This is a genomic window from Chromobacterium piscinae, assembly GCF_021129175.1.
Classification (GTDB): domain Bacteria; phylum Pseudomonadota; class Gammaproteobacteria; order Burkholderiales; family Chromobacteriaceae; genus Chromobacterium; species Chromobacterium piscinae.
The window spans coordinates 1-54,376 of the sequence record NZ_JAJOHV010000028.1 but is presented as its reverse complement, the minus strand read 5'-3'; the positions used below and the strand labels follow the sequence as shown (position 1 = coordinate 54,376).

At 65.4% G+C, this 54,376-nt stretch carries 50 protein-coding genes and 5 tRNA genes; 30 read left to right on the top strand and 25 right to left on the bottom strand.

Going from position 1 to position 54,376, the window contains the following annotated elements:
- Positions 1–183: 183 nt before the first annotated feature.
- The 14 genes from LQR33_RS10230 to LQR33_RS10165 all read right to left on the bottom strand — a co-directional run bounded on the left by LQR33_RS10230 (position 184) and on the right by LQR33_RS10165 (position 18,339).
- Positions 184–1,530 carry a glutamine synthetase family protein gene (locus LQR33_RS10230; protein ID WP_231468794.1) on the bottom strand — a complete coding sequence of 449 codons (1,347 nt, stop codon included), beginning with the start codon at positions 1,528–1,530 and terminating at the stop codon, positions 184–186.
- Between the two features lie 478 nt (positions 1,531–2,008).
- Positions 2,009–3,619 (bottom strand): methyl-accepting chemotaxis protein, encoded by a 1,611-nt coding sequence (locus LQR33_RS10225; protein WP_221665888.1) that lies wholly within the window; start codon positions 3,617–3,619, stop codon positions 2,009–2,011.
- Between the two features lie 156 nt (positions 3,620–3,775).
- On the bottom strand, positions 3,776–5,170 hold the full coding sequence (locus tag LQR33_RS10220; RefSeq protein WP_221665889.1) for a DUF2252 domain-containing protein: 1,395 nt from the start codon (positions 5,168–5,170) through the stop codon (positions 3,776–3,778).
- Positions 5,171–5,445: 275 nt separating this feature from the next.
- Positions 5,446–5,802: a hypothetical protein gene (locus tag LQR33_RS10215; protein ID WP_144410291.1), complete on the bottom strand. Its 357-nt coding sequence runs from the start codon at positions 5,800–5,802 to the stop codon at positions 5,446–5,448.
- Between the two features lie 94 nt (positions 5,803–5,896).
- On the bottom strand, positions 5,897–6,373 hold the full coding sequence (locus LQR33_RS10210) for a WbuC family cupin fold metalloprotein (protein WP_166439852.1): 477 nt from the start codon (positions 6,371–6,373) through the stop codon (positions 5,897–5,899).
- A 488-nt stretch (positions 6,374–6,861) separates the two neighbouring features.
- On the bottom strand, positions 6,862–8,121 hold the full coding sequence (locus tag LQR33_RS10205; protein ID WP_231468791.1) for a glutamate-5-semialdehyde dehydrogenase: 1,260 nt from the start codon (positions 8,119–8,121) through the stop codon (positions 6,862–6,864).
- A 91-nt stretch (positions 8,122–8,212) separates the two neighbouring features.
- Positions 8,213–9,814: a mechanosensitive ion channel family protein gene (locus LQR33_RS10200; protein WP_231468789.1), complete on the bottom strand. Its 1,602-nt coding sequence runs from the start codon at positions 9,812–9,814 to the stop codon at positions 8,213–8,215.
- A gap of 75 nt (positions 9,815–9,889) precedes the next feature.
- Entirely contained in the window at positions 9,890–10,300 is a 411-nt protein-coding gene (locus LQR33_RS10195; protein WP_205692532.1) for a lysozyme inhibitor LprI family protein, read from the bottom strand.
- Positions 10,301–10,376: 76 nt separating this feature from the next.
- Positions 10,377–12,029, bottom strand: coding sequence for an acid phosphatase (locus LQR33_RS10190; protein WP_166439849.1), 1,653 nt, complete (start codon positions 12,027–12,029; stop codon positions 10,377–10,379).
- Between the two features lie 76 nt (positions 12,030–12,105).
- Positions 12,106–12,282, bottom strand: a complete 177-nt coding sequence (locus tag LQR33_RS10185; protein WP_166439848.1) for a hypothetical protein — start codon at positions 12,280–12,282, stop codon at positions 12,106–12,108.
- Between the two features lie 76 nt (positions 12,283–12,358).
- Positions 12,359–12,787, bottom strand: coding sequence for a DUF721 domain-containing protein (locus LQR33_RS10180; RefSeq protein WP_021475559.1), 429 nt, complete (start codon positions 12,785–12,787; stop codon positions 12,359–12,361).
- 108 nt (positions 12,788–12,895) lie between these two features.
- Entirely contained in the window at positions 12,896–14,209 is a 1,314-nt protein-coding gene (locus tag LQR33_RS10175; protein WP_166439846.1) for an ABC transporter ATP-binding protein, read from the bottom strand.
- A 13-nt stretch (positions 14,210–14,222) separates the two neighbouring features.
- Entirely contained in the window at positions 14,223–15,962 is a 1,740-nt protein-coding gene (locus LQR33_RS10170; protein WP_231468787.1) for an ABC transporter permease, read from the bottom strand.
- Positions 15,963–16,296: 334 nt separating this feature from the next.
- Positions 16,297–18,339: an alkaline phosphatase D family protein gene (locus tag LQR33_RS10165; RefSeq protein ID WP_231468785.1), complete on the bottom strand. Its 2,043-nt coding sequence runs from the start codon at positions 18,337–18,339 to the stop codon at positions 16,297–16,299.
- 265 nt (positions 18,340–18,604) lie between these two features.
- Here LQR33_RS10165 and secA point away from each other — a divergent pair, with 265 nt between their 5' ends.
- Together secA and LQR33_RS10155 are read left to right on the top strand one after the other, a co-directional pair.
- Positions 18,605–21,316, top strand: a complete 2,712-nt coding sequence (gene secA, locus LQR33_RS10160) for a preprotein translocase subunit SecA (RefSeq protein WP_221665898.1) — start codon at positions 18,605–18,607, stop codon at positions 21,314–21,316.
- A 266-nt stretch (positions 21,317–21,582) separates the two neighbouring features.
- Positions 21,583–22,110: a DUF2087 domain-containing protein gene (locus tag LQR33_RS10155; RefSeq protein WP_166439842.1), complete on the top strand. Its 528-nt coding sequence runs from the start codon at positions 21,583–21,585 to the stop codon at positions 22,108–22,110.
- A 77-nt stretch (positions 22,111–22,187) separates the two neighbouring features.
- Here LQR33_RS10155 and LQR33_RS10150 read toward each other — a convergent pair whose 3' ends face one another.
- Entirely contained in the window at positions 22,188–22,667 is a 480-nt protein-coding gene (locus tag LQR33_RS10150; RefSeq protein ID WP_231468783.1) for a TlpA family protein disulfide reductase, read from the bottom strand.
- Positions 22,668–22,787: 120 nt separating this feature from the next.
- Between LQR33_RS10150 and LQR33_RS10145 the strand changes: the two genes are divergently transcribed.
- The 7 genes from LQR33_RS10145 (at position 22,788) to LQR33_RS10115 (ending at position 29,580) form a co-directional block, all read left to right on the top strand.
- Entirely contained in the window at positions 22,788–23,732 is a 945-nt protein-coding gene (locus LQR33_RS10145; RefSeq protein WP_021475566.1) for a carbohydrate kinase family protein, read from the top strand.
- Positions 23,733–23,985: 253 nt separating this feature from the next.
- Positions 23,986–25,272 carry a glutamate--cysteine ligase gene (gshA, locus tag LQR33_RS10140; RefSeq protein ID WP_231178527.1) on the top strand — a complete coding sequence of 429 codons (1,287 nt, stop codon included), beginning with the start codon at positions 23,986–23,988 and terminating at the stop codon, positions 25,270–25,272.
- 19 nt (positions 25,273–25,291) lie between these two features.
- Positions 25,292–26,236, top strand: a complete 945-nt coding sequence (gene gshB / locus LQR33_RS10135; RefSeq protein WP_046157925.1) for a glutathione synthase — start codon at positions 25,292–25,294, stop codon at positions 26,234–26,236.
- 76 nt (positions 26,237–26,312) lie between these two features.
- Positions 26,313–26,693: a diacylglycerol kinase gene (locus tag LQR33_RS10130; protein WP_046157936.1), complete on the top strand. Its 381-nt coding sequence runs from the start codon at positions 26,313–26,315 to the stop codon at positions 26,691–26,693.
- Between the two features lie 84 nt (positions 26,694–26,777).
- Entirely contained in the window at positions 26,778–27,146 is a 369-nt protein-coding gene (locus LQR33_RS10125) for a DUF1622 domain-containing protein (protein ID WP_166439840.1), read from the top strand.
- A 141-nt stretch (positions 27,147–27,287) separates the two neighbouring features.
- Positions 27,288–27,620, top strand: a complete 333-nt coding sequence (locus LQR33_RS10120; protein ID WP_231468781.1) for a hypothetical protein — start codon at positions 27,288–27,290, stop codon at positions 27,618–27,620.
- A gap of 550 nt (positions 27,621–28,170) precedes the next feature.
- Entirely contained in the window at positions 28,171–29,580 is a 1,410-nt protein-coding gene (locus tag LQR33_RS10115) for a hypothetical protein (protein ID WP_231468779.1), read from the top strand.
- A 115-nt stretch (positions 29,581–29,695) separates the two neighbouring features.
- On the opposite strand, the gene topA is transcribed toward LQR33_RS10115, so the two are convergent.
- From topA to LQR33_RS10095, 4 genes are all read right to left on the bottom strand, one after another.
- Positions 29,696–31,999, bottom strand: coding sequence for a type I DNA topoisomerase (gene topA, locus LQR33_RS10110; protein ID WP_231468777.1), 2,304 nt, complete (start codon positions 31,997–31,999; stop codon positions 29,696–29,698).
- Between the two features lie 156 nt (positions 32,000–32,155).
- Positions 32,156–32,614 carry a Smg family protein gene (locus LQR33_RS10105; protein ID WP_021475573.1) on the bottom strand — a complete coding sequence of 153 codons (459 nt, stop codon included), beginning with the start codon at positions 32,612–32,614 and terminating at the stop codon, positions 32,156–32,158.
- A gap of 29 nt (positions 32,615–32,643) precedes the next feature.
- Complete coding sequence (gene dprA / locus LQR33_RS10100) at positions 32,644–33,723, bottom strand: DNA-processing protein DprA (protein ID WP_231468775.1); 1,080 nt, start codon at positions 33,721–33,723, stop codon at positions 32,644–32,646.
- Positions 33,723–34,757 carry a LysM peptidoglycan-binding domain-containing protein gene (locus tag LQR33_RS10095; RefSeq protein ID WP_221667913.1) on the bottom strand — a complete coding sequence of 345 codons (1,035 nt, stop codon included), beginning with the start codon at positions 34,755–34,757 and terminating at the stop codon, positions 33,723–33,725. Before LQR33_RS10095 ends, dprA begins: the two co-directional genes overlap by 1 nt.
- Before the next feature lie 126 nt (positions 34,758–34,883).
- Between LQR33_RS10095 and def the strand changes: the two genes are divergently transcribed.
- From def to LQR33_RS10050, 9 genes are all read left to right on the top strand, one after another.
- Positions 34,884–35,387 carry a peptide deformylase gene (gene def, locus LQR33_RS10090; RefSeq protein WP_166439835.1) on the top strand — a complete coding sequence of 168 codons (504 nt, stop codon included), beginning with the start codon at positions 34,884–34,886 and terminating at the stop codon, positions 35,385–35,387.
- 73 nt (positions 35,388–35,460) lie between these two features.
- Positions 35,461–36,384 (top strand): methionyl-tRNA formyltransferase, encoded by a 924-nt coding sequence (gene fmt, locus LQR33_RS10085; RefSeq protein WP_221667912.1) that lies wholly within the window; start codon positions 35,461–35,463, stop codon positions 36,382–36,384.
- Between the two features lie 124 nt (positions 36,385–36,508).
- Positions 36,509–37,363 carry a zinc metalloprotease HtpX gene (gene htpX / locus LQR33_RS10080; protein WP_021475278.1) on the top strand — a complete coding sequence of 285 codons (855 nt, stop codon included), beginning with the start codon at positions 36,509–36,511 and terminating at the stop codon, positions 37,361–37,363.
- A 66-nt stretch (positions 37,364–37,429) separates the two neighbouring features.
- Positions 37,430–38,680 (top strand): 16S rRNA (cytosine(967)-C(5))-methyltransferase RsmB, encoded by a 1,251-nt coding sequence (gene rsmB / locus LQR33_RS10075; RefSeq protein WP_221665905.1) that lies wholly within the window; start codon positions 37,430–37,432, stop codon positions 38,678–38,680.
- Positions 38,667–39,239, top strand: coding sequence for a DUF4390 domain-containing protein (locus LQR33_RS10070; protein ID WP_231178532.1), 573 nt, complete (start codon positions 38,667–38,669; stop codon positions 39,237–39,239). The genes rsmB and LQR33_RS10070 overlap by 14 nt, the downstream gene beginning before the upstream one ends.
- Entirely contained in the window at positions 39,239–41,350 is a 2,112-nt protein-coding gene (locus LQR33_RS10065) for a sensor histidine kinase (RefSeq protein WP_221665906.1), read from the top strand. The genes LQR33_RS10070 and LQR33_RS10065 overlap by 1 nt, the downstream gene beginning before the upstream one ends.
- Positions 41,350–42,618 (top strand): sigma-54-dependent transcriptional regulator, encoded by a 1,269-nt coding sequence (locus tag LQR33_RS10060; RefSeq protein ID WP_166439829.1) that lies wholly within the window; start codon positions 41,350–41,352, stop codon positions 42,616–42,618. The genes LQR33_RS10065 and LQR33_RS10060 overlap by 1 nt, the downstream gene beginning before the upstream one ends.
- Before the next feature lie 154 nt (positions 42,619–42,772).
- Complete coding sequence (locus LQR33_RS10055; protein ID WP_205692530.1) at positions 42,773–43,537, top strand: HesA/MoeB/ThiF family protein; 765 nt, start codon at positions 42,773–42,775, stop codon at positions 43,535–43,537.
- Between the two features lie 79 nt (positions 43,538–43,616).
- Positions 43,617–43,943, top strand: a complete 327-nt coding sequence (locus LQR33_RS10050; RefSeq protein ID WP_231468773.1) for a hypothetical protein — start codon at positions 43,617–43,619, stop codon at positions 43,941–43,943.
- A 45-nt stretch (positions 43,944–43,988) separates the two neighbouring features.
- On the opposite strand, the gene LQR33_RS10045 is transcribed toward LQR33_RS10050, so the two are convergent.
- The 5 genes from LQR33_RS10045 to LQR33_RS10025 all read right to left on the bottom strand — a co-directional run bounded on the left by LQR33_RS10045 (position 43,989) and on the right by LQR33_RS10025 (position 46,726).
- Positions 43,989–44,474 (bottom strand): TlpA family protein disulfide reductase, encoded by a 486-nt coding sequence (locus tag LQR33_RS10045; RefSeq protein ID WP_221667909.1) that lies wholly within the window; start codon positions 44,472–44,474, stop codon positions 43,989–43,991.
- 29 nt (positions 44,475–44,503) lie between these two features.
- Positions 44,504–44,917 (bottom strand): acyl-CoA thioesterase, encoded by a 414-nt coding sequence (locus tag LQR33_RS10040; protein WP_166439827.1) that lies wholly within the window; start codon positions 44,915–44,917, stop codon positions 44,504–44,506.
- A 27-nt stretch (positions 44,918–44,944) separates the two neighbouring features.
- A complete protein-coding gene (locus LQR33_RS10035; RefSeq protein ID WP_104946019.1) occupies positions 44,945–45,322 on the bottom strand; it encodes a VacJ in 378 nt (125 codons plus the stop codon).
- Between the two features lie 14 nt (positions 45,323–45,336).
- Positions 45,337–46,167: an energy transducer TonB gene (locus LQR33_RS10030; protein WP_221665907.1), complete on the bottom strand. Its 831-nt coding sequence runs from the start codon at positions 46,165–46,167 to the stop codon at positions 45,337–45,339.
- Between the two features lie 91 nt (positions 46,168–46,258).
- The gene (locus tag LQR33_RS10025) at positions 46,259–46,726 is read right to left on the bottom strand and encodes a Dps family protein (RefSeq protein ID WP_021475269.1); all 468 of its coding nucleotides are present in this window, start codon (positions 46,724–46,726) and stop codon (positions 46,259–46,261) included.
- A gap of 76 nt (positions 46,727–46,802) precedes the next feature.
- Between LQR33_RS10025 and LQR33_RS10020 the strand changes: the two genes are divergently transcribed.
- Positions 46,803–47,099: a DUF167 domain-containing protein gene (locus tag LQR33_RS10020; protein WP_166439825.1), complete on the top strand. Its 297-nt coding sequence runs from the start codon at positions 46,803–46,805 to the stop codon at positions 47,097–47,099.
- Here LQR33_RS10020 and LQR33_RS10015 read toward each other — a convergent pair.
- Positions 47,093–47,533 (bottom strand): FxsA family protein, encoded by a 441-nt coding sequence (locus LQR33_RS10015; RefSeq protein WP_231468771.1) that lies wholly within the window; start codon positions 47,531–47,533, stop codon positions 47,093–47,095. The genes LQR33_RS10020 and LQR33_RS10015 overlap by 7 nt on opposite strands.
- Before the next feature lie 31 nt (positions 47,534–47,564).
- On the opposite strand from LQR33_RS10015, the gene cutA reads away from it, so the two are divergent.
- From cutA to LQR33_RS09960, 11 genes are all read left to right on the top strand, one after another.
- A complete protein-coding gene (cutA, locus tag LQR33_RS10010; RefSeq protein ID WP_231468769.1) occupies positions 47,565–47,879 on the top strand; it encodes a divalent-cation tolerance protein CutA in 315 nt (104 codons plus the stop codon).
- Between the two features lie 130 nt (positions 47,880–48,009).
- Positions 48,010–48,085, top strand: a tRNA-Lys gene (locus LQR33_RS10005).
- 37 nt (positions 48,086–48,122) lie between these two features.
- Positions 48,123–48,198 (top strand) — tRNA-Lys (locus tag LQR33_RS10000).
- 28 nt (positions 48,199–48,226) lie between these two features.
- Positions 48,227–48,302, top strand: a tRNA-Lys gene (locus tag LQR33_RS09995).
- Positions 48,303–48,337: 35 nt separating this feature from the next.
- Positions 48,338–48,413 (top strand) — tRNA-Lys (locus tag LQR33_RS09990).
- Between the two features lie 36 nt (positions 48,414–48,449).
- Positions 48,450–48,525, top strand: a tRNA-Lys gene (locus LQR33_RS09985).
- Positions 48,526–48,654: 129 nt separating this feature from the next.
- Complete coding sequence (locus LQR33_RS09980) at positions 48,655–49,152, top strand: sigma-70 family RNA polymerase sigma factor (protein WP_166439823.1); 498 nt, start codon at positions 48,655–48,657, stop codon at positions 49,150–49,152.
- Positions 49,149–50,135, top strand: a complete 987-nt coding sequence (locus LQR33_RS09975) for a FecR family protein (protein ID WP_231468767.1) — start codon at positions 49,149–49,151, stop codon at positions 50,133–50,135. The genes LQR33_RS09980 and LQR33_RS09975 overlap by 4 nt, the downstream gene beginning before the upstream one ends.
- Before the next feature lie 101 nt (positions 50,136–50,236).
- Positions 50,237–53,158: a TonB-dependent receptor gene (locus tag LQR33_RS09970; protein ID WP_231468765.1), complete on the top strand. Its 2,922-nt coding sequence runs from the start codon at positions 50,237–50,239 to the stop codon at positions 53,156–53,158.
- 93 nt (positions 53,159–53,251) lie between these two features.
- Positions 53,252–53,830, top strand: coding sequence for a biliverdin-producing heme oxygenase (locus LQR33_RS09965; RefSeq protein WP_231468763.1), 579 nt, complete (start codon positions 53,252–53,254; stop codon positions 53,828–53,830).
- Positions 53,827–54,376, top strand: a 550-nt coding sequence (locus tag LQR33_RS09960) for a YbaN family protein (protein ID WP_231468761.1), incomplete at its 3' end; no start/stop codon positions are given. The genes LQR33_RS09965 and LQR33_RS09960, both read left to right, overlap by 4 nt.

Below are 54,376 nucleotides of genomic sequence, written 5' to 3'. Positions count from 1 at the left end.
CGCCAGCTCCCCGACACCCCTAGGCGACCCCTGCGGCCCGAGAAACCCCGGCAAAACAGCCTTGCTCCAGGCGCCGCCGATCGAAAAAACGGCGGCTTAAAGGCCCCTGGAGCAAGGCTGTTTTGCCGGCACGGGCCGAAGGGGATGTGGTGCCTGTCGACAAACAATCAACGTTAGGACGCTTTAGACCAGAAACCCCAGATATTGCCGTTCCCAGGCGGTGACCTGGCGGTGATAGTCGTTCAGCTCCACCTCCTTCACCGCCAGATAGGCTCGGCTGAAGTCCGCGCCGAACAAGGACTCGGCGCAGCCGGCGGCCATCGCCGCGCAGGCGGCGTCCAGCGTGGTGGGCAGGCTGGCGGCTTGCTGCTTGAACACATTGCCGTGCACCGCCTCGTCCGGGACCAGCTTCTGCTCGATGCCGGCCAGGCCGGCGCCCAGGCTGGCGGCCAGCGCCAGATAGGGGTTGGCGTCGCAGCCGGGCAGGCGGTTTTCCACCCGCCGCGCCTCGGGGCCCGACACCGGCACCCTGAGCCCGACCGAGCGGTTGTCCAGTCCCCAGCTGAGGTTGACCGGCGCCGCCATGCCCTTGACGAAGCGGCGGTAGGAGTTGGGATTGGGGCAGAACAGCGGCATCAGCTCGGGCAGGAAGCGCTGCAGGCCGGCGATGAAGCCGAAGAATTCCGGGCTTCCCGAGCCGTCGGCGCGACTGAAGGCGTTGCGGCCCTGGCGGTCCACCACGCTCTGGTGGATGTGCATCGAGCTGCCGGGCTGGCCGGGCAACGGTTTGGCCATGCACACGGCGCTGAGGCCGTGGCGGTGGGCGATCTCCTTCAGCGCGGTCTTGAACAGGAAGGTGTCGTCGGCCAGCTTCAGCGCGTCGCCGTGCTTGAGGTTGATCTCGAACTGGCTGGGGCCCATCTCGTGCACGCAGGTGTCGGTGGCGATGCCCAGCGTCTCGCAGGCCTGGTACAGCTCGTCGAAGAAGGCTTCCAGCTCGCCCAGCGCGGAGAAGCCGAAGGCGTCGAAGCCGGCTTCGCGGCGGCCGCTGGCAAGCTGGGGCGCTTGGAACGGTTGCGCCGGATCGCCGTGGGCGGCGAACAGGTAGAACTCCAGTTCCGGCGCGACCACTGGCGTCCAGCCATGGGCGTCGTAGCGTGCTAGCACCTGCTTCAGCACCGAGCGCGGCGCCAGCGGCGACAGGCCGCCGTCGTGGTCGACGCAGTCGCAGATCACCATCGCGCGCGGGGTCTTGGCCCAGGGCACCGGACGCAGCGTGTTGTAGTCCGGCGCCAGCGTGACGTCCGGATCGTGTTCGCCGTAGAAGCTGTAGTCGGGAAATTCGCCGATACAGCTTTGCAGCGGCACCGCGCGCGCGATGCGCAGCGGTTGCCCCTTGATGAAGGCGGCGGCGGGCAGGGTCTTGCCGCGGGGAAAACCATGGACGTCGGCAAAGGCGAGCTCGACGTCCCGCGCCTTGCTGTGTTGCAGCCATTCGATGAGGCCTGCCGGCATGCGGGCATCAGACATACGATTCTCCACTGAAGCGTGCTGGGGTTCCTGTCTGTCCTTCGAGCCTGTTCAAAGCCTTTTTGTGGCAGCGGCTATTTTCTACCGGATGCATGGCGCGAAAAACGGCCCGCCGCAGTGTTATTCACTGCAAGGGGCGTTTGACAAAGTCATGCGCCGGCAGAAAGCAGCCCCGAAAGGCAACCCAGCCAGTAGGCCATCTGCGGCGTTGTCAGGCTGGGCCTTGGAATCACCAAGGCCCACGCCCTCCGCCTTGCATCTGGCCTACTGGCTGGGCTGCGCTGTTCGCAAAAAGACTTTAAACAGGCTCGTATTTTTCTTGCTTTCATGGAGCGTGTGCCCGTAGCCATTATGCCAGCCGCAACGGCGGCGGCAAGTGCGGCGATGAGTGGCGCCTGTTTACAACCTTGTTTGCGGGCGTTCCGCGGCCGTTTTCCGCAAACGACCGCTATCGGGAAAGAGACGCCGCGCAGGTCGCTCAGAGCCGGAAGCGGCTGACGGTCTGGTGCAGATTGGTGGCCTGCTGGTCGATGGCGCGCACCGCCTCCACCGCGTGGCTGACCGAGTTCTGGGTTTCCTCGACCACGCCGGCTACCTGTTCGACGTTGCCGGCGATATTGGTGCCGGCCTGGCTCTGCTCGCCCATCGCCACCACCACGTTGTGCACGTGCTCCAGCGCGGTGCTGGCCTGCTGGCTGATCGACTCCAGCGTTTCGGCCGCCTGCTGCACCTGCTCGACGCCGGCCTGCACCGCGGGGCGGATCTCGTCCATGCGGCCGGAGACGTTGCCGGTTTCGTTGATCACCGCCTGCACGATGCTGCTGATCTCGTCGGTGGCGCTGGCGGTGCGCTCGGCCAGCTTGCGCACTTCGTCGGCCACCACCGCGAAGCCGCGGCCCATCTCGCCGGCGCGCGCGGCTTCGATGGCGGCGTTCAGCGCCAGCAGATTGGTCTGGTTGGCGATGTCGCGGATGGTCTCGGCGATGCTGCTGATGCTGCGGCTGCGTTCGGCCAGCTGGCCCACCATGTCGCTGGCGCCGTGGATCTGGTCGGCGATCTGGCGGATGCCGTCGGCGGCGTTGCCGGCCAGAATCTTGCCCTCGCCGGCCAGCTGGGCGGTGTCGCGCGCGCCGGTCTCGGTGTCGCGGGTGCTGGCGCTGACATGGTCTATGCTGACCGACAGCTGCTCGATGGCGGCGGCGGCCGAGGTGGTGGACGAACTGGCGATGCCGGATACCTCATGCACCTTGTCCATGTCGCTGGACAGCTGGTGGCAGGAGTGGTTGATGCTGGAGGTGGCGCGGCCGATCTCCTCTATCATCAGGCGCAGCTTGCCGCGCATGTCGTTCATCGCGCCCAGCAGGCTGTTGGGCCCGCCCTTGACCTGGATATCGACGCTGAGGTCGCCGTCGGCGATCGCCTTGACCACGTCGGCGGCATAGCGCGGCTCGCCGCCCAGCGACTGCAGTATCGAGCGCGACATCCAGCCTACCAGCGCGCCCAGCACCACCACGCAGATCACCGCGACGGCCATCAACGTCCGGGCCTCACTCCAGAACAGCTGGTCGATGTCGTCGATGAAGATGCCGGTGCCTATCGTCCAGTCCCACGGCTCGAAGCGGAACACGCCGTTCAGCTTGGGGAATTCCTGGTCGCCGCTGCCCTTGCGCTTGGTCTGGATCACCAGCACGCCGTAGTGGGCGTCCTTCATCGCATCGTCGTAGGCTTCCACCGTGGTGCGGCCGTCCGGCAGCTTGCTGCCCATGTCCAGCTTGCCGACGCGGTCCTTGCTGGGGTGGAACAGCACGCGATGCTCGCGGTTGCGGCCGAAGAAGTAGATGTCGTCCACCTTCAGCGCGGAGAGCGCGGCGATGGCCTGCTTCTGCGCCTCGGCGCGCGGCATGCCCTTGGCCTCCAGCTGCTGGAAATGGGTGAGGCTGTTCTCCGCCATTTTCAGCAGGTGGACGATCTGCTCGCTTTTTTCTTGATGCAGGGTGGCGCGGGTGGAAAGCAAGGCGACGGTGGACAGTCCGAGCAGCGCCACCAAGCTGGCGACGATGATGATGATCAGGCGAGTATTCAGCTGCATTTTCGACACTCAGGTATAAGGGAACAAGCCGCCGCAGATGCGGCGGCGGCGCGGGCCCGTCGGAGACGGTCCGGCGCCGGCTGATTATGCGTTTCTGTTGTTACAGTCTAGTTCAGGACGCAACCGTCAACATCGCAATTTTCCCTAACCCGGCATTTATGCCGCGGAGACCGGCAAACGCCCGCCGCGGACCGCCGCGTCGAACAGCCGGTAGTCGGTCTCCACCTGGTCGGCGTAGGCCTGCGCGTAGTCGGCCAGCGCCTGGTCGAACTTGTCCGACTCTCCCAGATAGCCGGCGATTTCGGCCGCGCAGCCGCCGGATTTGGCGTGGGCGCGCGCCAGCGTCCAGCCGCAAGCCTGGCCGTAGCTGGCCAGCTCTTCGGCATTGGTGAACGCTTCCAGCGCCGGAGCGGCCTTCATGTCGCGCAGCTGGCGCATGTAGAAGTGATGGCCGTCGGCGCCCTGGGTCCAGCCCAGGAACAGGTCGCTGGTGGCCTGCATCAATCGTTGTCCGAACACCACCCGCTTGCCCTGGTTGCCGTGCACGCATGGCTGGGTGAAGGCCTCCAGCACCGACGGCCGCGCCTCCTTCAACTGCAGGAACAGCGGCTGGTCGTAGTCGTCCTGCAGCAGCAGCGCCAGGCAGCGGGTGCCGACGCTGCCGACGCCCACCACCTTGAAGGCGGCGTCCACCAGCCGGAAGCGTTGCAGCAGCTCGCGGCGGTCTTCCTTCAGGGTGTCGATGTAGCTGGTCAGCATGCGCTGGATCTTGGCCAGGCTGTCGCCGCCCAGCCAGTCGTCGCAGGCGGCCAGCGGACCGTTCCGGTCGTCGAGGTGGAAGATGACCGGCGGGTTGTCGCGCAGCCGCAAGCCGCCGTCCTCCAGGTCGGTCATCTTGGGCAGCAGCCGCTCCTGGGTCTGGTTGCGCGCCTTGCCGGCCACCTTGTTCAATTGCTGGCGCATGCCCTCGTCGGTGGCCTGGGACAGCAATTGTTCGAAATCGACGCGGCAATACCACAGGTCCAGCTGGCTCATCTGCGAGAAAACGCCGAGGCGGCGGCGATAGGTGGCGGCCAGGCGCTGAACGATCTCGCGGGTGGCCTGGGCGTCGAAGCCGCGGCTGCGGCCGGCCAGAACCAGGCTGACCGCCAGCCGCTTGACGTCCCATTCCCAGGGGCCGGGATGGGTCTCGTCGAAATCGTTGATGTCGAACACCAGTTGCCGTTCCGGCGAGGCGAAGAAGCCGAAGTTCATCAGGTGGGCGTCGCCGCAGATCTGCAGGCGCAGGCCGCTGTCGGGGCCGGCGGCCAGGTCGGCGGCCTGGATCATCGCCATGCCGCGGAAGAAGGCGAACGGCGACGCATGCATGCGCGCGTAGCGCAGCGACACCAGCGCGGGCACCCGGCCCTGCGAGGTGGACTCCACCAGCGCCACCACGTCGCGTTCCGGCGCCAGGTGGAGTTCGGCCTGGCTGGAGCGCGGGCATTGGCCGCGACGGGCCTTGCCGTCGGCGTAGTGCTGATCGTACTTGGGATGGGAGGCGGTGGTCATCGGCGGGTCCGTTCGTGGCGTATGCCGTCAGTGTAACCGCGCGGGGCGGGCGGCGCGCCCCCGACACGGTTCGGTAAGCCAGCCAGGTTCCGCCGCCGACGCTTATTCACAGCTTGTTCTGAAATTGTCCACATTATGCACAGGCTGTTGTGGATGAAATCACTTACCCACATTGTCGCAAAGGGATAGGCACTTTTCTGCGAGTTGCCCACAGTCTTATCCCGGGATATCCAGTTTATCCACAGCCAGTCACTGAATGTCGGACTTATCCACAGTCATTTGCGGGCGCAGCCGTGAATCTGCTTCTTCCAGGCCGGGCTGAGCGGCATGCCGTTCAATCTGACCTCAAGCAGGCTGCCTTCGCCTTGCGGCAGGATGTCCACCCGGGTGCCGGAGGCGTCGCTGACCGGGTTGCGCAGCGCCAGGCTGCGGCTGCCGTCGCGCTCGTCGCGGCGCTCGACGAAATCATCGGGGATGTGCAGCTTTTGCAAGCCTTGCTGCAGGCAGTCGGCCACCTGCTGCGGCGGGCGCTGGCTGTTCAGGCTGAGCGAGGGGGCGGCGCGCAGCGGGGTGGCGCAGGCCAGCAGGGACAAGGAGACGACGAGGGGGAGTACGGCGCGGAATAGGAACATCGGCTTCGGCATCGGTTGGTGAAACAATGCCTTTTTGGTGCGCCAATAGCCGCCGCGGGTTCCGTCTTCCGCGGCGGCAAGATGTTAAGCGATGTTACGCGAAGCGGTCGCCGGGCTGGCAGCGGCGCAGAAAGGCCAGCATGTCGGCGACGCGGGCGTCGCCTTCGGCCGGGGCCCAGGCGGCCACATCGGCGTTCGGCAGCGGCTGATATGGGCCGCGCTTCACTTCGAACACCACGCTGCCCGGCTCCAGCGATACCACCGAATGCCAGGTGTTCGCAGGCATCTCGAACACGCGCGCGCCGCCATCGCCCAGCCGATAGCGGGCGACCACGGTTTCGCCGGCGGCATCGAATTCGATCCAGTCCAGCGCGCCGGACAGCATGATCAGCAATTCCGGGCTGCCGGGGTGGCGATGCGGGCGGACATAGGTATCCGGCTCCATGGCGATGGCTAGGCGCTGGACGACGTCATCCAGCTCGGCGTGGATGTTGTGGTGGGCGCGCAGGCGCGGCGCACAGGCGGCCTTGGCGGACAGGTCGGCGAGGTCTTGATTGGTCAGGGTTTTCATTTTTTGACGAGCGCGTGAAAAGCAAAGCGCGATTATGGCGCGAAACGGGGGAATTGTGTCCGGGCGAGTGGCGTTGCTGCAGGGACATGATTGGAAGAGGCCGCTACGAGGTGGTTTTGTGTCCGCTGCGCGGACGGATGATTTTCATGGCGGGGCTGCCCGCCGCGCAGGCAAGGGGGCTGAGCGGCCAGCCCCCTTGCAACCCCAGGCCGCCCCTGCGACCGCGAATTCCCGTTCCGTTGACGGATGGCAAGGCGCCGTCGAACTCGCCCCGCGCTAGCGTCGCGGGGCTCAAACATGCGACGGCTTAAAGCCATCCGCCAACGGAACGGCGCGGGTCGGAAGGGGGAGGGACGGGCGATGCGTGGATGCGTAGCATGGCAAGGAGTGTTGATCGGCTGGAAGTCGACCGGGAGGAGAGAGGGGGCACACAGCCGCAGGGCGACGCATAAGGTTATGCGCCGCCCTGAGCCAGAGAGGTGTTTCGCTTACTGCCGAATCTGCCCGTCGCCCAGTACGATCCATTTCTGGCTGGTCAGGCCGTTAAGGCCGACCGGGCCGCGGGCGTGGATTTTGTCGGTGGAGATGCCGATTTCAGCGCCCAGGCCGTATTCGAAGCCGTCGGCGAAGCGGGTGGAGGCGTTGACCATCACGCTGGCGGAGTCCACCTCGCGCAGGAAGCGGCGCGAACGGCCGTAGTCCTCGGTGACGATGGCGTCGGTGTGGTGGCTGCCCCAGTGATTGATGTGCTCGATCGCCTCGTCCATGTCTTTCACCACTTTCACCGCCAGCACCGGCGCCAGGTATTCGGTGGCCCAGTCCTCGTCGGTGGCGGCCTTGACCTGCTCGCCCAGGATGGCGCGGGTGCGTTCGCAGCCGCGCAGCTCCACGCCTTTCTCCCAATAGGCGCCGGCCAGCCGCGGCAGCATGAATTCGGCGAAGGCGCTGTGCACCAGCAGCGTTTCCATGGTGTTGCAAGTGCCGTAGCGGTGGGTCTTGGCGTTGATGGCGATGTTGAACGCCTTGTCCGGATTGGCGGTGTCGTCGATGTAGACATGGCAGTTGCCGTCCAGATGCTTGATCACCGGCACCCGCGCCTCGGCGCTGATGCGGGCGATCAGGCCCTTGCCGCCGCGGGGCACGATCACGTCCACGTACTCCGGCATCGCGATCAGTTCGCCCACCGCGGCGCGGTCGGTGGTGGCCAGCACCTGCACCGCTTCGGCCGGCAGGCCGGCGGCGGCCAGACCCTCATGCACGCAGGCGGCGATGGCCTGGTTGCTGTGGAAGGCCTCGGAGCCGCCTCGCAGGATGGTGGCGTTGCCGGATTTCAGGCACAGGCCGGCGGCGTCGGCGGTGACGTTGGGGCGGGCTTCGTAGATGATGCCCACCACGCCCAGCGGCACCCGCATCTTGCCCACCTGGATGCCGGACGGGCGGTAGCTCATCTCGTCGATCTCGCCGACCGGGTCCGGCAAGGCGGCGATCTGGCGCAGGCCGTCGGCCATCGCCGCCACGCCCTTGGCGTTGAGGGTCAACCTGTCCAGCATCGCGTCGTCGAGGCCGGCCTGGCGCGCGGCGTCCAGGTCCTGGCGATTGGCGGCCAGGAGCGCGTCCTGTTCGCGGACGATGGCGTCGGCGATGGCGTGGAGCGCGGCGTTTTTCTGGTTGGCGTCGGCGCGGGCCAGCAGGCGCGACGCTTTGCGCGCGGCCTGGCCCAGTTGCTGCATGTATTCTTTGACGTTCATGGCGAAGTGTCCCGGTGCTGTTGTTTTCTGATTGTTTGCAGCTTAAACCAAAGCGCTGACAGCGAACAGAGACAGTCGGAATGTAGATTGGCTATTGTCGGGCAGGCGGTTCGCGCCAGCGTTCGGCCGGCACCGTAATGGGCTGGGCCGGCTGCTCGACGAAGTGCGGCGACATGATCTGCACGCCGAATTCGTTGAAGGCGTCCAGAATCTCGCCGTGTAGCGCGTCGCGCACCGCCGGCGCCTGTTCGCCGCGCGCCAGCTTCGCCTGCAGCTCGTACTCGATGTAGAAGTCTTGCAGCGCCAGCTTGCGCACCTGAGGCGGCGCGGCCGGGTCGATGCCCGCCGTGCGGCGCGCGGCCAGCTCCAATAGCGCCTCCACCTGCCGCCAGGGCGTGTCGTAGCCTATGGTGACGCGGGTGGCGACCATCGCGCCGGCTTCTCCGTCGTGGCGGCTGTAATTGTTGACCAGCCCGCCCACCGCCACCGCGTTGGGAATGGTGACTTCGAAGCCTTGGCCGGTGCGGATCTTGGTGGATAGCGCCGACAGCTCGCTGACGGTGCCTTCGGCCTCGCCTATCTTCACGTAATCGCCTGGGCGCAGCGCGCGGGAGTAGATCAGCACCAGGCCGCTCATCGCGTGGTTCATCAATCCGGCCGAGCCCAGCGTCACCATCAGGCCGAAGAACACGCTGACGCCTTTGAACGCGTCGCTGTTGGCGCCGGGCAGGTAGGGGTAGGCGACGATCAGCGCGAACAGCCACAAGATCACCGACGCCAGCCGGCGGGTGGCGCCCACGGTTTCGGCGTGCAGGCCGGGCAGCTCCAACTGGCCGCGCTCCACCGTGCCGAACAGCAGCCCGAGGCCGCGTCCGATCAGCCGGGCGAGCAAGAAGATCACGGCGACGATGGCGAGTCCGGGCAGCGCCGACAGGAAGTCGTCGGCGATGGTGGCCAGCAATTGGTAGAAGGCGGCGGCCAGCTTGCGTCCCAGCGGCCGGGTATAGGGGAATTGCGCCAGCGTGTAGCCGAGCCAGACATAGCCGGCGACCAGCGCGGACAGCAGAGCGGTGATGTCCACCAGCTGGCGTTCGGCTGCCAGCAGAAAGCGGCGCAGTTGGAGGCGGCCGGCGAGCAGCGGCAACGCGTCCGCCGGCGATTGGGCTAGGCGCCGCCGCGAGGCCGCGCGGGCGCGGGCGATCAGGTACAGCGCGGCGGCGAACAGCGCGCAGGCCAGCAGGGCCAGCAGCGAAGACTGGACGATGCGCTGCGGCGAGCGTTGCTCGAGCACCGCCTGCCGCAGTTCGTTCAGCCTGTCGCGCGCTCGTTCCCCGGCTTGCTCCAGCGTCAGTTGATCGCCTGGGTCGAGATCGCCCTCCAGGATGGTGAACAGCGGCTTGCCGCGCACGCTCAACGCCAGGCCGCGCAGCCGGCCGTCGGCGAAGGGCGCGGCTTGCACCGGTTGGCGCAGATCCTCAGGTTGGAGCGCATTGATGCGCTCCAGCGTGCGTTGCAGCCGTTGCTCCGGCGTCAGGCTGCCTTGCCCGGCGAGGAAAAGAAAGATGGGGCGGTTGTCCAGCATCAGCGTGCGGGCTTGGTCGGCGGCGGACGGGGTGGCGCGGGGTTCCGCGGCGTGGACAAGCAGCGGGAGCGATAACAACAGCGGCAGCAGGCAGCGGCGGATCAGGGACATGGCGGCTCCGGTCGGCGGCGATGATATCGGCATCATCGCACAGCCGGAGCCGTTCGGCATCCGCCGGCGCGCGCGTCAGCGCGGGCTGGGTTGCAGCCGGGTCAGTTCGGCGGCGCGGGCGGCGGTGGACGCCAGCTCGCAGTCGGCGGCCACCAGCGATTCGGCGGTGCCGCCGTCAGGATCGACGTAGGCGCTGCAGTTGGCGGCGCGGTATTTCAGCCACAGCCGCTGGGCGGTTTGCAGCCTTTGCTGGCGCTTGGCGGGCAAGGCGGCCATCAGCTTGCGGTATGTGTCGTTCAGCTGCTTGTCCTGGCGCGCGTGTTCTGCCGAGAGGCAATCCAGCATGCCGGCGGTGACGCCGCCGGCCTGGTCCATGCACTGGTCGTAATGGTGGCTGTACATCGCCTCTTCGGCGCAGGCGAAGGCGCGGAAGGACAGGAGGCCGAGCAGCAGCAGGGCGGACAGGCGTAGGACGTATCGAGTCATGTTTTTATGTTTTTCCAAGGTGCGCACGCGGAATGATGGGGGAAGCCGGCCCGCGGGGGCGGGCCGGCCATGGGGCTTAGAGCTGCAGCGCGCCGGTCAGGTCGCCCGGCGGCTGCGCGCCGCGCTCGCGGAAGGCCTGGTTGCGAACCTTGACGCCCTCCAGCTCCGGCAGGCCGTGCAGGCGGCTGATGAAGCGGATGATGGAGGTGGTGTCGTAGAAGGTGTGGTCGACATGGCCTTTTTTGGCGAACGGCGACACCACGATGGCCGGGATGCGGCTGCCCGGACCCCAGCGGTCGCCCTTGGGCGGGGCCACGTGGTCCCACCAGCCGCCGTTCTCGTCGTGGGTGATGACCACCACCATGTTCTTCCATTGCGGGCCGCTCATCAGGTGCTGCAGCACGTTGGCCACGTGGCGGTCGCCGCTCTCCACGTCGGAGTAGCCGGCGTGCATGTTCAGATTGCCCTGCGGCTTGTAGAAGGCCACCGCCGGCAGCTTGCCGGCCACCGCGTCTGCGATGAAGCGGTTGCTGATCGGGCTGTCGCCCAGGCCGCCATCGCGCAGGTGCGCCTCGCGGGCCTTGGTGCCGGGCGCGAAGTTCTTGAAGTAGTTGAACGGCTGGTGGTGGTACTGGAAGTTGGGCGCGTCCGGGCCGCCCTTGCCGTCCAGCGCCGCTTGCCAGCTGCCGCCGTACCAGGCCCAGTTGACGCCCTTGCGCGACAACAGGTCGCCGATGGTGTCGTAGGTTTGCGGCGGCAGGGTGCTGGCGTCGGCCGGGTCGGCGTAGCGCTTGTCGCCGCCCTCGGCCGGCTTGACGTAGCTGGGTTGGAATGGCGGGGCCATGGTGTTGACCGCGTAGCCGTCCGGCGTGATCGCGCCGTTGTTGACGAATTGCGGCGGGCCGTCCATCGCCGAACTGGGCGCTTTCACCTTCAGCTTGTAGCCCTTGGGGCCGTCGTCCAGCACGGCGATCTTCTTCGCCGCCGCGGTGTCCTTGGCGTTGAAGTATTCCGGCGTGCGGGCGGAGATCAGGAACTGGTGGTTCAAGTAGGAACCGCCGAAGGCCGCCATGAAGAAGTTGTCGCACAGCGTGTATTGCTGGGCGATCTTCCATTGGTTGAGGTTCTTCGCGGTTTCGCTGTAATAGCCCATCACCAGCGCGCCGGAGTCGGCCCAGGCGGCGAACTGGTCGTTTCGGCCGCCGTTGATCTGCATCTGGTTCTGGTAGAACAAATGCCACAGGTCGCGGGTGATCACGGCTTCCGGCAGCGGCTCGCCGTCGGCGTCCTTCAGCGGGAACGGGCCGTTGGGCAGGTTCTGGATCTTGTCTTCCTCGATCAGGTAGTACTTGCCGGCCACGGTCTGGCCGCGCTGCACCATGCCGCCCCAGATCTTGGGCAGGTTCTTCAGCCTGGAGCCGTCGCGGTCCAGCTGGATACAGGCTTCGGCCGGGGCCTTGGACAGCGGGTGCTTCACGCCGGGGAAGTTGCCGTACAGATTGTTGAAACTGCGGTTTTCCAGGTAGATCACCACCACGTTCTTCACGTGATGGCGCAGCCTGTCGTCCAGCGGGCCGTGGGCGCTCGGCGCGGCGTCGGCCGCCTGGCTGGCGACGGCGGGCAGCACGCCGGCGGCGCCGATGGCGGCCAGGCCTTCGAACAGGAGGCGGCGCGACGGGTCCTGCGGCGCGGTTTCGGGAGTGGTTTCGGGCGTATCGTGTTCGGACATGGCGATTATCCTGTGGTGCTGGACGTACAGCGGGAAACCGCCACTTTACTCCGCTTTGATGTCTATCTGAAGGCGATCAATCGTTTCGCATGGCGGCGCGCGCCTCGGCCAGCAGCGGGAAGAGCTCGGTGCGGAAGCGGGCCAGCCGCTCGGGGAAGAGCAGCCCTTCTACGATGACGCCGCCGTCGCGCTCCAGCGCGGCTGCGATGCCGGATGCGGGGTGATCGGGAGAAAAGCGTTGCAGAGCGGTCATGGCGCCTCCTGCCAAGATCAATTGAAAGGAGACTATTGGCGTCGAGGCGTGGCGGGAAAACTGGCTGTCGGTACAGTCAGCCGCGGCGCTGGCGCGCGATCAGCCGCTGCAGCGCGCGCTTGACGTCGGGGTGGCTGATGCAGTCTGACGCCTGTTCCATGCCGTCCAGCGCGGTTTCGCTGATCGCCAGCGTCTTCGGTTTTTTGACGCGGACCAGCTGCAGCGCCACCTTGACTCGCACCTTGGACGCCGGATAGCCCTGCTGCGCCAGCTGCGGCAGCAGCCCGGGCGCGGTCATCCGCAGCCGGGCGGCGACGATGCCGTTGTCGGCGTGGATCACCAGCTCGTCGTCGCGGATGCGCACCGCGCGGCAAGCCTCGCCCATCGCCGGCGGAATCAGCTTCTTGAAGGCGCGGTCCAGCGCCATCAGCTCGTGCGCGGCGGCGGAGAGGCGGGCCAGGGTCTGGTCCTGGCGGGTGATGTCGTTGAGCGGGCGTCCGGACATGGGCGTGGGGGGAAACGGTCGATGCCGTATTGTAGCATCGAGCGGGCTTGCGGCCGGCGAAACAAAGCGGGCGCCGTCCGGGCGCCCGTTGTCGTGGCCCGCGGAAGCTTACTGGCCGCCCTCGACGTCTTCCAGGCTGAAGGTCTCGGTGTGGTCGTTGTAGGAGAAGATTTCGGCGTAGCGGCCCCAGCTGATCACGGTGTCCAGCGTTTCCTCGGCCGACTGATCGGACAGCGAGTCTTCCAGCTCCTGGGCGAAACGCAGCCGCGGCGCGCGCTGGCCCGGGCGCTCCTGCAGCACTTTGCGGATGTGGGCGGCCATCGGCACGTGGCGCAGCAGGTGTTCGGCGAACATCACCTTGCGCTCCTGGGTGCCGTAGTCGGCGAACAGCTTGCCGGCGGCGGTCAGCAGCATGTCGCCGTCTTTCAGCTCGACGAAACCCAGGTGCTCCAGCACCTCGGCCACCGGGAACAGGTCGTCCACCTCCAGCAGCAGCTTCTCGGCGATTTCCGGCATGTCGGCCTTGCCGAAGTAGGGCTCTTGCGCCACTTCTTCGATCAGGCCGGCCATCAGGTTGGTGGACACCTCGGTCAGGTGGCTGCCGATCTCGAGCGGCAGCTTGTGCAGCGTGTGGGCGCTGCGGCGCGCGGTCATCAGCGCGTAGATGTCGTCCACCATCTTGCGGAAGGCCGGGTCCAGCCGGTTGCGGCGGTGCGGGAACGGCACCTTGATCTCGGCCACCACGCGGCCGGGGTTGGACGACAGCACCAGGATGCGGTCGCACATGAATACGGCTTCTTCGATGTTGTGGGTGACGATCAGCACCGACTTGATCGGCAGCTGGCCTTCGCTCCACAGGTCCAGCATGTCGGTGCGCAGCGTCTCGGCGGTCAGCACGTCCAGCGCCGAGAACGGCTCGTCCATCAGCAGCAGCGTCGGGTTGACCACCAGGCCGCGGGCGAAGCCGACGCGCTGGCGCATGCCGCCGGACAGCTCGCGCGGGTAGGCGTTTTCAAAGCCGTCCAGGCCGATCAGGTCGATCGCGGCCAGCGCGCGGCGGCGGCGCTCCTTGGCGTCCACGCCCAGCGCCTCCAGGCCGGCCTCCACGTTCTGCAGCACGGTCAGCCACGGGAACAGCGCGAAGGTCTGGAACACCATGGCCACGCCTTCGGCCGGCCCCTTCAGCGGCTTGCCCTGGTAGCTGACCTCGCCGCCGCTTTGCGGGATCAGGCCGGCGATGATGCGCAGCAGCGTGGACTTGCCGGAGCCGGAGCGGCCCAACAGGCCGACGATCTCGCCTTCGCGCAGCGTCAGGTTCACATCGTCCAGCACCTGGATCTCGTCGCTGCCCTTGGAGAAGCCGCGGCAGACGTTCTTCAGCTTGAAGATTTCCTGTCCCAGGGCGTTGTTTTCGGTAGTCATGCTTGATGCCCCCTTAGTTGAGACGGAGTTTGTTTTCGGCGATGGCGTACATCGGGCGCCACAGCAGGCGGTTGAACAGCACCACGAACAGCGACATCACCACGATGCCGAGCAGGATCTTGGGGTAGTCGCCGGCGGCGGTGGTCTGCGCGATGTAGGCGCCCAGGCCGTGGGCGGCCAGCTTGTCGTCGCCCCAGGACACGAATTCGGACACGATGCTGGCGTTCCAGGCGCCGCCGGACGCGGTGATCGCGCCGGTGACGTAGTAGGGGAAGATGCCCGGCAGCATCACCTTGCGCCACCATTGCCAGCCGCGGATGCGGAAGTTGGCGGCGGCTTCCTTGAAGTCGTTGGGGAAGGCGGTGGCGCCGGCGATGACGTTGAACAGGATGTACCACTGGGTGCCCAGCACGATCAGCGGCGACAGCCAGATGTCCGGGTTCAGCTTGTAGTGGACGATGAAGATCACGAATACCGGGAACAGCAGGTTGGCCGGGAAGGCGGCCAGGAACTGCGCCAGCGGCTGGACCTTTTCGGCCAGCCGGGGACGCAGGCCGATCAGCACGCCCAGCGGCACCCAGATCACCGACGCGACGGCGATCAGCAGGCTGACGCGCACCAGCGTGATCAGGCCCAGGCCGAACACCCTCAATACCTCCCACGCGCCCACTTCGGTGGCGATGAAGTGCACCAGCTTGCTGGCGACGGCGACGGCGAGCAGCGCCACCAGCGCCCACCACAGCACGTCGATGCCGCGCGACACCGGGGTGTGGTCTTCCGAGTGGATGCCCTTGGGCAGGCTGACGTTCAGCCGTAGGCGGGCGATCTTCTTCAGCAGCTTGCCGAAGGGCTTGAGCAGTTGCTGGATGAAATGGGTGCGCTGGATCAGGTTCAGCACCCACGATTCCGGCGCGTTCTGGCTGGCGGTGTCCTCCAGGCGGAACTTGTCGGCCCAGGCCACTAGGGGTCGGAACAAGAACTGGTCGTAGATCAGGATCACCACCGACATGGTCAGAATCACCCAGCCGACAGCGGCCAGATCCTTGTTCTGGATCGCCAGCGCCAGGTAGGAGCCGACGCCGGGCAGCATCACGGTCTTGTCGCCGACGGTGATCGCCTCCGACGCCACCACGAAGAACCAGCCGCCGGACATGCTCATCATCATGTTCCAGATCATGCCGGGCATCGCGTACGGCACTTCCAGCTTCCAGAACTTCTGCCAGGCGGTCAGCCTGAGATTGACCGATACCTCCTGCAAGTCGCGCGGCACGGTGCGCAGCGATTGGTAGAAGCTGAAGGTCATGTTCCACGCCTGGCTGGTGAAGATGGCGAAGATGGCGGCGAACTCGGCGCCCAGCACCCGGCCGGGGAACAAGGCCAGGAAGAAGGTGACGGTGAACGAGATGTAGCCCAGCACCGGCACCGATTGCAGGATGTCCAGTATCGGCACCAGCAAGAGGCCGGCGCGGCGGCTCTTGGCGGCCAGCGTGCCGTAGACCAGGGTGAAGGCCAGCGCGGCGGCCATCGCCGCCAGCATGCGCAGCGTGGTGCGCAGCGCGTATTCGGGCAGGTTGCCAGGCTCCAGCGAGATCGGCGCGGTCTGCAGCGCGGTGATCGGGGCCCAGGTTTCGCGGATGCCGGTGGTGGCCATCAGCAAAAAGCCCAGGATCAGCGGAAACGCGATCAGGTCCCAGCGGTTGGGGATCAGCCGCCGGGCGGTGGCGGGCATGAAGTAGCGGACGGCGGTGGTCATCAGGCCTCTCCGTTTTCTATGTTTATCGCGGCGGGCGGCAACCGGCCCGCTTCTATTATGACAACTCTGGAGCGGGTGGCGGATGGCGTCATCGACGTTCGGCATGCCGAGCGTCGCGCAACGATGCGTCCGCCATGTCAAAAGCCGTGCTGGAGAGCATTGCAAGCAATCCCGGAAGCAGGGTCGCGCCTCCGGTTTCAGGGCATGGATGCTACCAGAGAAGCCATAAAACGAATGTTAAAAACCAGGAGGCTTTGTAGGGATTTTGTGACGAAATGTACTGACTGAAATGGTTGGCCGCGCAAGCGCGGCCAACCCTGGGGAGAGAAACCGCTTACAGCACGTTGACGGCCGGCGTTCCGGCAAGCACTTCGACGGTCTTGACGCTGGCGGTGGCTGGCGACGGCGCGACGCCGTTCGCCAGCTTGGCCATCTTGTGGAAGGCGCAGCTGAGCTTGCCCGGCGTCAGCGTCACCACCGCGTAGCCCTGGGCGTCGGTGTCGGCGTATTTCAGCCACGGGTTGAAGGTTTGCAGCGTGCCGGTGAAGGTGTTGACCGTCTGGCCGTTCACCGTCTGGTAGATCAGCGGCGCGGCCTTGGCGAATGCCGGCACGGTGTCGACCACGTTCTTGAAGTAGCTGAAGAAGGAGTTGCTGGAGATGCCGGCGGTCACCAGGTCCACCATCACCGGCGTCGGGCTGGCGGCGTCGAAGTCGTCATACACCTGTCCGGCGAAGAAGGCGTGGATGTCGCCGGTGATGCCCACCACGTTGCCGATGCTGTTGCCCTTCAGAAAGGCCATCAGCGCCTTGCGTTCGGCGTTGTAGCCGTCCCACTGGTCGGCGTTGAGGATGTATTGGTTGAGCAGCATGCTCGGCGGCAGGTTGGCGTCTAGCACGGGTTTCACCGCGGCGGCGAACACGCCGGCGCTGATCGCCCCGCCGCTGAAGCTGGCCAGCAACGGCTGGGTGTTGGCGTAGCTCAGCACAGGCGTCGCGCCGCTGGTGTCGGCGGCCAGCAGGTCCTGGTACAGCGCGCCGGTGAGCTGTTGCTGCTGGGCGGCGCTGAGGTTGAGGCCGAAATCCTGCGCCAGCGCGGCCGACAGGCCCTGTTCCAGCAGGCTGGCCACAGCCATGGTGCCGTCCACGCCCATTCGCAGCAGCGACACCTCGTTTCCCCACAGCTTCCAGGTGGTGGCGGCGCTTTGCATCTGCTGCTGCCACCAGGCGCGCTGGGCGGCGCCGAGGATGGACACGTTGAGCAGATTGCCGCCGGTGGACGCCATCTTGGCGGCCTCGGCCTGGGCCAGCGTGGTTTTGGGCACGAAGTAGCGGCTGCCCAGGTTGGCCAGGCCGGTGTTCGGCGCGGCGGTTTCCGGGATGATGTGGTCGGAGCGGTACAGGCGCTGGTCGGTCATCACCAGCGTAGCCAAGTTGCCGAAGGCGAAGCTGCGGTAGATCTGGATGTTCTGGAACGAGGGGGTCGCCAGATCGATGCTGACATCGGCCGGCGTGTATTCGAACCAGGCCTGGTTGGCGCTGCGGCGGCGCGGCGTGCTGGGCGCGCTGTCGTCGCCGGGGTAGTACACCTGGCGGTCTTGCCAACAGTCGTCGGAGAATTCGTGGTCGTCCCAGATAGAGATCACCGGGAAATTGGCGTGCACTGCCTGGATGCGCGGATCGGCGCGGTAGCTCTTGTACAGGTAGCGGTAGTCGGCCAGCGTGGTGGCGTAGATCGCGCCGTCGGCGCGCTTGGTGCCGTTGGGCAGCGTCAGCGGCGGATGGCGGGTTTCGTTGTTGCCGGTCTGGAAGCCGGCGCCTACGGTCTCGTAGATGTAGTCGCCGACGTGCATCACGAAATCCAGGTCCAGCTGGACGATTTCGTCGAAGGCGCCCCAGTGGTTGACGCTCCAGTCCTGACAGGTGATGTAGGCGAACTTCAACTGGGACAATGGCGTGCCGGCCGCCGGCGCGGTCTTGGTGCGGCCGGCCGCGCTGACGGTCTTGCCGGTCAGGAAGCGGTAGTAATAGGTGGTGGCGCTGGCCAGGCCGGTCACCTTGTGGCGCACCGTGTAGTCCCAGCCCGGGTCGGCGCTCAGCGCCTGGTTGACCAGCAGGTTGGAGAAGTCCGGTTTGTCCGACAGCTGCACGGTGACCGACAGCGAGGCTGCGCCATCGCCGCCGTCGACGCGGGTCCACAGGATGATGCTGTCCGGGCGCGGATCGCCGGACGCCACGCCCAGGCCGAAGCCCTGGCCGGCCGCGAGCTGGCGCTGGCTGCCCGAGTCGGAGCTGTCCGAGCCGCCGCCGCCGCAGCCCGCCGCGGCCACCGATACCGTCAGGAAACTGCCCCACTTGAGGAATTGCCGCCTATCCATCGTTTCTCCCGAGATTGTCGCTTGTTGTAGGAATGCGCAAAGTTGCGGATTATCGCGGGTCAATATTTAAGTTGCATGAATGGGGCGGTCAATTGAATCGAGCGTTTGCTCTAAGTGGTCGTCGCGTAAAACCAACAGCGATTTCTCGACTCCCATCTTGATGTGGCGCATGGATGCCCCCATAACCTTGTCTGCGAATGTGCTACACTTTTCAGCATTTTTTGCGGACACTCCCAACGGCCCGCTGGTTTCTGGATTCGACTACATGATTTCTTCGCTACTCAAGAAGGTTTTCGGCAGCCGCAACGATCGTCTGCTCAAGCAATATCGCCAAGAGGTGGCGCGCATCAACGCGCTGGAGCCGGCGATGCAGGCGCTGTCCGACGAGGCGCTGGCCGCCAAGACCCAAGAATTCCGCGATCGCCTGTCCAAGGGCGGCACGCTGGACGATCTGCTGCCCGAGGCTTTCGCCGTCTGCCGCGAGGCCTCGCGCCGCGTGATGGGCATGCGCCACTTCGACGTGCAGCTGATCGGCGGCATGGCGCTGCACCAGGGCAAGATCCCCGAAATGAAGACGGGCGAGGGCAAGACCCTGGTCGCCACGCTCGCGGTCTACCTGAACGCGCTGTCCGGCGACGGCGTCCACGTGGTGACCGTCAACGACTACCTGGTCAGCCGCGACGCCGGCATCATGGCGCCGCTGTACAACTTCCTCGGCCTGTCGGTCGGCATGAATTTGTCGCAGATGGCCCATGACGACAAGCAGGCCGCCTACGCCTGCGACATCACCTACGGCACCAACAACGAGTTCGGTTTCGACTACCTGCGCGACAACATGGTGTTCAGCGTCGAAGAGAAGGTGCAGCGCAAGCTGGCCTTCGCCGTGGTGGACGAAGTGGACTCCATCCTGATCGACGAGGCGCGCACGCCGCTGATCATCTCCGGCCCGGCCGACGACAACATCGACATGTACCAGCGCATGAACGCGGTGCCGCCGCTGCTCGTCCGCCAGGAAACCGAAGAAGGCGAAGGCGACTACTGGGTGGACGAGAAGGCACACTCGGTGCTGATGTCCGAAGCCGGCCATGAGCACAGCGAGGAAATCCTGACCCGCCTCGGCCTGCTGAAGGAAGGCGACAGCCTGTATTCGGCGACCAACATCACGCTGATGCACCACCTGATGGCCGCCCTGCGCGCCTATTCGCTGTTCCATATCGACCAGCACTACGTGGTGCAGGACGGCGAGGTGGTGATCGTCGACGAATTCACCGGCCGCCTGATGGCGGGCCGCCGCTGGTCCGACGGCCTGCACCAGGCCGTGGAGGCCAAGGAAGGCGTGGAGATCAACCGCGAGAACCAGACTCTGGCCTCGATCACCTTCCAGAACTACTTCCGCCTGTACGGCAAGCTGTCCGGCATGACCGGCACCGCCGACACCGAGGCCTACGAATTCCAGAGCATCTACAATCTGGAAACCGTGGTGATCCCGACCAACAAGCCGATGATCCGCAAGGATTCGCAGGACAAGGTCTACCGCTCCGCCAAGGAAAAGTACGAAGCGATCCTGGCCGACATCAAGGACTGCCACGAGCGCGGCCAGCCGGTGCTGGTGGGCACCACCAGCATCGAAAACTCCGAGCTGGTGGCCAATCTGCTGTCCCAGGCCAAGCTGCCGCACAATGTGCTGAACGCCAAGGAGCACGCCCGCGAAGCGGACATCGTGGTCCAGGCCGGCCGTCCGGGCGTGATCACCGTCGCCACCAATATGGCCGGCCGCGGCACCGACATCGTGCTGGGCGGCAACCCTGCGCCGGAAATCAAGGCGGTCGAGGCGGATGACAGCCTGTCCGACGCCGACAAGCAAGCCAAGATCGAAGCCATCCGCGCCGAGTGGAAACAACGCCACGCCGCGGTGCTGGAAGCGGGCGGCCTGCACATCGTCGGCACAGAGCGCCACGAATCCCGCCGCATCGACAACCAGCTGCGCGGCCGTTCCGGCCGCCAGGGCGATCCGGGCTCGTCCCGTTTCTACCTGTGCCTGGAAGATCCGCTGCTGCGCATCTTCGCCTCCGACCGCGTCGCCGCGATCATGGATCGCCTGAAGATGCCGGAAGGCGAGGCGATCGAGCATCCGTGGGTGAGCCGCTCGATCGAGAACGCGCAGCGCAAGGTGGAAGGCCGCAACTTCGACATCCGCAAGCAATTGCTGGAATACGACGACGTCGCCAACGACCAGCGCAAGGTGATCTACCAGCAGCGCAACGAGATCCTGGTGGAAGAGGACGTGTCCGACGTGGTGGTGAACATGCGCGAAGGCGTGATCTCCGACCTGGTCGACCTGCACCTGCCGCCGGAGTCGCTGGAAGAGCAGTGGGACCTGGCCGGCCTGGAGAAGACGCTGGCGTCGGACTTCCTGCTGGAAGCCCCGGTGGCCGAGTGGATCAAGGCCGAGCCGAATCTGGACATCGAGCAGATCCGCCTGCGCATCGTCGACATGGCCGCCGCCGCCTACCAGGCCAAGGTGGAGCAGGCCGGCGACGGCGTGATGCGCCAGTTCGAGCGCAGCCTGGTGCTGCAGATGCTGGACAATCACTGGCGCGAGCACCTGGCGGCGATGGACCACCTGCGGCAGGGCATCCATCTGCGCGGCTACGCGCAGAAGAACCCGAAGCAGGAGTACAAGCGCGAGGCCTTCGAGCTGTTCGCCGACATGCTGGAGCGCATCAAGCGCAGCGTGGTGCAAGTGCTGATGACGGTGCAGATCCGCGGCCAGGAAGACGTGGATGCGGTGGAGCCGCATTCGCTGCCTGACTTCGAGATGCAGCACGCCGAGCCGGGTTCGGCGCTGGGCGACGACGAGGACAATCCGCTGTCGCCGGAAGCGCTGGCCTCGCAAGGCCTGCGCATCAACCGCAACGACGCCTGCCCTTGCGGCAGCGGCAAGAAGTACAAGCAGTGCCACGGCCGCCTGGCCTGATCGCCTGATCCGGCAGCCAAGCAAAAGCCGACGCGACCGCGTCGGCTTTTTTGCGTCGGCCCGCCGCCGCGCTTTGCAAGGACATGCCATGGTGTTAGCATGGCGGCGGGTCAACAGTTCACCCAGGCGTCGCCGGCGATTTCGCCACGCTAAACCTGTCTTGGCTTGCAGCACTCATCATCTCGCTTGGCTCGAACCTCGTGCCAGGCCGCAACGGCGACCGCGGCAGTCCTTCCCGACCTTGGCACGCAGACAGGATTCGAACCATGTCTCGCACCGTTTATCCGTTCTACAGCAGCGATATCTCGTCCCTTGCCCGTTCCCTGAAGCGGCAGTGGATGGCGGAGGCCGAAGCGCCCGGCCATCTGCAGATTCTCAACATGCTGGCCCGCGCCGCCGGCTTCCAGAATTTCCAGCACCTGCGCGCCGAGCACGACCGCCCGCTCCCGGCCGAGCCGCAAACCGTGTCGAATGAAGCCCGCCGGCTGCTGCGCCACTTCGACGCCGAGGGCCGGCTCGCGCGCTGGCCGAAGAAATTCAGCGAGCAGCGCGCCTGCCTGTGGGCGTTGTGGTCGGGTTTGCCGCGCGGCGAGGAATGGGATGAGCCGGGGGCAAACGCCGCGATCCGCGCGCTGGAGGCTTTCGGCGATCACGTGCTGATCCGGCGCGAGCTGGTGGAGGGCGGTTGGATAGGCCGCACCGACGATTGCCGCCGCTACTGGCTGATCGAGCGGGAAGTGCCGGATGAAATGGCGGAGCTGGCGGAGCAGGTTCGCTTGCGGCGCGCCGGCTGAGCAGTGAGAGGGGCGTGGGTTGGCGAAGAGCCGGCCCCTCCCTTTTTTGCATGAGGGAAGGGCTGCGGGAGAAGCGATTACAGGTAGGGCTTCACCGCCGCTTCCAGTTTCTTCTCGTCCAGCTTGCCGGTCAGCGTCGCCGCCACCTTGCCTTGGCGATCCAGCACTAGCGTGTACGGCAGACCGCCGGTCTTGTTGCCCAGGCTGCGCATCAGATCCAGCGTGTCGTCGTTGCCCAGCAGGATCGGGTAGCCGATCTTCAGCTGCTTGACGAAGGGCTCCACCTGTTCCTTGCTGTCCAGCGCCACGCCCACCACTTCCACGCCCTTCGGCGACAGTTTCTTGCGCAGGCCGTTCAGCATCGGCATCTCTTCGCGGCACGGGCCGCACCAGGTGGCCCAGAAGTTCAGCACCGTCACCTTGCCCCTGTAGGCGGATACGGCCACCGGCTTGGCGTTGAGGTCGGCGAAGCGGCTTTGCTCCAGCGAGGGCGCCGCCTGGGCGGCCAGCGGCAGCGCGGCCAGCAGCAGGGAGGCGAACAGGCGTTTGGTGTTCATCGGCTTTTCCTGTGATGTCATTGGAATTGTCTTGGATTTCCGTAACTTGCGGCGATCCGGGGATGATCGAAAAATAAACTTTATGTTAAAATGTTCGATTGATTACTTTGCGGAGTGGGCATGTCTATCCTCGTCTGCGGGGCGCTCGCATACGATACCCTGTTCTCGTTCCATGGCCGATTCGACAGCCAGATCCTGCCGGATCAGCTGCACAAGATTTCGACCACCTTCCTCGCTCCGACGATGCGCCGCGAATTCGGCGGCATGGCCGGCAACATCGCCTACAGCCTGTGCCTGCTGGGCGAGACGCCGATCGTGATGGGCGTGGTGGGCGAGGACTTCGAGCCATATCGCCAGCACCTGAAGCGGGTGGGCGTGGACGACCGCTTCATCCGCCTGATCCGCAAGCAGTATACCCCGCAATGCTTCGGCATTGCCGACAAGGACGGCAACCAGCTGATGGCCTTCCATCCGGGCGCGATGGATTTCGCCACCGAGAACCACGTGTCCGACATCAAAGACCCGATCGAGCTGGCCATCCTGTCGCCGGGTGGCTACACCGCCTTCATCCAGCACTCGCGGGAGCTGGCGGCGGCGGGCATTCCGTTCATCTTCGATCCGGGCCAGGAGCTGCCGCTGCTGTCCAGCGACGAGATCCACGAGATCGTCGAGCTGGCCAGCTACGTGGCGATCAACGACTACGAGAGCGAGCTGATGCGCGAGCGCGCCGGCCTGACCGTCGACGACCTGCGCAAGAAGGTGAAGGCCCTGATCGTCACCCGCGGCTCCAAGGGCGCGGAGATCTACGTCGACGACACCGTGCACCTGATTCCGCGCGTGCAGATGCCCATCAAGCCGGTAGATCCGATGGGGTGCGGCGACGCGTTCCGCGCCGGCCTGCTGTGGGGCATCAGCCGCGGCGTGGACTGGAAGATCACCGGCCGCCTGGCCAATGTGATCGGCGCGATCAAGGTCACCACGCCGGGTTGCCAGAACCACTTCTTCGACTGGGACTCTTTGAAGGACATCTACTTCGAAGCCTATGGCGAGGAATGGCCGCTGTAATCAGGCTGGCCGTCATGCCTTGGAGGGCGCCGCGTTTCGCGGCGCCTTTTTGTTTGTCCGGCGAGCTATGATGAGAGTCCTGGCGAAAGGCGAGGAAATCGCCGCCGCGGGAATGCCTGCGCTGCGGGCCGCCGCTCTGCGGCTGGGACCGGATTTTCGCCTGCCTGGCGGGCCGCATTGCGCGCCGGCACTTGAATATGACTGTCGCCACCCCCACCATTAGCGAATTCAACGTCCGTTCCAAGGGGATATCATGCCACCTGTTCCGCACCTGGCCACCGCTCTCACCGGTCCGCTTTACGAGCTGGAAAGCCGAATCCTGGCCGCCCAGCCGCAGATCGAGCACTGGTTCCGCAGCCAGTGGCATGCCCACGCCACGCCGTTCTACGGCTCGGTGGACCTGCGCAACAGCGGCTTCAAGCTGGCGCCGGTGGACATGAACCTGTTTCCCGGCGGCCACAACAATCTGAACCCGGAATTCCTGCCGCTGGCGGTGCAAGCGGCGCAGAGCGCGGTGGACAAGGTATGTCCGGAAGCGCGCAGCATCCTGCTGATCCCGGAGAATCACACCCGCAATACTTTCTACCTGCAGAACGTCGCCACGCTGGTGCACATCTTCGAGCAGGCCGGCCTGAAGGTCCGCCTGGGCTCGCTGAATCCTGAGATCACCGAGCCGACCGAGCTGATCGCCGCCAATGGCGACAAGCTGACGCTGGAGCCGCTGGAGCGCCGCGGCAACCGCCTGGTGTTGGCCGATGGTTTCAACCCCTGCGTGGTGCTGCTCAACAACGACTTGTCCGGCGGCATTCCCGACCTGCTGAAGAACCTGGAGCAGACGCTGCTGCCGCCGCTGCACGCCGGTTGGGCGGTGCGCCGCAAGACCCATCATTTCGAAGCGTACAACAAGGTGTGCGACGACTTCGCCCGGCTGATCTCCATCGACCCATGGACCATCAATCCCTACTTCGCCAGCTGCGGCGGCCTGGATTTCCACGCCCGCACCGGCGAGGAACAGCTGGCTGAGACCGTGTCGCAGATGCTGGACAAGATCCGCCGCAAATACCGCGAATACGGCATCGACAACGACCCCTTCGTCATCGTCAAGGCCGACGCCGGCACCTACGGCATGGGCGTGATGAGCGTGAAGAGCCCGGACGAGGTGATCGGCCTCAATCGCAAGGCGCGCAACAAGATGTCGGTGGTCAAGGAAGGCTTGGAAGTGTCCGAGGTGATCATCCAGGAGGGCGTCTACACCTTCGAGACCGTCAACGAGGCGGTGGCCGAGCCGGTGGTCTACATGATGGACCGCTACGTGATCGGCGGCTTCTACCGCGTGCACACCGGCCGCGGCATCGACGAGAACCTGAACGCGCCGGGCATGCACTTTGTGCCGCTGTCGTTCGAGACGCCGTGCCTGCCGGACCGCAAGGGCCTGCCCGATTGCGCGCCCAACCGCTTCTACGCCTACGGCGTGATCTCGCGGCTGGCGCTGCTGGCGGCCTCGCTGGAGCTGGAAGCCACCGATCCGGACGCCGAATAACCCCCGCTGGAGCATAGACATGCGCATCCTGTTCATTGCCGACCCGCTGGAACATTTCAAGATTTACAAGGACACCACCTTCGCGATGATGGAGGAGGCGCACCGCCGCGGCCACGCGCTCAGCTTCGCCGAGGCGCGCCAGCTGTCGGTGGAGGGCGGCCGCCTGCAGGTGGACGCCTGCGACCTGGCCATCACCGAGGATCGCCAGAACTGGTACAAGCTGGGCCAGAAGCTGCGCCAGCCGCTGACCGCCTTCAGCGCGGTGGTGATGCGCAAGGACCCACCGTTCGACATGGAATACTTGTACGCGTCCCAGCTGTTCTCGCTGGCCGAGGAGCAGGGCGTCAAGGTGTTCACCAGCGGCCAGGCGCTGCGGGACTTCAATGAGAAGCTGGCCATCCTGCACTTCCCGGAGCTGATCTCGCCGACGCTGATCACCGGCGAGGCCCACCGCCTGCGCGCCTTCGTCAACCAGCACCAGGACGTGATCCTGAAGCCGCTGGACAGCATGGGCGGCGACAGCATCTTCCGCGTCAAGCCGGACGATCCCAACCTGTCGGTGATCATCGAAACCATTACCTGGCGCGGCAAGCGCACGGTGATGGCGCAGCGCTACATCCCCGAGATCCGCGACGGCGACAAGCGCATCCTGGTGATAGACGGCGTGCCGGTCGACCACTGCCTGGCGCGCATTCCCGCCGCCGGCGAGACCCGCGGCAACCTGGCGGCCGGCGGCCGCGGCGAGGCCAGGCCCTTGAGCGCGCGGGACCGCGAGATCGCCGAGGCGGTGGGGCCGGAGCTGAAGAAGCGCGGCATCCTGCTGGCCGGCCTGGACGTGATCGGCAACTACCTGACCGAGGTCAACGTCACCAGCCCGACCTGCTTCCGCGAGATCATGGACCAGACCGGCATCAACGTCGCCGGCCTGTACCTCGACGCGCTGGAGCGGCGCTGCCAGCATTGAGCGCTTTGCCGCGCGGCGCATCCGCGCTACCATGCCGGTCTTTTGAAAGCCGGCGCCGCCGGATTGTGGAGCGATGATGGGAAAACCGCAGGAAAGTCCGTTCAAGGGCAAGACCGGCATCACCCGGCTGGTCAATGCCTTAGGCTATTCGCTGGACGGCCTGAAGGCGGCGTTCCGCCATGAGGACGCGTTCCGCCAGTTGACCATCCTGGCGCTGATCCTGATCCCGGCCGCCTTCATCGTCCATACCACGCCGCTGGCCCGCGCGCTGCTGGTGGCCAGCAGCCTGGCCACGCTGATCATCGAGCTGCTCAATTCCGCGATCGAGGCGGCGGTCGACCATACTTCGCTGGAGCGCCATCCGCTGGCCAAGCGGGCCAAGGACATGGGCAGCGCCGCCCAACTGCTGGGCCTGATCAATCTGGCCACGGTCTGGGGCATCGTGCTGTTCGGCTGAGGGAACCGAACTTGGTCGTCCGGTTCTGACAACCAGGCCCCGCCGCGGCGGGGCCTTTGTTTTGTCCGGAAACAGGAGAGCGATATGTGGATTTCCCCGCAACAGGCCGGCGTCGAAGAGCTGGTGCAGAACCTGGCGCTGTGGCTGAAACTGGCGGTGGAGGCCTGCGGCGCGCTGGCGATCGCCGCCGGCGTGCTGCTGGTGGCGGGCCGCTGGCTGCGGCAGAGCCTGGCCGGGCAGCATAGCGACTACAACCGGCTGCGGCTGACCTTCGCGCGCTTCCTCGCCCTGGCGCTGGAGCTGCAGCTGGCGGCCGACATCCTGTCCACCGCGGTGGCGCCCAGCTGGGACCAGATCGGCAAGCTAGGCGCCATCGCAGTGCTGCGCACCGCGCTCAATTACTTCCTGGCGCGCGAGATTCGCGAAGCGGAGGCAGGCCGGGCCGCTGCCTGACCGGGCCTCAGCATTGTCTGTGGTCTGGATAGCCGGGATAGACGCGGGTGCAGCCCGGTTCCTCCGCGACCTTGCCTTGTTTGCCCAGCAGCTGCCAGCACGAGTCGCGCGCGACCAGGGTGCGGTACACCGGGCTGCGGCTTGGTAGAACATCAGATCCTGGCCGCGGAAGGCGTCCAGCGGCAACAACGGGTGCTCGGAGGCCGGCAGCAGCATCGCTGCGGCGTGCGGCGTCATGTCGGCGATCTGCGCGCGGTCGGCCGCGGACAGGCCGAAGAAGGCGATCAGGAAGGCAACGGGCAGGATCAGGTAGGCGTGGCCCGCGAAGCCAAGCAGGGTGAGGATGCGGCGCCGGTGAGCGGGAAGTGGCTGCTGACTTTCATGGTTTCTATCCATTGGTGCGGACTCGGCGGCTCCCAGGACCTGCGCAGGTGGTGTGTCGCGGCGGCGATCCGCCGGGACGAATTGGATTGAGGGTGGGGGGGCCATAGACGGCGATTATAGCGCTGGAGGGCGAGTGGCTTTCCATATAATCAATAACTTAATCATGCTGCCGGCTTGCTGCCTGCAACGGCCGTGTTTGCCTGGATGATGCCGATCCGCAACAAAATCGGCAGCGAACGGATTCTTCCGGGCCATCATGGTCACTTTCTGCCAATTTCATAACAATTGGCAATTCCATTGCTCATTGCCATTCATTTGGAATTTTATCCTGGCGGTCTGAGCCCGTAAAAATCATGCCTTTCTTCCGCGCCAGCAATTGTCAATCCGTAGAATCCTGGTTTTTCAAAAGGTGGTACTCCATATTGTGGTTCACTATTTATAAATCTCAATATCATGGAAAGTCTCAGTAAAATTCTGTCATAAAGAGCAGTTTCCATAGTTATTTTGACTGATCTTTCTATCAGCCTAATTTATTTCAAAATCTCTCAACCTTCTCCTGATGAGTGCCGATAACTCATTCAACTGCTATTTATACACTCTTTGGCATGCCGATTTGAATGTATGAATGGTAGGAGTGTGAGTGCAGTGGGCCAAAGCCAATATATGGGGTGGCGCACAAAATAGGAGAAGGTATTTGCGCGTGAAATCGACTTCTCCTAATTCTTGGTTTTTGATTATTTTTGGAGTCTATATCATGAATGATTTTTTGAAAGAATCAGCAATTGGTTTGGATCAGATCCAAAATATGGATCAATTGTGGCAGGCCGTCATCAAGTGCCGACTGCATGATAATCCTCCCATTCCAATCAGCGATGTCTTGGCGATGGAGCAGATATACGATCAATTATCGCCCAGTCTTACGGTTCAGGATATGGCGAATGTGTTTGCTGGAGTCTATATCGATTCCTATTGGCAAGATGATGGCCAGCATCCTGAAGTGATGGCTCATCACCTGACCGAGGCGTTGGGCATTCGTTATGATACATCCTTGCCCTATGCCAGGAGTGCCATGAAGCAGTGGCGGGGCATTTTATGCCGAAAAAACAAATACGATGCAGGCAGTGTTCCTCAAGCGGTTTACACTGACTCCTTGGACATTGTTTGCAATCAAGATGTTCCATTGACGGCTGAGCAATTGATCAGTCAATGGGAGTCCGAGTTTTATAAGACGCCTAAAGTCGGCAAGAATTATATTTATACTCGTTGTCAAAATAGGGCATTCAATGGCAAGATAAGCAATATAAGCGTGCAAATGTTTTATGTTGATGGTGGATTCAATCAGCCGCCTTCCTCTTGGGTGCAATGTCGTACTGTAAATGGCGGGAAGCGGCAGGGCGAGGTTTTAAATGAACGTGGCGGACTTGCTCTTTTGAATATGGGAGATAAAGGGGCGTCGGAAGGCTTTATTCTTGATTTGAGAACCCCTCAGCATGTGTGCATAGTCTCTACGGCGTCTTATCCATTTTTCAGCAAAAATAATCCGCTGACTTATACGACGGGGAACTGGAATTCCGCTCAGTGGATTCAGTATAACGGCGCAATGGCCTGGAGGAATGTTGACCCGCAGCTCAAGAGCGGAGATGAATCTCTGGTGTTTCATAATCAGGACGCAACGCCTGAACAGTTCAGTTTTGTCTTGAAATGCCGTCGCGTGCCGCCTGGATCCAAGTTGCGGATGTATTCGGAAGATCCGGCGGCGGCCTTTGATAGCGGTCTGGTGAATGTGGTGAACAATTTCCAGGAGCTGCATGTTTCCACGATTACACCGCCGCATTATGCTGGCCATCTCAAGCTGCATCTGGAGGGACCGGATGGCAAGCTGCTGCCGAGCGATGCCGCGGTGGATATCAGCCTGCTTTGGTGCGTGCCTCATTCGCACCCTCAATACCTGCAAGCCGTGACTTTGCTCGGCGCAGCCCACGCGGTGCCGGCATTGCAAAGCGTGCATATGCCATTGGGGCACTTCACTCTGTTGGGCGCTGGGGAGTGAGCTTGCTGGCTAAGTCAGCTTAGTTGGCCTGATGGATTGACTCGCCGGAGACGAAAAACAGCCCTGCCGGCAACGCCGGCAGGGCTGTTTGTTGATCGGTTCGGGAGAGCCAGACTTACGCAGGGTTGGCCTCTTCCTTGCCTTCCGGCGGCGCGATCTGCTCGGCGTGTCCGCATTCTTTCTGCGGGCACACCTTCTCGGTGCCGCGGCGTTTGGTGGTCTTGATCGTCAGGATCGGCCAGTTGCACTTCGGGCACGGCTCGGCGATCGGTGGATTCCAGGTCGCGTACTTGCACTTCGGATAGGTGTTGCAGCTGTAGAACAGCTTGCCGTAGCGGCTCTTGCGCTCGATCAGCTGGCCGGTCTTGCATTCCGGGCAGGTGACGCCGGTCTCGCGCGGCTTCTCCAGCGGCTCGATGTGCTTGCACTTTGGATAGTTGGCGCAGCCGATGAACTTGCCGTAGCGGCCCTTCTTGATGTGCAGCTCGCCGCCGCAGTCCGGGCAGGAGCGGCCTTCTATCACCGTCGGCGCTTCGGCTTCCTCGGCCGCTTGCTCCGCTGTCTCGCCCATGTTGCGGGTGTAATCGCATTCCGGGTAGCCAGTGCAGGCGATGAAGCGGCCGCGCTTGCCGAACTTGATCGACAGCGGCTTGCCGCATTTCGGGCAGTCCTCGTCCAGGCTCTCGGTGGTGACTTCGGCGCGGGAGATGCTTTCCTTCTCGTCGATCTGCTTCTTGAAGCCCTTCCAGAAGGTGTCCATCACCGGCACCCACTGGCGGCCGCCATTGGCGATCTCGTCCAGCTGGTCTTCCAGCTTGGCGGTGAAGTTGTAGTCGACGTACTGGGCGAAGTGCTCGGTCAGGAATTTGTTGACGATGTCGCCGGTGTCTGTCGGCAGGAAGCGCTTCTTGTCCAGGATCACGTATTCGCGGTCCTTCAGCGTCGAGATGATGCTGGCGTAGGTGGACGGCCGGCCGATGCCGAATTCTTCCAGCGCCTTCACCAGGCTGGCTTCGGAGAAGCGCGGCGGCGGCTGGGTGAAGTGCTGCTCGCCGTACAGCTTGTCCACCGGCAGCTCTTCGCCTTCGGCAAGCTGCGGCAGCTTGGCGTTGTCTTCATCCTCGGCGTCGTCGACGTCCTCCTCGTACACGGCGAGGAAGCCGGCGAAGGTCTGCACCTGGCCGCTGGCGCGGAACACGCCTTCGCCCACCAGGATGTCGACGCTGGTGGTGTCGAACTTGGCCGGCGCCATCTGGCAGGCCAGCGTCCGTTTCCAGATCATGTCGTACAGTTTGAACTGGTCGGTGGTCAGGAAGGGCTTGACCATCTCCGGCGTGCGCAGGATGGACGTCGGGCGGATGGCCTCGTGCGCTTCCTGGGCGTTCTTGGCCTTGCTCTTGTAGGCGACCGGGTTCTTCGGCAGGAAATCGGCGTCCCATTTCAGGCCTATATAGCCGCGAATCTCCTCCACCGCCTCATTGGCCAGCGCCACCGAGTCGGTACGCATATAGGTGATCAGACCGACGGTGCCCTGGCCGATGTCCATGCCCTCGTACAGCTGCTGCGCGGTGCGCATTGCGCGGTCGGTGGTCATGCCCAGCTTGCGCACGGCCTCCTGTTGCAGCGTCGAGGTGGTGAACGGCGCGGCGGGGCTGCGCGATTTCTTTTTCTTCTCGATGGAGCCGACCGTGGCCGGCAGGTTCTGCAGGCGGGCCAGCACGGCGGCCTGCTCGGCTTCGTTCGGGATGTCGAACTGGTCGAGCTTCTTGCCGGCGAGCTGGGTCAGCTTGGCCGAGAACTTGGTGCGGCTCTTGTGGCTGTCGAGGTGGACCGACCAGTATTCCTGCTGCTCGAAGGCCTTGATCTCGTTCTCGCGCTCGCAGATCAGCCGCAGCGCCGGGCTCTGCACGCGGCCGGCGGACAGGCCGCGGCGGATCTTCTTCCACAGCAGCGGCGATAGGTTGAAGCCCACCAGGTAGTCCAGCGCGCGGCGCGCCTGCTGCGCATCCACCAGGTCCTGCGCGATGTCGCGCGGGTTCTGGATCGCGTCCAGCACCGCGTTCTTGGTGATCTCGTGGAACACTACGCGCTGGGCGGTCTTGTCCTTCAGCAGCTTCTTGCTGTTGAGGATCTGCACCAGATGCCAGGAAATGGCTTCGCCTTCGCGGTCCGGGTCAGTCGCCAGATAGACGTGGTCGGCCTCGCGCACTGCGCTGACGATGGCGTCTACGTGCTTGCTGTTGCGCGCGATCAGCTGGTACTTCATCGCGAAGTCTTTTTCCGGATCGACGGCGCCGTTCTTCGGCACCAGATCGCGCACGTGGCCGTAGGAGGCCAGGACCTCGAAGTCCGGGCCCAGGTATTTTTTCAGCGTTTTCGCCTTCGATGGCGATTCAACGATCAGGAGGCTGGAGGGCATATTATCTTTTCAGCAAAATTCGAGGCCGGACGCGCCCGGCCGACACATCTTGTTATATCCGTCAAACAAAACAAGAGCGCAAGGGCGCTCTTGAATGCTAAATAGGGTCACGATCGGTCGGCGGCATGTTAAGCCCGCTACACCGAGGCTGACAAGCTATTGCATGGTTGGTTCGCCATGCACCGCTTCCAGCAGCGCCTCGCCCAGCAGGATGGGCAGTTCCGCCTGTTGCGCCCACAACACCATCAGCACCAGCAGCTTGGCGGTATCGACGTCCAGATCCTCGGGGTCCAGCTCCAGCAGGCGGTCGATCACCATTTCGCGCTGGGCGGGACTGAGCGCGCCGTTGTCTTCCAAAAACTGGATCAAGCCGCGCACGTCGGGCGGCAGGTGCTCCAGTTCGCTGTCGGCGTAGACGCGCAGGCCGCTGCCCTCGTCGGCGCCCAGATAAGGCTCGACGCTGGTTTCGCTGACGCTGTCCAGCCAGTCCAGCGCTTCGCCGATGTCGTCGTCGTCGAAGCCGACGGCGTTCAGCTGGCGGGTCAGGGCGCCGCGATCGCCGAAGGCGGCGGGGTCGCTGTATTGCTCGAATAAATAGGTGAGTACGTCAAACATCGGTATTTTTCGTGAAGAACGCTGGGCGCTCAGAGTTGTGCGAGCCGCTGGAAGCGGCCGCCCGGCAGGCTGGCCACGCGGCCTGCCAGTTCCAGTTCGAGCAGCATCGCGTAAACCTCTCCGGGAGTCAACCCGAGCGTCCCGGCCAGCGAATCCGCCAGCACCGGCTCCCAACCCATGCTGAGCAGCAGCGGCGGCGCTTCCGGCTCAGCGTCCCGCGCGATGGCGGCCGGCGCGGCGGGCAGCCGGCCGATCTCGTCCAGCACGTCGTCCACGGTTTCCACCAGCCGCGCGCCGTCCTTGATCAGCCGGTGGCAGCCGCGAGCCTGGGCATTGTGGATGCTGCCCGGTATCGCCATCACGTCGCGGTTGCTCTCCATCGCCAGCCGCGCGCTGATCAGCGAGCCGGAGGCGGTGCCGGCCTCCACCACCAGGCAGCCGAGGGCGAGGCCGGCGATGATGCGGTTGCGGCGCGGGAAGTGGCCGGCCAGCGGCCCCATGCCCAGCGGGAACTCAGACAGGATCAGGCCCTCCGCCGCGACGCGGTGCGCCAGCTGGCGGTTGGACGCCGGATAGACGCGGTCGATGCCGGTGCCGATCACCGCGATGGTGGACGCCGGATGCGCGAGCGCGCCGTGGTGGGCGGCGGCGTCGATGCCGCTGGCCAGGCCGCTGACGATGGTGTAGCCGTGGGCGGCCAGCGCGGACGAGAAGTCTTCTGCGTTGCGCTTGCCCTGCGGGGTAGCGGCGCGGCTGCCGACCACGGCCAGCATCGGCCGCGCCAGCAGTTCGCGCCGGCCGCGGCCGAACAGCAGCGGCGGCGGCGACGCGGCCTCCGCCAATTGCGGCGGGTAGTCGTCGTCCTGCAGCGTGATCAAATGGCAGCCGTCGCCCGCGGCCCAGGCCAGCGCGGCCTGAACGTCTTCCGCGGCCGCGCCGGCTTGCAGCGCTTCCGCCGCTTCGCGGCCCACCAGCTTTTCGGTTTGGGCGGCGCGGGCGGCGGCGGCGTGTCCGGCCGAGCCGAACGCGTCGATCAGCTTGAGAAATCCGACCGGTCCGATGCCGGGGGTCAGCGCCAGCGTCAGCCAGCCTTGCAGTTCAGTCGTCATCAGTCTTCCGGCGTGGCGACGCTGTCGCCGACGTAGAGGGCGCCCTTGCTGTCCAGCACCAGCGCGTAGGACACCTTGTCGAACACGCGGTAGACGAACAGCGAGCCGGCCTGCTCGGTCGGCAGCTGGGTTTCGCGCTTCTTGCCGGCGGCGTCGGCGATGGTGATGGAATTGCCCTTCTTGTAGATGCCGAACACCAGGCCCGGCTCGATGTGGTTGCGCTCGCCGAGGTTGATCGCCACCGTCGAGTACTGGGCGGCGCCGTCTATGCCCTGATAGACGGCGATGATCTTGCCGCGCAGGTCTTCTTCCGGGCGTCGCGGCACATAGTTGACGAAGGCGGCCTTGGGCGCGCGCACCAGGTGGTCGCCGACCAGCACTTCGCCGGCCACGCTGCGGACGGTCAGCGTCTGGATGTCGGGACGCAGCTTGTCTACCGCCAGATCGCCACCATATACGGCTTCGACCCCTAGCACTTCCTTGCTGTCGGGGTCCACCAGCTGCTTGCCCAGCCGGTAAGCCTGCCAGGTGCCGTTCTCGGTCACGCCGCTGGCGTAGACGCGGTCGCTCTGGGTGATGCTGAGCCGCTCGTCCGGTCCGGCCACCAGCCTCGGCCCGGTGGCGAACTGGGCGGGATCGACGACCAGCGGCCGCGCGAGGAAGGGCTCGATCGCCTCGGCGGGGATGCTGGCGATCGCGCGGTCCTGCTCCTCGGGCCTGGCCTGGGGCGACAGCTTGACCTCGCGCTGGATGTCGGAAGCCAGGCTGAGCCTGGGCCGGCCGTTGACGTAATCGAGCACCAGCACATTGCCCGGGTAGATCCAGTGCGGGTTGCGGACCTGGTCGCGGTTCATCCGCCACAGCTCCGGCCAGCGCCAAGGGCTTTGCAGGTAATGGCCGGCGATGCTCCACAGCGTGTCGCCGCGCGCGACCGTGTAGCGCGTGGGGGCGTCGGGCTTGACGGTCAGATCGTCTGAAAAGGCGGGAAAGGCCAGCCCCATCAGCAGGGCAAGCGATATAATGCGTTTACGCATGCGAGGAATCCCAATTTTGATGCCGGCGCGCCAAGGCGCGGCGCCGGAGAGGAACGAAGCTGCGCCGAACCGCTCTATTATCGACGCGGGCGCGGCAATACGACAACTTGGAGTGAGTGGATAGCAATGGCGCTGTTGAACATTTTGCATTACCCGGACGAAAGACTGCACACGGTGGCCAAGCCGGTGGAGGTTTTCGACGCCGCGTTGCAGCAGCAGATAGACGATATGTTCGAGACCATGTACGAGGCCAAGGGCATCGGCCTGGCGGCCACGCAGGTCGATTACCATCGCCGCCTGGTGGTGATGGACATCTCGGAGGAGCGCGACGAGCGCCGGGTGTTCATCAACCCGGAAATCGTCGCCAAGGACGGCGAGACCGTCTATGAGGAAGGCTGCCTGTCGGTGCCCGGCATCTACGACAAGGTGACCCGCGCCGAGCACGTCAAAGTGAAGGCGCTGGACCGCGACGGCAAACCGTTCGAGCTGGAGGCCGACGGCCTGCTGGCGATCTGCATCCAGCATGAGATCGACCACCTGAACGGCGTGGTGTTTGTCGAGCGGCTGTCGCAGATGAAGCAGACCCGCATCAAGACCAAGTTGAAAAAGCGCGAAAAGCAGAACATGTAATTTCCGGCCGGATGGCCAGGAGCAGGCGGCGCCGCGCGACGGCGCCGCTGTCGTTGTCGGGGAACTGATCAAGATGAAACTGATTTTTGCCGGTACGCCGGAATTCGCCGCCGCCGCGCTGCGCGCGCTGATAGACGCCGGCCACGAGATCGCGCTGGTGCTGACTCAGCCCGACCGGCCGGCAGGCCGCGGCATGAAGCTGAAGCCGAGCCCGGTCAAGGAAGTGGCGCTGGCGCATGGCCTGCGCGTCGAGCAGCCGGAAAAGCTGCGCGGCAACCTGGAAGCGCAGCAGATGCTGCGCGACGTCGGCGCCGAGGTGATGGTGGTGGCCGCCTACGGCCTGATTCTGCCGCAGGACGTGCTGGAGATTCCGGCGCGCGGCTGCTTGAACATCCACGCGTCCTTGCTGCCGCGCTGGCGCGGCGCGGCGCCGATCCAGCGCGCCATCCTGGCCGGCGACGCGGAAACCGGCATCACCATCATGCAGATGGACGTCGGCCTCGACACCGGCGACATGCTGAGTATCCACCCGCTGGCGATCGCCGCCGACGAAACCGCCGCCACGCTGCACGACAAGCTGGCCGCCTGCGGCGCGCAGGCCATCGTCGAGACGCTGGGCCGCCTGGACGCGATCCTGCCGCAAAAGCAGCCGGAAGACGGCGTCACCTACGCGCAAAAGCTGTCCAAGGCCGAAGCCGAGGTCGACTGGACGCTGTCGGCAGAGGATGTCGCCCGCGCGATCCGCGCCTACAACCCGGCGCCGGGGGCCTTCACCCAGTTTGGCGGCGAGCCGCTGAAGCTGTGGCTGGCCAGCGCCGAGGCCGGTTCCGCGGAGCCGGGCGCGGTGGTGTCCGCCGACGCCGACGGCGTGCTGGTGGGGGCCGGACAGGGCCTGGTGCGGCTGACCGTGCTGCAGGCCGCCGGCGGCAAGCGGCTGGCCGCGCGCGATTTCGTCGCCGGCAAGAGCCTGCCGGCGGGAACCCGCCTGGGCGTTTGACGCACTAAGAGTCTACTTACGGTCTTTTTCTCGTGGCGGCGGTTCTCCGTTGGCCGCAAGTCTGGAAAAAAGATCGCGCGCAGTCTCTAAAAAATAGGCAAACCCGCAGTTGCGAGAGGAGAGCATGAACGATAACTGGCTGAAGACCACGCTGCTGATGGCCGCGATCATGGCCCTGTTCGTCCTGATCGGCGGCATGTTGGGCGGCAAGGGCGGCATGTTGCTGGCGCTGTTGTTCGGCGGCGGCATGAATCTGTTCGCCTGGTGGAATTCCGACCGCATGGTGCTGTCGATGTACAACGCGCAGGAAGTGGACGCCAACAGCGCGCCCGAATTCTATAGCATGGTGGCGGAGCTGGCGCAGCGCGCCGGCCTGCCGATGCCGCGCGTTTACGTGATCCACGAGGACCAGCCCAACGCCTTCGCCACCGGCCGCAATCCGGAGAACGCCGCGGTGGCCGCCACCAGCGGCATCATGCGCATGCTCGACTACCGCGAACTGCGCGGCGTGATGGCCCATGAGCTGGCCCACGTCAAGCACCGCGACACGCTGATCTCCACCCTCTCCGCGACGATGGCGGGCGCGATCTCCGCGCTGGCCAACTTCGCCATGTTCTTCGGCGGCCGCGACGAGAACGGCCAGCCGGTCGGCCTGCTGCCGCGGCTGGCGGTGGCTTTTCTCGCGCCGGTGGCGGCCAGCCTGATCCAGATGGCGATCTCGCGCGCGCGCGAGTTCGAAGCCGACCGGGGCGGAGCTGAAATTTCCGGCGATCCGCTGGCTTTGGCTTCCGCTTTGCAGAAAATCGAATATTATGCCCAGGGCATTGCGATGCCGGCCGCAGAGGCGCACCCGGAGACCGCGCAGATGATGATCATCAATCCGCTGTCCGGCGGCGGCGTCGGCGATTTGTTCCGCACCCACCCGCATACCGCCGACCGCATTGAACGGCTGCACGCGCTGGCGCGCGGCGCCTGTTGACGCAAGCACCTGAACCGACCCGCGGCCAGTCCCCAGGACTGGCCTTGTTTCATCGAAAGACACACCATGCATCAAATCCAGCAACTGGCCGCCGAGATCCTGGCCCGCATCGAGGCCGGCACCACCCTCACCGACGCGCTGGCCGACGCCCATCGCCAGGCCGGCAAGCTGACGCCCGCCGAGCGCGGCGCGCTGCAGGACCTGAGCTACGGCAGCCTGCGCCATCTGGGCGTGCTGCGCCACTGCCTGCGCCAGCTGGTGCCGCATCCGCTGCCGGAGCCGCAGGTGGAGCGCCTGCTGCTGATCGCGCTGTACCAGCTGCAATACACCCGCGCCGCGCAGTACGCGGTGGTGCACGAGGCGGTGACGCTGGCCGGCATGATGGCGCGCGGCAAGTTCAAGGCGCTGGTAAACGGCGTGCTGCGCAACTTCCAGCGCCGCCGCGACGAGCTGCTGGCCAACGCCGCGGCCGACGAGGTGGCGCAGGCCAACCATCCGGACTGGTGGGTGGCGCGGCTGAAGGCGGCTTATCCGGCGGAATGGCGCGGCATCCTGGACGCCAGCAATGTCCACCCGCCGCTGACGCTGCGCGTCAACCGCCGCCGCATTTCGGTGGAGGATTATCTGGGCCGGCTGGAGGAGGCTGGCCTGGCGGCCAAGGCGCTGGGCGACGACGCGGTGCAACTGGCGCGGCCGGTGGCGGTGCGCGATCTGCCCGGCTTCGCCGACGGCTTGGCCTCGGTGCAGGACGAGGGCGCGCAGCGCGCCGCGCACTGGCTGGACCTGCAGCCGGGCCTGCGGGTGCTGGACGCTTGCGCCGCGCCGGGCGGCAAGACCGGCCACATGCTGGAGCGCGCCGACGTGGAGGTGACCGCGCTGGACATCGACGCCACGCGCCTGGCCCGCGTCGGCGACAATCTGCGGCGGCTGGGCCTGTCCGCCCAGCTGATCGAGGCCGACGCGTCGCGGCCGGACGACTGGTGGGGCGGCCGTCCGTTCGACCGCATCCTGGCCGACGTGCCGTGCTCGGCTTCCGGCGTGGTGAGACGCCATCCGGACATCAAGTGGCTGCGCCGGCCCGGGGATTTCGCCGCGCTGGGAGAGCAGCAGGCGGCGATGGCCGACGCGCTGTGGCCGCTGCTCGCCAGCGGGGGAAAAATGCTATACGCTACCTGCTCGATTTTTCCCGAAGAAAACCGCCAGCAATTGGAGGGCTTCCTCAAGCGCCACGCGGACGCGGTGTGCCTGAAAGAAGAACAACTGCTGCCTTGTGAGCGACATGACGGCTTCTATTACGCGCTGCTTGAGAAACATTAGCCTGCTGTTGGCTCTGCTCTGTTGCCTGCTGCCGCCGGCGCTGGCCGACACCATAGGCTCGCGCCGCGCGGAGGCCGAAGTGATGCCGGACGGCACGCTGGCGGTCAGCACCCGGTTCCTCACCAAACTCACCCCCAGCCTCAGCGAGGCGCTGGAGCAGGGGGTGGTGCTGGGCTTCCGCTTGGAGTTCGAGCTGACCAAGCCCCGCGCCACGTCATATTACCTGTCGCTGCGCGAGTGGTTCGACCCGCACGCGCAGCTGGCTTTCAAACTGTCCTACCAGCCGTTGACCGGTCGCTACCGCGTCACCATCGGCAGCCTGTCCAATTACTATCCCACCTTGCGCGAAGCCTTGTCCGCTCTCGGCGCGATCCAGGGCTGGCGAGTGCTCAATCCCGGCACGCTGGATCCGAAGAGGCCCGGCCAGGTGGCCGGCCAGGTCCGGCTGCTGCTGGACATCGGCGATCTGCCCAAACCCTTCCAGATGAACGCGCTGGGCTCTGACGACTGGTCGCTGGATTCCGGCTGGATCAAGCTGGACGTCAAGGACGCCGGCTGATGCGCTACGCCACCATCGCGATGGCGACGGTCGGGGCCATCCTGCTTTATCTGCTGGCGGTGGCCACCGGCAACGCTTCCAAGCTCAACGATTACTACTGGTGGGTTTTCGGCCTCAACAGCCTGCTGCTGCTGGCCCTGCTCGGCGTGGTGGGCCGCCAGCTGTGGCGCTTGCGCCAGCGGGTGAAGAACCGCGTGTTCGGCGCCAAGCTGACGCAGAAGCTGGCGCTGATGTTCGCCGGCGTCGCGCTGGTGCCGGGCCTGCTGGTTTTCACCGTGTCGGCGCAATTCCTGACCCGCAGCATTGAAAGCTGGTTCGACGTGCGCGTCGAGGCGGCGTTGGACCGCGGCCTGGTGTTGGGCCGCAGCGCGCTCAACTACGTGTTGGACGATGTCGGCCGCAAGGGGCGGATGGTGCAGGACGAGGTGGAGGCGCTGCCGGACGGCGTGCTGCCGGTGCGGCTGGAACGGCTGCGCGAGCAGCTGGGCCTGAAGGAAATCGCCATCTTCAACCGCGGCAACGGCCAGCTGCTGGCTTTCGCCGGCGGCGACGCGCGCGGACTGCCGCAATCCCCAGGCCATGAAGCGCTGCGGGGAGTCAAGCTGCGCACGCCGCAGCAGAGCATAGAGAACGACGGCAACAACGGCTTGGCGCTGAGAGTGCTGCTGGCTTACCGGGGCCCGGGCGAGCAGACGCGGGTGCTGCAGCTGCTGCAGGCGGCGCCGGCCGATATCAGCCGCGACGCCGAACAGATCGAAAGCGCTCGCTCCGAATATCGGCAATTGCTGCTGGCGCGGCAGGGCTTGCGCACCTTCTACATGCTGACGCTGGCGCTGGCGGTGCTGCTGGCGCTGACGGCGGCGCTGGCTTTCGCGCTGTTCCTATCGGAGCGGCTGTCGGCGCCCTTGTCCGAGCTGGCGGCGGGCACCCGTGCGGTGGCGCAGGGCGACTTTTCCAAGCGCCATCCGGTCTACCGCCGCGACGAGCTGGGCATGCTGACCACGCTGTTCAACCGTATGACGCAGCAATTGGACGAGGCGCGGCAGCTGGCGGAAAAGAGCCGCGGCGAGCTCGAGGGCGGCAAGCTTTATCTGGAAAGCATACTGGCGAATTTGTCGGCCGGGGTGATCGCTTTCGGCGGCGACTGGCAGATCCGCGCCGCCAATACCAGCGCCTCGCGCATTTTGGGCTTCGATTTCAGCCAGTTGGCCGAGCACCGTTTTCCCGAGTGGGGCGGCCTGATACCGGCGGTGGCCAGCCTGGTGGAAACGGTGATGCAGCACGCAGACAGCGACGTCGAAAGCGACTGGCAGACCCAGCTCGGCTACGACACCGCCCAGGGCGAGCGCACGCTGCTGGTGCGCGGCGCGCGGCTGCCCGAGCATTCCAGCGACGGTTACGTGCTGGTGTTCAACGACATCACCGAACTGGCCCGCGCCCAGCGCGACGCGGCCTGGGGCGAGGTGGCCAAGCGCCTGGCGCACGAGATCCGCAATCCGTTGACGCCCATCCAGCTGTCCGCCGAGCGGTTGGCGATGAAGCTGGCGGACAAGCTGGAAGGCCCGGACGCCGACATGCTCAAGCGCTCCACCGACACCATCATCAAGCAGGTGGGCGCGCTGAAAAGCATGGTGGAGGCGTTCCGAGACTATGCCCGCGCGCCCAAGATCAAACTGGTGAAACTTGATCTCAATCAGGTGATCCGGGAGGTGATGGCCCTTTACGAATCCAATCCTGCTGTTAAGATTGCGCTGGACGAAGTTCCGCTGATGATCATGGGGGATGCGGCTCTGTTGCGGCAGGTGCTGCATAACCTGATGCAAAACGCCCAGGATGCAGTCCTTGACGTTGGCATCCCGATGATTCAAATTAGCAGCCGACAAGAAGAAGGAAACGCGCTCGTCAGCGTCGAGGACAATGGCGCGGGCTTCGGCCCGGACATCCTCCGACGCGCGTTCGAGCCATATGTGACCAGTAAAGCCAAGGGAACCGGTCTTGGACTGGCCGTGGTCAAGAAGATTATGGAAGAACACCATGGACAGGTCATTTTGGGGAACGCCGGGCAGCATGGCGCGCGCGTCCTTCTCTCCCTGCCATTGCTGGAGGCCTAATGCGTAGCAGCGACATTTTGATTGTGGACGACGAGATCGGCATCCGAGAGCTGCTCTCCGAGATCCTGCAGGACGAAGGTTATACCGTGGCTTTGGCGGAAAACGCCGAAGTGGCCCGCCAATTGCGCAATCAGACCCGGCCGGCGCTGGTGCTGCTGGATATCTGGATGCCCGATTGCGACGGCGTCACCCTGCTGAAGGAATGGGCCAAGTCCGGCCTGCTCAACATGCCGGTGGTGATGATGTCCGGCCACGCCAGCATAGACACCGCGGTGGAAGCCACCCGCATCGGCGCCTTTGATTTCCTGGAAAAGCCGATCGCGCTGCAGAAGCTGTTGACCACGGTTCAGCGCGCGCTGAAGTACGGCGACATGCAGGCCAATACCTCGCTGAACCTGGACAAGCTGGGCCGCAGCGAGCCGATCCAGGAGCTCAAGCGCCAGCTGGAGCGAGTGGCCAAGGTGAAGTCGCCGGTGCTGCTGACCGGCGAGTCCGGCTCCGGCTTCGAGCTGGTGGCGCGTTTTTTCCACCAGGGCAATACGCCGTGGGTGACGCCGGCCAAGCTGGAGCAGCTGGCCGACGCGCCGCTGGAACTCTTGCAGAAGGCCAACAACGGCGTGCTCTACCTGCCGGAGATCGGCCAGTACAGCCGCCGTGTGCAGCAGGGCCTGCTGTTTCTACTGTCCAAGCTCGACCGCTTCAACGTGCGTCTGATCTGCTCCTGCAGCCGTCCGCTGCAGGAACTGCTGGTGGACCCGGAGTGCGACAACCGCCTGCTGACTGCGCTGTCCAGCGTGATCGTGCCGATCCCGCCGCTGCGCGAGCACGCCGAGGACATCACTTTCATCGCCGAGCAGATCCTGGTGGAGCTGGTGGAATCCAAGCAGGTGCCGGCGCGCAAGCTGACCACCGCCGCGCTGAACGCGATGCGCCAGTATGACTGGCCGGGCAATTTGGAACAGCTGCGCAGCATCATCAAGAGCTTGGCGCTGACCGCCGAGTCCGACGAAGTCGACGCCGGCGAGGTCAACAAGGTGCTGGCCCAGTTCCGCCACGAAAAGCCGGTGGAGGAGTCGGGCTTCGACTTCAACATCCCGCTGCGCGAGTTGCGCGAACAGCTGGAGCGCCGCTATTTCGAGTACCACATCTCGCTGGAGAACGGCAATATGAGCCGGGTGGCGCAGAAGGTGGGCCTGGAGCGCACTCACTTGTACCGCAAGCTGAAGCAGCTGGGCATCAAGTTCGCCCGCAAGGTGGCTGAGGAGTAAGGCAAAACGCCCGATGTCGCGTCGCGGTAATGTTGGGCTTCGCTTTGCTCGGCCCAAGCTACGAGGCGCGCCTTGTTTCAGGCGTTTTGCTCGATACAAATCGCTTATCGACGCCAGCCTTTCCGGCTGGCGTTTCGCATTCTGGAGCATGAGCATGGAGCAAGACCGCGAACTGGACGATGAGGCGCTGCTGCGCTATAGCCGCCACATCCTGTTGCCCGAGATCGACATCGAAGGCCAGCGCCGGCTGCTGGCATCGCGCGCGCTGATCGTCGGCGCCGGCGGCCTGGGCTCGCCCGCGGGGCTGTACCTGGCCAGTGCAGGCGTCGGCCGGATCACCATCGTCGATGACGACGCGGTGGAGTTGTCCAATCTGCAGCGCCAGATCGCCCACGACACCGTCAGCCTGGGCCAGGGCAAGGCCGAGTCGGCGGCGGAGCGGATGCGGGCCTTGAATCCTTCGATCGAGGTCTGGCCGCTGGCCGAGCGCCTGTCCGGCGATCGCTTGATCGAAGAAGTAGCCGCGCACGACCTGGTGCTGGATTGCTCGGACAATTTCGCCACCCGCCATGCGGTCAACCGCGCCTGCGTGGCCGCCAGAGTGCCGCTGGTGTCGGGTGCGGCGGTGCGTTTCTCCGGCCAGCTGGCGGTGTTCGACAGCCGCGATGCCGCCTCGCCCTGCTATCACTGCCTGTTTCCGGACGAGGGCGAGGCCAGCGACGGCCCTTGCGCCACCTTTGGCGTGCTGTCGCCCTTGGTGGGCGTGATTGGCAGCCTGCAGGCGGTGGAGGCTGTCAAATTGCTGGCCGGCGTTCCGCCGGCGCTGGGCAAGCTGACGCTGTACGACGCGCTGAATGGCGGCTTCAAGCAGATTCGCGTGCCGCGGGACCCGGCTTGCGCGGTGTGCGGGGGCGCGTGAACTTGCGATCTGGCCAGCTTTTTGCTGTTATTATTCGCTTGGTATTTTTTAGTGGCGATGAATAAAGGAGAGCGGCGTGATGGAACATAGCATCCAGGGACTGCTGGACAGGCTGTATAGCCAGGCGCAAGCGGCGCAGAGTGAGGGACAATCAGCCTTGAAGGATGGCGTGGATGAGGCAGGTTGGGGGCCTGTGGTGGATTTGTTGGACGATTTGTACGCCTTGGCTGACGACATTGATGACGCCATCCAGCAGCATCCGACGATGCCGGATGCGACTAAGCAGGATTTTCGACAGAAGGTAGAAAAAGCGGTTTTTGGCGCTTATCTTCCTGTCCATCTGAAGATCCAGTCGGGAGCGAATTACAAGCTGCCTGGACGGTGGGAGTCTAGGACCAAAATCTGAAGCTGTTGCGAGCGGAGCGCCTTGGCAGGCGCTTCCACTCTGTGGTTACAGATGCTGCTCGATCAGCTTGCGCACCTCGGGGAAGTTCATCACCCCGACGTAGCGCTTGATGATATTGCCCTGCTTGTCGATCAGGAAAGTCGTCGGCGCCAGCTGGATGTCGCCGAAAGCCTTGGCCGTGGTTCCTTGCGGGTCCAGCGCGACGAAGAAGGGCAGCTGGTTCTTGGCGACGAAGTTCTGCACGTAGTTGGGCGGGTCGTAGCTCATCGCCACCGCCAGCACGTTCAGCCCCTTGCCGCCGTAGTCCTGGTGCAGCTTCTTGATTTCCGGCATCTCCTCGACGCAGCCGGGACAGCTGGTGGCCCAGAAGTTGACCAGCACCACCTTGCCTTTCAGCGCCGAGGTGCTGGTGGCGGCGCCGGTCAGCGAGGTCAGCTTCACCTCGGGGGCCGGGTTGCCGGAGAACATCAGCTTGTAGGCGGCGCCGGCGGCGACCAGCAGCGCCAGCGCAATGATCAAACCCTTCTTCATTTCGATTTCCTGTCGTGTCTGCCGCTGGTTCAGACCGGAGAGGCGGTCATCTGTTCCAGCATGTCCTTCAATTGTCCTTCCAGCACCACCGCCTTGTTCTGCTTGGCGTCGAAAACCACGAAGGTGACGTCGGCCTCGGCAACAACGGTGTCCGCGCCTTCCAGCAGCACGCGTTGGTGGATCACTGCGCTGCGGTTGCCGATGGACTTCAGACCGGTTTCGATCAGCAGTTGCTCGCCCATCAGCGCCGGGCGGCGATAGTCGATGTTGATGTTGACCACGGCCAGCGCCAGGCCGGATTTCAGGAACCAGTCCAGTCCGCCTTGCTCTTCGAACTGGCTCCAGCGCGCTTCTTCCAGAAATTCCAGGTAGCGCGCGTTGTTGACGTGGCCGAACAGGTCCAGGTGATAGCCGCGGACCTTGATCCGGGTGTGGTGCGCCATGTGTTTCCCCTCTATTGCGCGTGGCGGTTAATCGGCGCTGCCGTCCAGATCCAGCGGCACGAAGGCCTCTCGCTCCAGCGGCTCTTCGACCAGATCGGTCAGCACCGAGTGGATTTCCACCTTGAACCATTGCTGGAACAGGTTGGGACTGATGTTTTGCGGCCACAGGCTCTCGTCTTCGCACCAGTCGGCCAGCTCGGCCTCGAACAGCTGGCGATGGCGTTGCTGCACGAAGCGGCGGGCGGCGTCGGCGTCTTCCGCCGGCGGGATCAGCAGCGCGTTGCTGTCGGCGGCCAGCGCTTCCAGCGTCAGTTGCGGATCGATGCCGCCGGGCAGGCTTTTCAGCCAGGCGAGGAAGGGGGCCTGCGGGCGCAGCAGCGCGATGCTGCGGTTGACTTCAAACATGATGCTTCCTTGGTTCAATGGCTGGATAAGAGGTTGTCCCGGGTGAAGACGAAGCGCTGGTTGATGCGCATCGCCGGGGCGCGGGCCAGCGCGGGCGGAAACGGCGGAAACGGCGAGGACAGCTCGACGATGCGCTGGGCGGCTTCGTCCAGCACCCGGCTGCCGGAACTGCGGGTGACCCGCTGTCCCTGCAGGCTGCCGTCGGCGGCTATCGTCACTTCCAGCGTCACCGCGCCGTGCAGGGCCTGGCGGCGCGCTTCATCCGGGTAATTCAGGTTGCCGATGCGCTCCACTTTCAGCCGCCAGTCGGCTTGGTAGCGCGCCCACGGATAGCCGCGGGCCGCCTCGCCGAGCGCGTTGCCGGCCTGGCCGCTCTCCTTGTCGTTGTCGACGATGGCGCTGTCGCCGCCGCGCGACAGCGCGCCGACCTGGGCCAGCAGCGAGCCGGTGCTGACCTGGCCGCTGGGCGGCGAGGGCTGGACCTTGGCTGGCGCCGCGGACGGGCGGGCGATCGGGTTGGCCGGCGCCGGCGGCGGTGTTTCGGCGGCGGGGCGGGGTTTGGGCGGCTCGCGGCGGCTGAGCAGCTGGCGCGGCTCGGCGCTGTTGCCCGAACCTGCATGATCGATTTCGGCCAGCCGCTCTGTCGGCGGCGCGGCTGGGGCAGGGTGGCGGACCAGGCGGATATTGATCTGCGACGCGGGCGCTTCGCCGGGCCGGTCGGGCGCGGAGAGGCGGCCGCCCAGGCTGAGCAGCAGCAGGTGGGCCAGCAGCGACACGCCCAGCGCCAGCCACAGCAGCGGGGCGCCGGACGCGGATGGGCGGGGACGGTACAGGTGATCGGCCATCGCGGGTTTCCGGATTTTGCCAGAGTGTAGCATGCCGGCCATGCAAAAACGCCGCGCGGAGGCGGCGTTTCGGCGGCGGCGCGCGGCCGGCTTATTTTTCCAGCAGGCTGCGCAGCATCCAGGCGGTTTTCTCATGCACTTGCAGGCGCTGGGTCAGCAGATCGGCGCTGGGTTCGTCGGAGGCGCGCTCCACCACGGCGAACACGCTGCGGGCGGTGCGGCATACGGTTTCGTGGCCCTCCACCAGTTGACGGATCATCTCCTCGGCCTTGGGCGGCGCGCCGGCGGATTCGGGGATAGCGGTCAGCTTGGCGTAGTCGGCGTAGCTGCCCGGCGCGTAGTGCCCCAGCGCGCGGATGCGCTCGGCGACGGCGTCCACGGCCAGCGCCAGCTCGTTGTATTGGGTCTCGAACATCAGGTGCAGGGTGTTGAACATCGGCCCGGTGACGTTCCAGTGGAAGTTGTGCGTCTTCAGGTACAGGGTGTAGCTGTCCGCCAGCAGGCGGGACAGGCCATGGGCGATTTCCTGGCGATCTTGTTCGTTGATGCCGATATCCATAACGATGCTCCTTTTTGGCGGCGCTGCTTCCAGGCCGCGTTTTGGACTACACTTCCCGTTTTGGGCGGGAAATGGGATGAAACCTTGGTTGTCTTGCCATGACGGCTGCGTCCGGCTGACGCTGCACGTGCAGCCGGGCGCCAAGAAGACCGAGGCGGCCGGCGAGCACGGCGACTGCCTGAAGGTTAGGCTGGCCGCGCCGCCGGTGGATGGCAAGGCCAATGCCGCGCTGCTGGCCTGGCTGGCCGATCGCTTCGGCGTCGCCAAGCGCGATGTGGAGCTGCTGTCCGGCGACAAGAGCCGGCACAAGGTGGTGCGGATCGCCTGCGGCTTGGATGACGCGGCGGCGCTGGACCGTCTGGGTTTTCACTGAAGGCGGCGTCCCGGCGGCGTGGTTTCGTCCACGCGCTTGAACTCGCCTTCTATGATGTCGCCGTTGCCGGCCGGTCCGGCGGACGGGCCCGCGCTGGAGGTCCGCGGCGAGATGTCCGGGCCTTTCAGCGGCAGCAGCAGCAGGATGGCGGCGAGATCGCTGAGCAGGCCGGGCAGCAGGAACAGCAGGCCGGCCAGCGCGTAACGCAGCGGCCACAGCAGCGAATACAGCGAAACCTTGTCGCCCTGGCGCATCACGCTGCCCAGCGTCAGCAGCGCGCCCAGCTTCTGGTTGCGCAGCATCCACAGGCCCAGCATCGAGGACAGCACCACCAGCAGGAACACCGCCAGGCCGCCGATTCGGTCGGCTAGCGCCACCAGGGCGGCGATTTCGGCGAACGGGTAAATCAATAACAGCAGCGGGAGAACGCGCATCTTGAATCCGATTCCATCTAACGATTGTTTATTGGTTGTCTGCAACGCGCCGGACGAGGAAACCGCCGAGCGCGTCGCGACGACGCTGGTAGCCGAGCAACTGGCCGCCTGCGTCAATATTCTGGGGCCCTGCCGTTCAGTGTACCGCTGGCAGGGCGCGGTGGAGCGGGCCGAGGAGATTCCACTGCTGATCAAGACTCGCGTTGACGCGTATCCGCAACTGGAGGCCAGGCTGGCGGCGCTGCATCCGTACGAAGTGCCGGAGATTGTCGCGCTGCCTGTGGCGCAGGGATTGCCCTCTTATCTCACATGGGTATCGAACAGCGTAGTTTCAAGTGCCGAATGATTCCGGCCCGGTTTGTTCCGACTGTTTTCCGCCCGTTTTCGTTCCCCTGGCGGGGCGGCGGCGGAGAGAAATTTTTTGCGATACGGCTTGACGCATCTGAAACGTTTCATTATAGTTGCGAGCTCTCGATGGGTCGTTAGCTCAGCTGGTAGAGCAGCGGACTTTTAATCCGTTGGTCGCAGGTTCGAATCCCGCACGACCCACCAGAGAAAGCTTGATATAGTGTAGTCGCATGTCCCGGACGGGTCGTTAGCTCAGTTGGTAGAGCAGCGGACTCTTAATCCGTAGGTCGAGTGTTCGAGCCACTCACGACCCACCATCCAAAGACATGCCGCCGTACGTTGTGCGGGTCGTTAGCTCAGCTGGTAGAGCAGCGGACTTTTAATCCGTTGGTCGCAGGTTCGAATCCCGCACGACCCACCAATCAAGTTCATTTCTGTCTTTTGTGCAGACCGGATGGGTCGTTAGCTCAGTTGGTAGAGCAGCGGACTCTTAATCCGTAGGTCGAGTGTTCGAGCCACTCACGACCCACCACCATCCCTGCACCCTCCCCGATATGAATACCCCAATGGGTCGTTAGCTCAGCTGGTAGAGCAGCGGACTTTTAATCCGTTGGTCGCAGGTTCGAATCCCGCACGACCCACCAAGAATTCCCGCAAGGGCCCGGCTATTGTCCGGGCCCTTCGCATTTCCATCCCCTATATTGCTGATAACGATAATTGTTATCATTTGTTTCTTGCGCTATGCTGCGCCCTTTTTGTCACGGGCGACGCTGGTGTTGGACGGCTATTATCGCGAACTGCTCAATTTCCTCACCCGGGCCACCGGTTCGCGCCAGCGCGCGGAGGATGTGGCGCAGGACGCTTATCTGAAAGTGCTGAATCTGCAGGCGCCGGGAGGCGAAGCCGGCGGCGCGGCGGTGCGCTCTCCCCGCGCGCTGCTGTACGCCGCCGCGCGCAATCTGCTGATAGACCGCCACCGCCGCGAGCAGGCGAGGCCGCAGCTGGATATTGCGGACATCGAGCTGGCCGCGCCCGCGCATTGCGAACCGGAGCGGCGGCTGGCCGCGCGGCAGCAATTGGCTTTGCTGGAGCGGACGATAGCGGGCTTGCCGCCGCGCTGCCGCCAGGCCTTCGTGCTGTTCAAGCTGGAAGGGCTGAGCCAGGCTGACATCGCGCGGGAAATGGGCATTTCCCGGAACATGGTGGAGAAGCACATCATCAACGGCATGCTGGCGTGCAAGCGGGCGCTGGAACAGGAGGAGGGCCGATGAGGCGCGAGCGTGAAGCGGCGAACGAAGAGCTGGCCGACGCGGAAGCGGCGCGTTGGCGCTTGCGGCAGCGGGAGGGGCTGGACGAGGCGGGGCGGGCGGAACTGGCCGCCTGGCTGGACGCGTCCGGCGAGCGCCGCAGAGCTTACGCCGCGCACGCCCGAGTCGACGCCTTGTTGTCGGAGATGAGCGGCGAGCAGAGGCGAAGATTGGCGGTTCCCCCGCCATCCCGCTTGCGTCGCCATGGCCTTGCCGCCTGCGCGGCATTGCTGCTCGCCTGTACGCTGGGCTGGCATTGGCGGGCCGGCCAGCCGCAGTGGACGCAGACGCTGGCCAGCGCGCGCGGCCAGCAGCTGGAGCGGGTGATGGCCGACGGCAGCCGCTTGAGCCTGGACGTGGACACCGTGGTGGAGGTCGCGTATTTCAAGGATCGCCGAGAGACCAAGCTGCTGCGCGGACAGGCGATGTTCTCGGTGGCGCCGGATGCCGGGCGGCCGTTCCGCGTGGCGGCCGGGCCGGTGCGGGTGACGGTGCTGGGCACGCGTTTCGCGGCGCGCCATCTGTATGGCGCGGTTGAAGTGGGGGTGGAGCACGGCAAGGTGGCGGTGGCTGACCACGGCGACGCCGAAGCGGCCGCGGGCACGGGAGGCGAGGCGCGGAGCAAGCTGCTGCTGACCGATGGCCAGCGCGCGGTCTGGCGCGATGGCTCGCTTCGGCCGGAGGTGGCGGTGCCGCCGGAAACCGTGGCGGCCTGGCGCACGGGCAGGCTGGCGTTCTCCGACCGCCCGCTGGCGGAGGTGCTGGCGGAGTTCGAGCGTTACGGCCCGACCGGCCTCAAGCTGGCGCGGCCAGATCTGGGCGCGCTGCGTCTGAGCGGCAGCTTCGCCAGCCACGACGCCGCCGCTTTCGCCCGCATCCTGCCGCGGGTGTTGCCGGTGGCGCTGCGCAAGAGGGGCGGGGAGACGCTGATCGACGCCAGAAAATAGTCTGGACAAAAAATATTTGCCGGCCGACGTCAGGATGGCGCGGGCGGCTGCGTCTTCATGGATGCGAATAATTATTAATTTCATCCGTGAGGTAGTCCGCCATGTCGATTTCCCGTCCGGGGGCCGCCGCTCTGCTGCTGGGCCTGGCTTGCGTCCAGCCCGCGCAGGCCCAGTCCCGCGTCGTCGCCTTCCAGATCGCGCCGCAGCCGCTGGCCGGCGCTTTGCAGCAGCTGGCCAGCCAGGCCGGCATGAATCTGCTGTTCGACCCGGCCTTGGCCGGCGGCCGCGCCGCGCCGGGGTTGCAGGGCAGCTACACGGTGCGCGACGCGCTGCGTCGGCTGTTGGAGGGAAGTGGCCTGGCCGCCAGCCTGCGCGCCGAGGGCATCGTGGTGCAGGCCGCGCCGTCGGCCGCGGGCGGGGCGGTCGGCATCGGCGCCTTGCGGGTGCGCGGCGCCAGCAGCGCGCCGGGCGCGCTGTCCGACGATGAGATGTCGCTGTTCGACCGGCCGTATCTGAAGCCGGGCTCGTCGGCGGCGGTGACGCGCGAGCAGATCGAGCGTTTCCGCGGCACCTCGCCGGCCGATATGTTCAAGGGCGTGGCCGGGGTGCAGGTGGGCGAGAGCCGCAACAGCGGCTCGGTGGACGTCAATGTGCGCGGCCTGCAGGGCCAGGGGCGGGTGCCGGTGGTGATAGACGGCAGCGTGCAGTCGGTGACCGCCTATCGCGGCTACGGCGGCGTCGCCGACCGCAACTATCTGGACCCGGACTTGATAGGCGGCGTAACCGTCGACAAGGGGCCGGTTTTGTCGGCGCAGGGCGCCGGGGCGATCGGCGGCCTGGTGAAGATGGACACGCTGAAGGCGGAGGATATCCTGCTGCCGGGCGAGCGCCGCGGCGTGCGCCTGCGCGGCGGCTTGCAGAGCAACAGCGCCGCGCCTCCGGCCGAACTGAACGCGACGCCGCGCCAGCATAGCCCGGCGCTGGACGGCCGCGCCGGCCACGGCAGCGTCGCCGCCGCCTTGCGCGAAGACCGCTACGAGCTGGTCGGCGCCTTCGCCTACCGCGACATCGGCAATTACTTCTCCGGCAAGCACGGCCATGAGCGTTATGTGGTGAAGAACGACTGGATGTCGTCCGGCACCCAGGAGGATGTCGGCGTCACCCGCATCTTCAAGCCCGGCGAGGAGGTGCTCAATACCGCCAACCGCAGCCGCTCGCTGCTGCTGAAGGGCACGCTGAAGCCGGACGCCGAGCGCTCGCTGGAGCTGGGCTTCCGCCGCTACGACAGCGATTACGGCGAGATCATGACCTCGCAGATCGTCCGCAACGATGGCGACTCCATTCCGCAGTGGCCGCGCAGCCAGGTGCGGGTGGATGCCTACACCGCCCGCTTCAAGTGGCAGCCGGACGACAATCCGCTGATCAAGTTGCAGGCCAATCTGTGGCACACCGACATGGACAGCCGCGCCTACAACGGCGACGTGTTCCGCAACCCCACCCAGGGCAAGCCGCGCCCCGGTTGGGGTGATTGCGCAGACTGCATCGACTTTTCCTACCTGGCGCCGGCGCAGGCGCAGCGCACCGGCGCGGATTTGAGCAATACCTCGCTGCTGCGCAGCCGGCTGGGCGCGCTGAAATTCGACTACGGGGTGTCGCTGCAGCATGAGCGGCTGGCGCCGGGCAAGGGCTTCATCCGCGACGAGGACGACATCCTCAACAACCGCAATCTGCGGGACGGCAGCCGCGACGAGCAGAGCGCCTTCGTCGGCGTCAACTGGGCGCCGGTGGATTGGCTGAGCTTCGACTTGGGCGGCCGCTATCTGCGTTTCGCCACCCAGGACAACAACGTCGAGGTCAAGAAGCTGGATACCTACCGCACGGTGTCGAAGACCGCCCAGCTCTACAGCGACGACACCTTCGAATACCTGGGCGAGGTTGAGTGGAAGCCGGATGCCGCCGGCAATTTCAGCGACGCCACCAATCCCTTCAAGCAGCCGGGCGCCACCTATGTCGACGCCAACGGCCAGGCGCAGCCGCTGGCCGGCGCCAAATCCAGCGAGGCGGAGGCGAGCTGGCGCGACAACCAGGAGCTGGCGTCGCGCCAGTACCGCCGCAGCCAGCCCTACCGCCGCCGCGACAGCGGCTTCGCGCCGTCCTTCGGCGTCAACCTGAAGCTGAGCCCCTCGGTCACCGGCTATCTGCGCTACGTCGAAGGCCTGCGCATGCCCAGCCTGATGGAGTCGACGCTGGGCTCCTCCTCGCCTTTCCTTGGCGAACTGAAGCCGGAACGCAGCCAGAACTGGGAAGTCGGCGTCAGTGTGCTGAAAGACGGCCTGCTGCGCGGCGACGACCGCTTCCGCTTCAAGCTCGCCTATTTCGACAACACCACCCGCGACTACATCACCCGGCGGCCGATTCCCGGCAAAGAGGCGTGGGAGCAGAACTTCAGCATGGTGAACATGGACCGCTACCAGCTGTCCGGCGTCGAGCTGCAATCGTCGTACGACGGCGGCACGCTGTTCGGCGAGTTGTCCGCCACTTACAACCGCAAGACCCGGATCTGCGACCGTGCGTCGGCCGAGTATTTCCGCGGCATCACCTGGTTCGGCGGCGAGCATCCGATGGCTAACACGCCGGAATGCACGCCCAGCGGCTTTTCCAGCAGCTACGTCCGCAACCATATCCCGCCGCGCTTCAACCTGAACCTGACGCTGGGCGGCCGCGCGCTCGACCGCAGGCTCAGCTTCGGCAGCCGCGTCACCTACAACAGCGAGCCGGTGGCCAAGCAGGGCGCCAGCGTGGACGGCAGCCGCTGGGAGAGCTGGAACGGCACCGCCAACCAGGTGCTGACCCGCGCCTACACGCTGGTGGACGTGTTCGCCAGCTATCGGATCTCCAAGGGCGTCAGCGTTGATTTGGCCATCGACAACCTGACCGACCGCTACTACCTGGACCCGCTGGCGTTGAGCCTGATGCCGGGGCCGGGACGCACCGCGCGGCTGAACGCGACTTGGCAATTCTGAGCGGCGCGTTTCCCTAAATAAACAAAAATAGTTATCATTAACATTTAATGGGCTTTGTCCGCAAAGCCCAGCACAGTAGAAGAAAGCATTGGCATGACCACCATCGAACGCACCCGCACCCAAGACCTGAAAGCCCGCACCCACGACACCCACGACCAGCTGGACCAGCGCATCATGGCCAACCAGCCCTTCGCCAGCCGCGACAACTACGCCCGTTTCCTCGACGCCCAGTACCGCTTCCTGCGCGACGCCGACGCGCTGTACGACAACCCGGAGCTGGCCAAGCTGTTCCCCGATCTTTCCGAGCGCCGCCGCTACCACAGCATCGCCGCCGACATGGGCGATCTGGACCGCGCGCTGCCGCAACTGGCCGAGGCGCCGATTAGCGGCGCGCTGGACGTGGCCAGCGCGATGGGTTGGCTGTACGTGGTGGAAGGTTCCAAGCTGGGCGCGGCCATCCTGTACAAGCTGGCCGGCAAGCTGGGCCTGGACGAGAACTTCGGCGCCCGCCACTTGGCCGGCCATCCGGACGGCCGCGCCCGCCACTGGCGCGCGTTCACCTCGGCGCTGGACGGCCTGGAGCTGGACGGCGACGCCGAAGCCCGCGTCACCGCCGGCGCGGTGGCCGCCTTCGCCTGCATGAACGGCCACCTGGACCGGGTGTACGCTTGAACGCGGCGCGGCACCCGGCGGTGCGCTGGCTGTACCTGCTGGGCGGCTGCCTGATGGTGGCGCTGGCGGTGATAGGCGCGCTGCTGCCGGTGATGCCCACCACCATTTTCCTGATCCTGGCGCTGGCCTGTTTCAGCAAGTCCTCGCCGCGGCTGGAGCAGAAGCTGCTCGATCATCCGCGCTATGGCCCGGGCCTGCGGCGCTGGCGCGAGCAGCGCATCGTGCCGCGCAAGGCCAAGTGTTTCGCCGCGCTGGGCATGGGCGGGGGATTCGTCGCGCTGCTGCTGGCGCGGCCGCCGCACTGGGTGCCGTGGCTGGTGGCCGCGATCGAGCTATCGGTCTTGCTGTATCTGCTGAGCCGGCCGTCCCATCCCGGCGAGCCGTCGGGCTGGCGCAGGCTGTCCGCCCGGCACTGGAAGGGACTGGCTCTGCTGTTGTGCGCAGCCCTGCATCTGGCGGCGCTGACCGCCGGGCTGTGGTGGCCGGGCGCCAAACCGCAGGCTCCGGCGCCGGCCGAGCAGCCGGCGATGCGGTGGCTGGCCGGCG

Excerpts from the sequence above, each read along its gene's own strand:
- dprA (WP_231468775.1), bottom strand. The coding sequence starts at position 33,723 with ATGACGACTGAACTGCAAGGCTGGCTGACGCTGGCGCTGACCCCCGGC.
- LQR33_RS10215 (WP_144410291.1), bottom strand. The coding sequence starts at position 5,802 with ATGTTCCTATTCCGCGCCGTACTCCCCCTCGTCGTCTCCTTGTCCCTG.
- LQR33_RS10180 (WP_021475559.1), bottom strand. The coding sequence starts at position 12,787 with ATGTCCGGACGCCCGCTCAACGACATCACCCGCCAGGACCAGACCCTG.
- LQR33_RS10150 (WP_231468783.1), bottom strand. The coding sequence starts at position 22,667 with ATGAACACCAAACGCCTGTTCGCCTCCCTGCTGCTGGCCGCGCTGCCG.
- def (WP_166439835.1), top strand. The coding sequence starts at position 34,884 with ATGGCGCTGTTGAACATTTTGCATTACCCGGACGAAAGACTGCACACG.
- LQR33_RS09975 (WP_231468767.1), top strand. The coding sequence starts at position 49,149 with ATGAGGCGCGAGCGTGAAGCGGCGAACGAAGAGCTGGCCGACGCGGAA.
- LQR33_RS10190 (WP_166439849.1), bottom strand. The coding sequence starts at position 12,029 with ATGTCCGAACACGATACGCCCGAAACCACTCCCGAAACCGCGCCGCAG.
- LQR33_RS10170 (WP_231468787.1), bottom strand. The coding sequence starts at position 15,962 with ATGACCACCGCCGTCCGCTACTTCATGCCCGCCACCGCCCGGCGGCTG.
- fmt (WP_221667912.1), top strand. The coding sequence starts at position 35,461 with ATGAAACTGATTTTTGCCGGTACGCCGGAATTCGCCGCCGCCGCGCTG.
- rsmB (WP_221665905.1), top strand. The coding sequence starts at position 37,430 with ATGCATCAAATCCAGCAACTGGCCGCCGAGATCCTGGCCCGCATCGAG.
- LQR33_RS10105 (WP_021475573.1), bottom strand. The coding sequence starts at position 32,614 with ATGTTTGACGTACTCACCTATTTATTCGAGCAATACAGCGACCCCGCC.
- gshA (WP_231178527.1), top strand. The coding sequence starts at position 23,986 with ATGCCACCTGTTCCGCACCTGGCCACCGCTCTCACCGGTCCGCTTTAC.
- LQR33_RS10185 (WP_166439848.1), bottom strand. The coding sequence starts at position 12,282 with ATGACCGCTCTGCAACGCTTTTCTCCCGATCACCCCGCATCCGGCATC.
- LQR33_RS10195 (WP_205692532.1), bottom strand. The coding sequence starts at position 10,300 with ATGACTCGATACGTCCTACGCCTGTCCGCCCTGCTGCTGCTCGGCCTC.
- LQR33_RS10055 (WP_205692530.1), top strand. The coding sequence starts at position 42,773 with ATGGAGCAAGACCGCGAACTGGACGATGAGGCGCTGCTGCGCTATAGC.
- gshB (WP_046157925.1), top strand. The coding sequence starts at position 25,292 with ATGCGCATCCTGTTCATTGCCGACCCGCTGGAACATTTCAAGATTTAC.
- LQR33_RS10125 (WP_166439840.1), top strand. The coding sequence starts at position 26,778 with ATGTGGATTTCCCCGCAACAGGCCGGCGTCGAAGAGCTGGTGCAGAAC.
- LQR33_RS10095 (WP_221667913.1), bottom strand. The coding sequence starts at position 34,757 with ATGCGTAAACGCATTATATCGCTTGCCCTGCTGATGGGGCTGGCCTTT.
- LQR33_RS10165 (WP_231468785.1), bottom strand. The coding sequence starts at position 18,339 with ATGGATAGGCGGCAATTCCTCAAGTGGGGCAGTTTCCTGACGGTATCG.
- LQR33_RS10045 (WP_221667909.1), bottom strand. The coding sequence starts at position 44,474 with ATGAAGAAGGGTTTGATCATTGCGCTGGCGCTGCTGGTCGCCGCCGGC.
- LQR33_RS10060 (WP_166439829.1), top strand. The coding sequence starts at position 41,350 with ATGCGTAGCAGCGACATTTTGATTGTGGACGACGAGATCGGCATCCGA.
- LQR33_RS10130 (WP_046157936.1), top strand. The coding sequence starts at position 26,313 with ATGGGAAAACCGCAGGAAAGTCCGTTCAAGGGCAAGACCGGCATCACC.
- LQR33_RS10225 (WP_221665888.1), bottom strand. The coding sequence starts at position 3,619 with ATGCAGCTGAATACTCGCCTGATCATCATCATCGTCGCCAGCTTGGTG.
- LQR33_RS09970 (WP_231468765.1), top strand. The coding sequence starts at position 50,237 with ATGTCGATTTCCCGTCCGGGGGCCGCCGCTCTGCTGCTGGGCCTGGCT.
- LQR33_RS10145 (WP_021475566.1), top strand. The coding sequence starts at position 22,788 with ATGTCTATCCTCGTCTGCGGGGCGCTCGCATACGATACCCTGTTCTCG.
- LQR33_RS10015 (WP_231468771.1), bottom strand. The coding sequence starts at position 47,533 with ATGCGCGTTCTCCCGCTGCTGTTATTGATTTACCCGTTCGCCGAAATC.
- LQR33_RS10035 (WP_104946019.1), bottom strand. The coding sequence starts at position 45,322 with ATGTTTGAAGTCAACCGCAGCATCGCGCTGCTGCGCCCGCAGGCCCCC.
- LQR33_RS10030 (WP_221665907.1), bottom strand. The coding sequence starts at position 46,167 with ATGGCCGATCACCTGTACCGTCCCCGCCCATCCGCGTCCGGCGCCCCG.
- LQR33_RS10155 (WP_166439842.1), top strand. The coding sequence starts at position 21,583 with ATGTCTCGCACCGTTTATCCGTTCTACAGCAGCGATATCTCGTCCCTT.
- LQR33_RS10050 (WP_231468773.1), top strand. The coding sequence starts at position 43,617 with ATGGAACATAGCATCCAGGGACTGCTGGACAGGCTGTATAGCCAGGCG.
- LQR33_RS10230 (WP_231468794.1), bottom strand. The coding sequence starts at position 1,530 with ATGTCTGATGCCCGCATGCCGGCAGGCCTCATCGAATGGCTGCAACAC.
- LQR33_RS10065 (WP_221665906.1), top strand. The coding sequence starts at position 39,239 with ATGCGCTACGCCACCATCGCGATGGCGACGGTCGGGGCCATCCTGCTT.
- LQR33_RS10040 (WP_166439827.1), bottom strand. The coding sequence starts at position 44,917 with ATGGCGCACCACACCCGGATCAAGGTCCGCGGCTATCACCTGGACCTG.
- htpX (WP_021475278.1), top strand. The coding sequence starts at position 36,509 with ATGAACGATAACTGGCTGAAGACCACGCTGCTGATGGCCGCGATCATG.
- LQR33_RS10205 (WP_231468791.1), bottom strand. The coding sequence starts at position 8,121 with ATGAACGTCAAAGAATACATGCAGCAACTGGGCCAGGCCGCGCGCAAA.
- LQR33_RS09965 (WP_231468763.1), top strand. The coding sequence starts at position 53,252 with ATGACCACCATCGAACGCACCCGCACCCAAGACCTGAAAGCCCGCACC.
- LQR33_RS10200 (WP_231468789.1), bottom strand. The coding sequence starts at position 9,814 with ATGTCCCTGATCCGCCGCTGCCTGCTGCCGCTGTTGTTATCGCTCCCG.
- LQR33_RS10020 (WP_166439825.1), top strand. The coding sequence starts at position 46,803 with ATGAAACCTTGGTTGTCTTGCCATGACGGCTGCGTCCGGCTGACGCTG.
- LQR33_RS10175 (WP_166439846.1), bottom strand. The coding sequence starts at position 14,209 with ATGACTACCGAAAACAACGCCCTGGGACAGGAAATCTTCAAGCTGAAG.
- LQR33_RS10210 (WP_166439852.1), bottom strand. The coding sequence starts at position 6,373 with ATGAAAACCCTGACCAATCAAGACCTCGCCGACCTGTCCGCCAAGGCC.
- topA (WP_231468777.1), bottom strand. The coding sequence starts at position 31,999 with ATGCCCTCCAGCCTCCTGATCGTTGAATCGCCATCGAAGGCGAAAACG.
- secA (WP_221665898.1), top strand. The coding sequence starts at position 18,605 with ATGATTTCTTCGCTACTCAAGAAGGTTTTCGGCAGCCGCAACGATCGT.
- LQR33_RS10025 (WP_021475269.1), bottom strand. The coding sequence starts at position 46,726 with ATGGATATCGGCATCAACGAACAAGATCGCCAGGAAATCGCCCATGGC.
- LQR33_RS10220 (WP_221665889.1), bottom strand. The coding sequence starts at position 5,170 with ATGACCACCGCCTCCCATCCCAAGTACGATCAGCACTACGCCGACGGC.